This is a genomic window from Nocardioides sp. NBC_00368 (genome assembly GCF_036090055.1).
GTDB lineage: Bacteria > Actinomycetota > Actinomycetes > Propionibacteriales > Nocardioidaceae > Nocardioides.
This window is the reverse complement of the sequence record NZ_CP107970.1, coordinates 343,035-399,382: the sequence shown is the minus strand read 5'-3', so window position 1 is coordinate 399,382 and position 56,348 is coordinate 343,035. Positions and strand designations below refer to the sequence as shown.

General features: G+C 69.1%; 54 protein-coding genes (2 of these 54 cut by a window edge). 17 read left to right on the top strand and 37 right to left on the bottom strand.

What is annotated here, in order from left to right; translation table 11 throughout:
* From OG984_RS01890 to OG984_RS01875, 4 genes are all read right to left on the bottom strand, one after another.
* A protein-coding gene (locus tag OG984_RS01890) for a LacI family DNA-binding transcriptional regulator (protein ID WP_328529988.1) crosses the window boundary here: on the bottom strand, positions 1-126 show its start. Its footprint begins 885 nt before the window's first position; the window shows 126 of its 1,011 coding nt (coding positions 1-126); it begins with the start codon at positions 124-126; the stop codon falls past the left edge of the window.
* A gap of 32 nt (positions 127-158) precedes the next feature.
* Positions 159-1,529 (bottom strand): glycoside hydrolase family 16 protein, encoded by a 1,371-nt coding sequence (locus tag OG984_RS01885; protein WP_328529987.1) that lies wholly within the window; start codon positions 1,527-1,529, stop codon positions 159-161.
* A 279-nt stretch (positions 1,530-1,808) separates the two neighbouring features.
* Entirely contained in the window at positions 1,809-3,788 is a 1,980-nt protein-coding gene (locus OG984_RS01880) for a helix-turn-helix domain-containing protein (RefSeq protein ID WP_328529986.1), read from the bottom strand.
* Positions 3,785-6,457 (bottom strand): FtsK/SpoIIIE family DNA translocase, encoded by a 2,673-nt coding sequence (locus OG984_RS01875; RefSeq protein WP_328529985.1) that lies wholly within the window; start codon positions 6,455-6,457, stop codon positions 3,785-3,787. The genes OG984_RS01880 and OG984_RS01875 overlap by 4 nt, the downstream gene beginning before the upstream one ends.
* 77 nt (positions 6,458-6,534) lie before the next feature.
* On the opposite strand from OG984_RS01875, the gene OG984_RS01870 reads away from it, so the two are divergent.
* Complete coding sequence (locus tag OG984_RS01870) at positions 6,535-7,197, top strand: lysoplasmalogenase (protein WP_328529984.1); 663 nt, start codon at positions 6,535-6,537, stop codon at positions 7,195-7,197.
* A gap of 197 nt (positions 7,198-7,394) precedes the next feature.
* On the opposite strand, the gene OG984_RS01865 is transcribed toward OG984_RS01870, so the two are convergent.
* The 8 genes from OG984_RS01865 to gcvT are packed head-to-tail and all read right to left on the bottom strand — an operon-like array spanning position 7,395 to position 14,526.
* Positions 7,395-9,080: a ribonuclease J gene (locus OG984_RS01865; protein WP_328529983.1), complete on the bottom strand. Its 1,686-nt coding sequence runs from the start codon at positions 9,078-9,080 to the stop codon at positions 7,395-7,397.
* An 11-nt stretch (positions 9,081-9,091) separates the two neighbouring features.
* On the bottom strand, positions 9,092-9,979 hold the full coding sequence (gene dapA / locus OG984_RS01860) for a 4-hydroxy-tetrahydrodipicolinate synthase (RefSeq protein ID WP_328529982.1): 888 nt from the start codon (positions 9,977-9,979) through the stop codon (positions 9,092-9,094).
* A gap of 16 nt (positions 9,980-9,995) precedes the next feature.
* Positions 9,996-10,934: an LLM class F420-dependent oxidoreductase gene (locus OG984_RS01855; RefSeq protein ID WP_328529981.1), complete on the bottom strand. Its 939-nt coding sequence runs from the start codon at positions 10,932-10,934 to the stop codon at positions 9,996-9,998.
* A gap of 38 nt (positions 10,935-10,972) precedes the next feature.
* A complete protein-coding gene (locus OG984_RS01850) occupies positions 10,973-11,431 on the bottom strand; it encodes a dihydrofolate reductase (protein ID WP_328529980.1) in 459 nt (152 codons plus the stop codon).
* A gap of 22 nt (positions 11,432-11,453) precedes the next feature.
* Positions 11,454-12,248, bottom strand: coding sequence for a thymidylate synthase (locus OG984_RS01845; protein WP_328529979.1), 795 nt, complete (start codon positions 12,246-12,248; stop codon positions 11,454-11,456).
* A gap of 14 nt (positions 12,249-12,262) precedes the next feature.
* Complete coding sequence (locus tag OG984_RS01840; RefSeq protein WP_328529978.1) at positions 12,263-13,093, bottom strand: PhzF family phenazine biosynthesis protein; 831 nt, start codon at positions 13,091-13,093, stop codon at positions 12,263-12,265.
* Positions 13,094-13,120: 27 nt separating this feature from the next.
* A complete protein-coding gene (locus tag OG984_RS01835) occupies positions 13,121-13,378 on the bottom strand; it encodes a hypothetical protein (protein WP_328529977.1) in 258 nt (85 codons plus the stop codon).
* 5 nt (positions 13,379-13,383) lie between these two features.
* Positions 13,384-14,526 (bottom strand): glycine cleavage system aminomethyltransferase GcvT, encoded by a 1,143-nt coding sequence (gene gcvT, locus OG984_RS01830; protein WP_328529976.1) that lies wholly within the window; start codon positions 14,524-14,526, stop codon positions 13,384-13,386.
* Between the two features lie 79 nt (positions 14,527-14,605).
* Between gcvT and OG984_RS01825 the strand changes: the two genes are divergently transcribed.
* Both OG984_RS01825 and sucB read left to right on the top strand, forming a co-directional pair.
* The gene (locus tag OG984_RS01825) at positions 14,606-16,126 is read left to right on the top strand and encodes a leucyl aminopeptidase (RefSeq protein WP_328529975.1); all 1,521 of its coding nucleotides are present in this window, start codon (positions 14,606-14,608) and stop codon (positions 16,124-16,126) included.
* Positions 16,127-16,341: 215 nt separating this feature from the next.
* The gene (sucB, locus tag OG984_RS01820; protein ID WP_328529974.1) at positions 16,342-18,177 is read left to right on the top strand and encodes a 2-oxoglutarate dehydrogenase, E2 component, dihydrolipoamide succinyltransferase; all 1,836 of its coding nucleotides are present in this window, start codon (positions 16,342-16,344) and stop codon (positions 18,175-18,177) included.
* A gap of 106 nt (positions 18,178-18,283) precedes the next feature.
* Here the strand turns inward: sucB and OG984_RS01815 are convergent, their stop codons facing one another.
* Positions 18,284-19,042, bottom strand: a complete 759-nt coding sequence (locus OG984_RS01815) for a hypothetical protein (RefSeq protein WP_328529973.1) — start codon at positions 19,040-19,042, stop codon at positions 18,284-18,286.
* Between the two features lie 143 nt (positions 19,043-19,185).
* Here OG984_RS01815 and lipB point away from each other — a divergent pair, with 143 nt between their 5' ends.
* The 3 genes from lipB (at position 19,186) to OG984_RS01800 (ending at position 21,699) form a co-directional block, all read left to right on the top strand.
* Positions 19,186-19,923, top strand: a complete 738-nt coding sequence (gene lipB, locus OG984_RS01810) for a lipoyl(octanoyl) transferase LipB (RefSeq protein WP_328529972.1) — start codon at positions 19,186-19,188, stop codon at positions 19,921-19,923.
* A gap of 90 nt (positions 19,924-20,013) precedes the next feature.
* Complete coding sequence (lipA, locus tag OG984_RS01805) at positions 20,014-20,958, top strand: lipoyl synthase (protein ID WP_328529971.1); 945 nt, start codon at positions 20,014-20,016, stop codon at positions 20,956-20,958.
* Positions 20,959-20,988: 30 nt separating this feature from the next.
* The gene (locus OG984_RS01800) at positions 20,989-21,699 is read left to right on the top strand and encodes a DUF4191 domain-containing protein (protein WP_328529970.1); all 711 of its coding nucleotides are present in this window, start codon (positions 20,989-20,991) and stop codon (positions 21,697-21,699) included.
* Here OG984_RS01800 and OG984_RS01795 read toward each other — a convergent pair whose 3' ends face one another.
* Positions 21,700-22,542 carry a class I SAM-dependent methyltransferase gene (locus OG984_RS01795; RefSeq protein ID WP_328529969.1) on the bottom strand — a complete coding sequence of 281 codons (843 nt, stop codon included), beginning with the start codon at positions 22,540-22,542 and terminating at the stop codon, positions 21,700-21,702.
* A 224-nt stretch (positions 22,543-22,766) separates the two neighbouring features.
* Here OG984_RS01795 and OG984_RS01790 point away from each other — a divergent pair, with 224 nt between their 5' ends.
* Entirely contained in the window at positions 22,767-24,023 is a 1,257-nt protein-coding gene (locus OG984_RS01790; RefSeq protein ID WP_442940997.1) for an IS30 family transposase, read from the top strand.
* Positions 24,024-24,094: 71 nt separating this feature from the next.
* On the opposite strand, the gene OG984_RS01785 is transcribed toward OG984_RS01790, so the two are convergent.
* Both OG984_RS01785 and OG984_RS01780 read right to left on the bottom strand, forming a co-directional pair.
* On the bottom strand, positions 24,095-24,877 hold the full coding sequence (locus OG984_RS01785) for a DUF6612 family protein (RefSeq protein WP_328529968.1): 783 nt from the start codon (positions 24,875-24,877) through the stop codon (positions 24,095-24,097).
* Positions 24,878-24,939: 62 nt separating this feature from the next.
* A complete protein-coding gene (locus tag OG984_RS01780) occupies positions 24,940-25,413 on the bottom strand; it encodes an RDD family protein (protein WP_328529967.1) in 474 nt (157 codons plus the stop codon).
* A 212-nt stretch (positions 25,414-25,625) separates the two neighbouring features.
* On the opposite strand from OG984_RS01780, the gene glnA reads away from it, so the two are divergent.
* Together glnA and OG984_RS01770 are read left to right on the top strand one after the other, a co-directional pair.
* Positions 25,626-27,047 (top strand): type I glutamate--ammonia ligase, encoded by a 1,422-nt coding sequence (gene glnA, locus OG984_RS01775; RefSeq protein ID WP_141794077.1) that lies wholly within the window; start codon positions 25,626-25,628, stop codon positions 27,045-27,047.
* Positions 27,048-27,189: 142 nt separating this feature from the next.
* Positions 27,190-27,789 carry a hypothetical protein gene (locus OG984_RS01770; RefSeq protein WP_328529966.1) on the top strand — a complete coding sequence of 200 codons (600 nt, stop codon included), beginning with the start codon at positions 27,190-27,192 and terminating at the stop codon, positions 27,787-27,789.
* Positions 27,790-27,865: 76 nt separating this feature from the next.
* Here OG984_RS01770 and OG984_RS01765 read toward each other — a convergent pair whose 3' ends face one another.
* From OG984_RS01765 to OG984_RS01730, 8 genes are all read right to left on the bottom strand, one after another.
* Positions 27,866-29,197 (bottom strand): MFS transporter, encoded by a 1,332-nt coding sequence (locus OG984_RS01765; protein WP_328529965.1) that lies wholly within the window; start codon positions 29,195-29,197, stop codon positions 27,866-27,868.
* Between the two features lie 48 nt (positions 29,198-29,245).
* Positions 29,246-30,622 carry an MFS transporter gene (locus OG984_RS01760; RefSeq protein WP_328529964.1) on the bottom strand — a complete coding sequence of 459 codons (1,377 nt, stop codon included), beginning with the start codon at positions 30,620-30,622 and terminating at the stop codon, positions 29,246-29,248.
* The gene (gene sbnA, locus OG984_RS01755) at positions 30,619-31,620 is read right to left on the bottom strand and encodes a 2,3-diaminopropionate biosynthesis protein SbnA (protein WP_328529963.1); all 1,002 of its coding nucleotides are present in this window, start codon (positions 31,618-31,620) and stop codon (positions 30,619-30,621) included. The genes OG984_RS01760 and sbnA overlap by 4 nt, the downstream gene beginning before the upstream one ends.
* Positions 31,621-31,693: 73 nt before the next feature.
* The gene (locus tag OG984_RS01750; RefSeq protein ID WP_328529962.1) at positions 31,694-32,083 is read right to left on the bottom strand and encodes a hypothetical protein; all 390 of its coding nucleotides are present in this window, start codon (positions 32,081-32,083) and stop codon (positions 31,694-31,696) included.
* Between the two features lie 130 nt (positions 32,084-32,213).
* The gene (locus OG984_RS01745) at positions 32,214-32,624 is read right to left on the bottom strand and encodes a DoxX family protein (protein ID WP_328529961.1); all 411 of its coding nucleotides are present in this window, start codon (positions 32,622-32,624) and stop codon (positions 32,214-32,216) included.
* Positions 32,621-33,772 (bottom strand): NAD(P)/FAD-dependent oxidoreductase, encoded by a 1,152-nt coding sequence (locus OG984_RS01740; RefSeq protein ID WP_328529960.1) that lies wholly within the window; start codon positions 33,770-33,772, stop codon positions 32,621-32,623. Before OG984_RS01740 ends, OG984_RS01745 begins: the two co-directional genes overlap by 4 nt.
* Positions 33,769-33,966 carry a ferredoxin gene (locus tag OG984_RS01735; RefSeq protein ID WP_328529959.1) on the bottom strand — a complete coding sequence of 66 codons (198 nt, stop codon included), beginning with the start codon at positions 33,964-33,966 and terminating at the stop codon, positions 33,769-33,771. The genes OG984_RS01740 and OG984_RS01735 overlap by 4 nt, the downstream gene beginning before the upstream one ends.
* Before the next feature lie 5 nt (positions 33,967-33,971).
* Complete coding sequence (locus OG984_RS01730) at positions 33,972-35,159, bottom strand: cytochrome P450 (protein WP_328529958.1); 1,188 nt, start codon at positions 35,157-35,159, stop codon at positions 33,972-33,974.
* 128 nt (positions 35,160-35,287) lie between these two features.
* On the opposite strand from OG984_RS01730, the gene OG984_RS01725 reads away from it, so the two are divergent.
* Positions 35,288-36,535 (top strand): PucR family transcriptional regulator, encoded by a 1,248-nt coding sequence (locus tag OG984_RS01725; RefSeq protein WP_328529957.1) that lies wholly within the window; start codon positions 35,288-35,290, stop codon positions 36,533-36,535.
* Between the two features lie 6 nt (positions 36,536-36,541).
* Here the strand turns inward: OG984_RS01725 and OG984_RS01720 are convergent, their stop codons facing one another.
* Genes OG984_RS01720 through OG984_RS01705 form a run of 4 tightly spaced genes read right to left on the bottom strand, consistent with a single transcriptional unit; the run spans position 36,542 to position 41,371 of the window.
* The gene (locus tag OG984_RS01720; RefSeq protein WP_328529956.1) at positions 36,542-38,056 is read right to left on the bottom strand and encodes an amidohydrolase family protein; all 1,515 of its coding nucleotides are present in this window, start codon (positions 38,054-38,056) and stop codon (positions 36,542-36,544) included.
* Positions 38,038-39,627, bottom strand: coding sequence for an FAD-dependent oxidoreductase (locus OG984_RS01715; protein ID WP_328529955.1), 1,590 nt, complete (start codon positions 39,625-39,627; stop codon positions 38,038-38,040). Before OG984_RS01715 ends, OG984_RS01720 begins: the two co-directional genes overlap by 19 nt.
* Positions 39,624-40,514, bottom strand: coding sequence for an alpha/beta fold hydrolase (locus tag OG984_RS01710; protein ID WP_328529954.1), 891 nt, complete (start codon positions 40,512-40,514; stop codon positions 39,624-39,626). Before OG984_RS01710 ends, OG984_RS01715 begins: the two co-directional genes overlap by 4 nt.
* Positions 40,511-41,371, bottom strand: coding sequence for an alpha/beta fold hydrolase (locus OG984_RS01705; RefSeq protein ID WP_328529953.1), 861 nt, complete (start codon positions 41,369-41,371; stop codon positions 40,511-40,513). Before OG984_RS01705 ends, OG984_RS01710 begins: the two co-directional genes overlap by 4 nt.
* A 65-nt stretch (positions 41,372-41,436) precedes the next feature.
* Between OG984_RS01705 and OG984_RS01700 the strand changes: the two genes are divergently transcribed.
* Complete coding sequence (locus OG984_RS01700) at positions 41,437-42,111, top strand: TetR/AcrR family transcriptional regulator (protein ID WP_328529952.1); 675 nt, start codon at positions 41,437-41,439, stop codon at positions 42,109-42,111.
* Between the two features lie 39 nt (positions 42,112-42,150).
* On the opposite strand, the gene OG984_RS01695 is transcribed toward OG984_RS01700, so the two are convergent.
* On the bottom strand, positions 42,151-42,807 hold the full coding sequence (locus OG984_RS01695) for a response regulator transcription factor (protein ID WP_328529951.1): 657 nt from the start codon (positions 42,805-42,807) through the stop codon (positions 42,151-42,153).
* Positions 42,804-43,943 carry a sensor histidine kinase gene (locus tag OG984_RS01690; protein ID WP_328529950.1) on the bottom strand — a complete coding sequence of 380 codons (1,140 nt, stop codon included), beginning with the start codon at positions 43,941-43,943 and terminating at the stop codon, positions 42,804-42,806. Before OG984_RS01690 ends, OG984_RS01695 begins: the two co-directional genes overlap by 4 nt.
* A 162-nt stretch (positions 43,944-44,105) precedes the next feature.
* Between OG984_RS01690 and OG984_RS01685 the strand changes: the two genes are divergently transcribed.
* Positions 44,106-44,579, top strand: a complete 474-nt coding sequence (locus tag OG984_RS01685; protein WP_328529949.1) for a DUF6326 family protein — start codon at positions 44,106-44,108, stop codon at positions 44,577-44,579.
* On the opposite strand, the gene OG984_RS01680 is transcribed toward OG984_RS01685, so the two are convergent.
* The 3 genes from OG984_RS01680 to OG984_RS01670 all read right to left on the bottom strand — a co-directional run bounded on the left by OG984_RS01680 (position 44,554) and on the right by OG984_RS01670 (position 46,251).
* On the bottom strand, positions 44,554-45,432 hold the full coding sequence (locus OG984_RS01680) for a hypothetical protein (protein ID WP_328529948.1): 879 nt from the start codon (positions 45,430-45,432) through the stop codon (positions 44,554-44,556). The genes OG984_RS01685 and OG984_RS01680 overlap by 26 nt on opposite strands.
* A gap of 148 nt (positions 45,433-45,580) precedes the next feature.
* Entirely contained in the window at positions 45,581-45,847 is a 267-nt protein-coding gene (locus OG984_RS01675) for a metal-sensitive transcriptional regulator (RefSeq protein WP_328529947.1), read from the bottom strand.
* A complete protein-coding gene (locus OG984_RS01670) occupies positions 45,847-46,251 on the bottom strand; it encodes a DUF302 domain-containing protein (protein ID WP_328529946.1) in 405 nt (134 codons plus the stop codon). Before OG984_RS01670 ends, OG984_RS01675 begins: the two co-directional genes overlap by 1 nt.
* Positions 46,252-46,396: 145 nt before the next feature.
* Between OG984_RS01670 and OG984_RS01665 the strand changes: the two genes are divergently transcribed.
* The 3 genes from OG984_RS01665 to OG984_RS01655 are packed head-to-tail and all read left to right on the top strand — an operon-like array spanning position 46,397 to position 49,002.
* On the top strand, positions 46,397-46,699 hold the full coding sequence (locus OG984_RS01665; RefSeq protein WP_328529945.1) for a rhodanese-like domain-containing protein: 303 nt from the start codon (positions 46,397-46,399) through the stop codon (positions 46,697-46,699).
* A 7-nt stretch (positions 46,700-46,706) separates the two neighbouring features.
* Positions 46,707-48,176, top strand: coding sequence for an MBL fold metallo-hydrolase (locus tag OG984_RS01660; protein WP_328529944.1), 1,470 nt, complete (start codon positions 46,707-46,709; stop codon positions 48,174-48,176).
* Between the two features lies 1 nt (position 48,177).
* A complete protein-coding gene (locus OG984_RS01655; protein ID WP_328529943.1) occupies positions 48,178-49,002 on the top strand; it encodes a sulfite exporter TauE/SafE family protein in 825 nt (274 codons plus the stop codon).
* A gap of 26 nt (positions 49,003-49,028) precedes the next feature.
* On the opposite strand, the gene mhpA is transcribed toward OG984_RS01655, so the two are convergent.
* From mhpA to OG984_RS01635, 4 genes are read right to left on the bottom strand one after another with little or no spacing between them, the layout of a single operon-like run.
* Positions 49,029-50,558, bottom strand: coding sequence for a bifunctional 3-(3-hydroxy-phenyl)propionate/3-hydroxycinnamic acid hydroxylase MhpA (mhpA, locus tag OG984_RS01650; RefSeq protein WP_328529942.1), 1,530 nt, complete (start codon positions 50,556-50,558; stop codon positions 49,029-49,031).
* Positions 50,555-52,444: an acyl-CoA synthetase gene (locus OG984_RS01645; RefSeq protein ID WP_328529941.1), complete on the bottom strand. Its 1,890-nt coding sequence runs from the start codon at positions 52,442-52,444 to the stop codon at positions 50,555-50,557. Before OG984_RS01645 ends, mhpA begins: the two co-directional genes overlap by 4 nt.
* Positions 52,441-53,394 (bottom strand): fumarylacetoacetate hydrolase family protein, encoded by a 954-nt coding sequence (locus OG984_RS01640; RefSeq protein WP_328529940.1) that lies wholly within the window; start codon positions 53,392-53,394, stop codon positions 52,441-52,443. The genes OG984_RS01645 and OG984_RS01640 overlap by 4 nt, the downstream gene beginning before the upstream one ends.
* Positions 53,391-54,524 carry a VOC family protein gene (locus tag OG984_RS01635; RefSeq protein ID WP_328529939.1) on the bottom strand — a complete coding sequence of 378 codons (1,134 nt, stop codon included), beginning with the start codon at positions 54,522-54,524 and terminating at the stop codon, positions 53,391-53,393. Before OG984_RS01635 ends, OG984_RS01640 begins: the two co-directional genes overlap by 4 nt.
* Positions 54,525-54,652: 128 nt before the next feature.
* Between OG984_RS01635 and OG984_RS01630 the strand changes: the two genes are divergently transcribed.
* Entirely contained in the window at positions 54,653-55,348 is a 696-nt protein-coding gene (locus OG984_RS01630; RefSeq protein ID WP_328529938.1) for a TetR/AcrR family transcriptional regulator, read from the top strand.
* On the top strand, positions 55,345-56,348 hold the 5' portion of the coding sequence (locus OG984_RS01625; RefSeq protein ID WP_328529937.1) for an AraC family transcriptional regulator. 22 nt of this gene lie beyond the right edge of the window; the window shows 1,004 of its 1,026 coding nt (coding positions 1-1,004); its start codon is at positions 55,345-55,347; the stop codon falls past the right edge of the window. Before OG984_RS01630 ends, OG984_RS01625 begins: the two co-directional genes overlap by 4 nt.

Sequence of the window (56,348 nt, the reverse complement as noted above, 5' to 3'; positions counted from 1 at the left end):
GCTCTCGGCGATGTCGGGACGCACGGTCGTGGAGCCGTTGACGACGCGGGAGACGGTCGCTCGCGAGGCCCCGGCCGCCCGGGCCACCGTCTCCAGCGTCGGCCGGCCGGCCGGGGTCTCGTTCATGAGTGGAACCTATCGCCTCCCGGCCTCGCCGGTCACCGGGAGAACGTGAACCAGTTGAGGTTGACGAAATCGGCCGGCTGGCCGCTGGTGAACCGGAGGAAGACCGTGTGCGTTCCGGTCACCCCGCTGATGCTGCCCGGGACCGTACGCCAGCTCTGCCAGCCTCCGGTGTTGGCCACCGAGAAGCTGCCGATCGGGGCGTTGTTCACGTTGTCGAGACGTACCTCCACCAGGCCGCTGACCCCGGCGGGAGCACCGGAGGCGACCCGGGCCGAGAACGTGCGCGCCGCGCTCGAGCCGAAGTTCACACCGTCGTAGCGGAGCCAGTCGCCGTTGCTGAGGTAGCCGACGTTCTGACCGCCGCCGGTGTCGGTGGTCGCTTCGGTCTGGGTGCCGCTCTGGGCGTTGTAGGACTCGGCCTGGATGGTCGAGTAGGCGTCCCGGCTGCCCGGGGCGGGCGGGTCGGTCGGCTCGGTGGTGCCGCCGCCCTTGGAGTAGACCGCGACGTAGTCGACCAGCATCGGCACCCCGGACGCGGTCGCCGCGGTCGGGTTGCCGGGCCAGCCACCGCCGATCGCGACGTTGAGGATGATGAAGAAGCCGTGGTTGGTCGCGTTGTTCCAGGTGGTCGCGTCGACCTGGTCGGAGCGGACGGTGTGGTAGTGCGTGTTGTCGACGTAGAACCGGATCTGCTGCGGGCTGGTGCTGCGGTCCCACTCCATCGCGTAGGTGTGGAAGGAGGACTGGCAGGTCGAGCCGGGGCAACCCTGGAGGTTCCCGCCGAGGCCGGTGGTCTCGTTGCACGGGCCGCCGGGCGAGGTGCCGCAGTGCAGGGTGCCCCAGACCTGGTTGGCGCCGTTGACGTTCTCCATGATGTCGATCTCGCCGATGCCCGGCCAGTTCCAGTAGTTGCCGCGGAACGGCTCGCCGAGCATCCAGAACGCCGGCCAGATGCCCTGCGCCGCCGCGCCGGTGACGTTCGGCATCTGGATGCGGCTCTCGACGCGGAGCACGCCGCCAGCGGGCGGCTGGAAGTCGGACCTGGTGGTCTCGATACGGCCCGAGGTCCAGTTGCCGGCACCGTCGCGGATCGGCTTGATGACGAGGTTGCCGCCGCCGTCCTGGTAGACGTTCTGAGTGCTGTCGGTGTGGTACGCGATCTCCCCGGTGCCCCAGTTGGCGGCGCCGCCGGGATAGGAGTGACCGATGTCGTAGATCCAGTTGTTCGTGTTGATGCGCGACCCGGCCACACCGGTGAAGTCGTCGCTCCACACCTTGGTCCAGCCGGCCGGAGTGCCCGGCTCCGACGCCTCGGACGGCTGCCCGAACGATGACAGCGGGATCGCCACCGCGACCACGCCGGCCGCCACGACGGCGGCCCCCAATGCCTTGAGACTTCTCATGATGACTCGCTTTCCGAATGAACGAGCGTCGAGCCCCGATGACTCGTGAGAGCGCTCTCCCGGATGCCATGGTCCCAAAGTGGTGTGACGTGCGTCACCAAACGCGGAACTCTTTAAGATCCCGCCCACCCGGCGCAACTGTCCCGCTCACAACCGTCGAGTCGGCGCAGATGTCCCGCGGGTTTGGGACAGTTGCGCCGACTCGAGCAAGTCAGGCGAGACAGAGGCGCCGACTCGGCGCGCTGCATCGGGACAGACGCGCCGAGTCGGCGGATGGTGTCAGTTGGCGGTGTAGGTGCGCTGGGCAGCCTCGCCGGTCTTGCCGAGGGCGCGGGCCTTGCTCTCGCCGACGGCGACCTTGAGCGAGCCGTCGGAGGTCTGGACGCGCAGCGGCGGGGTGACCTGGAGCTGCTTCGACTCACCGAAGGCGAGGTCGCCGCTGAAGACGACCTTGCCGCGCGAGTCGCGTACGACCACATGAGCACCGCCACCGGCGGCCGAGATCGTCACCGGTACGGGCGAGGACTTGCCGTAGGGGCTGTCGGTGCCGGCGGAGCCGTCGAGCTGGATCGCTCCGGCCTGGGGCTCGTGCTGAGTGCCGTCGATGACCAGGCGGGCGACCGACCAGACCAGGATGACCGCCATCACGGCGGCGACCAGGACCGACCAGGACGGACCGCCACGCATCCGCCGGACCGGGCGGATCGCGGCACTGTGCGCGAGCTCGGCCTCGAAGATGGCGCGCGGGCTGACGGGTCCGGAGGCGTACTTCTCGTCGTAGGTGCGCAGCAGCGGTGCGACCTCGATGCCGAGGACGCGGGCCAGGGTACGCAGGTGGCCGCGGGCGTAGAAGTCACCGCCACAGGGGCCGAACTCGTCGACCTCGATCGCCTCGATCACGTGCGGACGGATGCGCGTCCACTCCGCCAGACCCTCGACGTCGAGGGCCAGCCGGCGGCGGGCAGCGGCGATCTCGGCTCCGATCTCCGGGACCTTGGTCGAGACCACCTCGGTGGGTTCGTCATCGACACCGTCGATCCGGAGTCCTGAGCTCGTCGAATGGGCGAGCGTCTTGACGCCCTCCTCAGGCGCGGCGAGCGTCCGAACACCTTCGGGCTCGGAGTCCTCCTCGCCCTGCTCGATCACGAAGACCTCGGTCTCCTCGTCGGGTTCCGCATCGACGTCGACGTCCACGGCGCCGGACTCCACGGGGTCCAGCTGGAGCGCGTTCGCCCCGTGGACCGCGATGGTCTCCTGAGGCTCCTCGGGCACGTAGCGTACGTCGACCCGGACCGCCGTCGAAGGCTCGCGCAGCGGCGCGACCGGCTCCGCCTTCGCCTCCGCCTCGGCCTTCACCTCGGGCTCGGGGTCGGTCGTCGGCGTCGTCTCGTCCTGCGTTGTGTCCCGATCCACCTGGTCCTGCCCCGCCTCGTCCGCCACGTCCGCGGCATTGATATCAGGCTCGTCCAAGACCCGGAGCATTCGGGGGTTGGTGTCTCCGGCGCCCGCGGCGAGGGGCGGTCGGATAGCGGTGTCATCGTCCTCGACCGGAGCCTCGCCGACGACGCCGTCGACGTCCTCGGAGACGGCATCACCGGGATCGTCACGGCTGTCCTCCGCGCTGCCCTCGACGCTGCCGGACTCCGGCTCGGCCTCGAGGCCGGGATCGATCTCGACGACCTCGACACCCTCGGCGGCGACGATCGCGATCGCCTCGGTGACGTCGTCGCCGGCCCCCAGGACGCGCGTGGAGAGCCCCAGGGGCAGCGAGAACGGCAGACCGTAGAGACGCTCGGTCAGCATCGCCTGGCGCCGGGCGGTCGGCGAGAGCTCCTCGAGCACCTCGTCCTCGTCGTGCAGCAGGACGCCGATGCGGCCGTCCTTCCAGAACCGCTCGATCCCCTCCGGACGCGGGGTGTGCTCGACGGACTCGATCTTCGACCACGGGATGCCCTGCCAGGTCTGGCCGAAGCGGAGGCGTACGCCCTGCTCGTCCACGAGCAGCAGCGGCATCCGGGAGTCCCAGGCGGTCCAGCCCTGCACCGCCGCGACGGCGAGCAGGATCAGGCCGACCAGGTAGCCCTCGATGCCGCCGCGCAGCACGAAGGCGAGGCCGACCAGCAGCGACGTGAGCGCCACGACCAGTGCGAGCCGGCCGTTGCGGCGTACCTCGACGACGTCCACATCGACATCGACGTCGGGAGCCTCGACGGTCTCTTCAGGGTCGACGGTCTCGGCCGTCACTGGGTTCTCGCTCACATCTCCCCCTGGATCGTTGCGATGACGCCGTCGATCTCGTCCGGCTTGACGAGTACGTCGCGTGCCTTGGAGCCCTCGGAGGGACCGACCACGCCGCGCGACTCGAGGATGTCCATGAGGCGGCCGGCCTTGGCGAACCCGACGCGCAGCTTGCGCTGCAGCATCGAGGTCGACCCGAACTGGGTGGAGACGATCAGCTCGATCGCCTGGATGACCAGGTCCATGTCGTCGCCGATGTCATCGTCCAGCACCCGCTTCGACTCCGCCGGGGCGGTCACGTCGTCGCGGTAGGACGGCTCGAGCTGACCCTTGACCGACTTCACGACCGCGTTGATCTCCGACTCGGAGACCCACGAGCCCTGCACACGGATCGGCTTGGACGAGCCCATCGGCAGGAACAGCCCGTCACCCTGGCCGACCAGCTTCTCCGCACCCGGCTGGTCCAGGATGACGCGGGAGTCGGCCAGCGACGAGGTCGCGAAGGCGAGCCGCGAGGGCACGTTGGCCTTGATCAGACCCGTGACGACGTCGACCGAAGGTCGCTGCGTGGCCAACACCAGGTGGATACCGGCCGCACGCGCGAGCTGGGTGATGCGTACGACCGCATCCTCGACGTCGCGCGGGGCGACCATCATCAGGTCGGCGAGCTCGTCGACGATGACCAGCAGGTAGGGGTAGGGCGACAGGACACGCTCGGAGTCGGGCGGGACCTGCACCTTCCCGGCGCGGACGGCCTTGTTGAAGTCGTCGACGTGACGGAAGCCGAAGTTGGCCAGGTCGTCGTAGCGCATGTCCATCTCGCGTACGACCCAGGCCAGCGCCTCGGCGGCCTTCTTCGGGTTGGTGATGATCGGCGTGATCAGGTGGGGCACGCCCTCGTAGGAGTTCAGCTCGACCCGCTTGGGGTCGACCATGATCATCCGCACCTCGTCGGGCGTGGCGCGCATCAGCACCGAGGTGATCATCGAGTTGATGAAGGACGACTTACCCGAGCCCGTCGCACCGGCGACCAGCAGGTGGGGCATCTTGGCGAGGTTGGCGACCACGAAGCCGCCCTCGACGTCCTTGCCGACACCGGTGATCATCGGGTGGTGGTCGCCGCGGGCCGCGTTGGAGCGGAGCACGTCGCCGAGGGTGACGATCTCCTTGTCGGAGTTGGGAATCTCGACGCCGACGGCGGACTTGCCGGGGATCGGCGAGAGGATGCGTACGTCGGCAGAGGCCACCGCGTAGGCGATGTTCTTCTGGATCCCGGTGATCTTCTCGACCTTCACGCCGGCGCCGAGCTCGACGACGTAGCGGGTGACCGTCGGGCCCCGCGTGTAGCCGGTGACCGCGGCGTCGATGTTGAACTCCTCCAGCACCGCCTGGAGCCGGTTGACGATGTCGTCGGAGGCCTTCGAGCGGGCCTTGTGCGGCGAACCGGGCTTGAGCAGGTCGCTGGCCGGGAGGGTGTAGGCGACGTCGCCGGCGAGCATCAGCTGCTCGACGCGCTGCGGCAGCTCCGCGTGCGGCGGCGGCTCGAGGTCGCGCTTCGCCCCCGGCCTCGGTCCGCTGTCCGAGACCGCTGGCATGAGACCCGCCGCGTCGCTCGGCACGGCCTCGTCGGGCTGGGTGTCGGCGTCCGATTCCTCGTCGAGGGCGAGCGCGATGTCGAGCCCGTCCTTCTTGCGCTTCTTCTTCGGCTTCTCCTCCTCGAGGAGAGGCGTCTCGTAGGGTTCGAAGCCCTCCCGGTCGAAGGTGTCGTCGTCGGCGAAGAGCTTCCCGCCCCGGCGCACCCGCCGGATGTTGGTGCCGCTCTCGCTCAGCTCCTCGGGCGGGGTCAGCCCCAGGGCCCGGTCGCGCAGCTCTACCAGGCGGCTCGGCACCTGGTAGAGCGGGGTCCCGGTGATGACCAGCACCCCGAAGACGACGAGAAGAGACAGGAGTACGACGACCACGGCCGTCGAGCGCAGGACGTCGAGCAGCAGGCTGGCCACGACGTAACCGATGGCGCCCCCGGCCCACTGCAGGTCGCTGCTGTCGCCCGAGGTGGGCTGCGGGTTGCCGTTGGCGATCTGGATGATGCCGAGCGTCGCCATCAGGAAGGCGGACCAGCCGATCGCGAGGCGGCCGACCGGGGCGGCGTTGACCGGGTCGCGCATCAGCCGGGCGCCGGCGAAGACGAGTCCGACCGGCACCAGCCAGCCGACCTTGCCGACCACACCGGCCACGGCGATGCGGACGACGTCGAAGAACTGCCCGCCGAGCTGGAACCAGACGCCGGCGGCGACGAGGACGGAGAGGCCGATCAGGAACAGGCCGGCGCCGTCGCGCCGGTGCTCCGGCTCGAGGTCGCTGGCGGCCTGGCCGCCGACACGGAAGATGGCTGCCACTCCCCCGGCGATCGCCAGCCACAGGCTCGCGATGGTCGAGAAGATGGCGTCGAAGAGGACCGCGATCGGGCTCGGCCCGTTGCGGACGGCACGCGGTGGCGTACGGTTCGTCGTCTTCCGGTTGGTTGACTTTGCGGCGGGACGGCGCTTGCTCTGTCCTTTTTGAGGCGCTGCCTTGGAGCGGGCCCGGCTCGTGGCCGTTGCTCGCTTTGTCGTGGTCGTACTCCGGGGACGGGTGCTCTTGGTGGTGGTCGAGCTCCGCGAACCCGGCGGGGAAGACGTACGGGTCGCCATGCAAGCAGCGTATTCGACCAGGCGCCCGGGCTCCGGGACCCCCATGGGGGTGTGTTGCAGCGGTGTAGTTTGCCGCCATGCAGAGCCTGACAGTCCTGGTCGCCCTCCTCACCGCCGTCGATGCCGTCACCGACTGGGCCTGCGTGTGGTCCGGCTGGCGACGGCTCCACTACGTCACCAAGCCGCTGGTGATGGTGGGACTGATGGGGCTGACAGTGCTGTTGGGGCTGGTCAGCGGCGGGGAGCCCGCCGCCTGGTGGCTGCTCGTCGCGCTCTTCTTCGGGATGCTCGGGGACATCTCGATGATCGGGTCCTCGACCCGGCGTTTCCTCGGCGGGGTGGGGTTCTTCTTCGTCGGCCATCTGGCGTACGCCGTGACCTTCCTCACCCTCGGGCTCGACGCCCCCGCGTGGTCCTGGGCCGGCTTCGCCGCCGCGGTCGCGCTCGCGATCCCGATGGGGCGGGTGCTCCGGGGCGCCCGCCAGATGGGCGGTACGCCGGTGGCGGCGGCGCTGGCTGCGTACTCGCTCGTGATCGCCAGCATGCTCGTGCTCGCCTGGCTGACCGGGAGCGTGTGGATCGCCGCGGGTGCGCTCGTCTTCGCCATCAGCGACACCCTGATCGGGCTCAACCTCGCCGAGCACGGCAACGAGCCGCCACGCCTGACCGACGTGGCGATCATGACGACCTACCACGTCGGCCAGGCGCTGATCACGGCTGGCGTGCTGCTGGCGCTGTGAATGCCGACCGAGGTGACTCGGTCGAGCATCGGTTCCCTCGTGGAGTTCCACGAGGACGGCGGGCGTTCACCGAGTCACCTCGGTGAACATCCGCCGCCGCGTGGATCTCGACCCGCTTCGCGGGTTCGCAAGCTCACCCGCTGCGCTCGCTCGATCCCTTCGCGTTGGTCCTGCGAGCTTCGCTCGCAGGACCAGGCTCAGGCCTCGATGACCACCGGGATGATCATCGGGCGGCGACGGTGGGTGCTGGAGACCCAGCGTCCGAACGTACGCCGGATGGCCTGCTGCAGCTGGTAGGTGTCGGTGGCGCCCTCGGAGATGGCGCGGTTGACCGCCTTGACGATCGGCTGCTTGATCGGGTCGAACGCGTTGTCGGGCCAGACGTGGCCGCGGGCGTGGATCTCGGGTCCGCTCGAGACCACCCCGTTGACGGAGTCGACCACGACGATGATCGAGACGAAGCCCTCCTCGGAGAGGATCCGGCGGTCCTTGAGCTCGGACTCGGTGACGTCGCCGACGGTGGTGCCGTCGACGAAGACGTAGCCGCACTCGACCTTGCCCGCGATCTCGGCCTTGCCGTCGATCAGGTCGACGACGACGCCGTCCTCGGCGTAGACGACGCTCTCCACGCCGGTCTGGCGGGCCAGGTCGCCGTTCGCGAGCAGGTGGCGCACCTCACCGTGGACGGGCATCACGTTGCGCGGGCGGACGATGTTGTAGCAGTAGAGCAGCTCGCCGGCGCTGGCGTGGCCGGAGACGTGCACCAGGGCGTTGCCCTTGTGGACCACGTTGGCACCGAGGCGGGCGAGGCCGTTGATCACCCGGTAGACCGAGTTCTCGTTGCCCGGGATCAGCGAGGAGGCGAGCAGGACGGTGTCGCCCGGCTCGATGTGCACGAAATTGTGGGTGCCGTTGGCGATCCGCGACAGCGCCGACATCGGCTCGCCCTGCGAGCCGGTCGAGACCATCACGACGCGCTCCGGCGGCAGCTCGGCGAGCTCCTTGGCGTCGACGATGACGTCCTCGGGCACGTGCAGGTAGCCCAGGTCGGCGGCGATCTGCATGTTGCGGACCATCGAGCGACCGACGTACGCCACCTTGCGCCCGTGCGCGACGGCGCTGTCCAGCACCTGCTGGACACGGTGCACGTGGGAGGCGAAGCAGGCCACGATGATGCGCTGGTCGGACTCGCGGAAGACCTGCTCGATCGCGGGCGCGATCTTCTTCTCGGCCGTGGTGAAGCCGGGGACCTCGGCGTTGGTGGAGTCGGTGAGGAACAGGTCCACGCCCTCCTCGCCGAGCCTGGCGAAGGCACGCAGGTCGGTGATGCGGCCGTCGAGGGGCAGCTGGTCCATCTTGAAGTCGCCGGTGTGCAGCACCAGTCCGGCGCCGGTGCGGATCGCGACCGCGAGCGCGTCCGGGATGGAGTGGTTCACGGCGACGAACTCGAGCTCGAACGGCCCGAAGGTGATCGTGTCGCCCTCGCGTACCTTGTGCTGGACGGTCTCGCGCAGGCGGTGCTCGCGCAGCTTGGAGCCGAGCAGGGCCAGGGTCAGCTCGGAGCCGACCAGCGGGATGTTCTGGCGCTCGCGCAGCAGGTAAGGGGTCGCGCCGATGTGGTCCTCGTGACCGTGGGTCAGGACCAGCGCCTCGACGTCGCCGAGCCGGTCACGGATCGGACCGAAGTCGGGCAGGATCAGGTCGACGCCGGGCTGCTGCTCCTCGGGGAAGAGCACGCCGCAGTCGACGATCAGCAGCCGGCCGTCGTATTCGAAGACGGTCATGTTGCGGCCGACCTCGCCGAGACCGCCGAGCGGGGTGACCCGCAGGCCGCCCTTGGGGAGCTTGCCGGGTTCGGTCAGCTCCGGGTGTGGGTGAGACAAAGGCATTCCTTCTAGAGAAGGCCAGAGGCCTCCAGCCCGGCTCGCAGCGCCTCGACCTCGTCGTCGTCGAGCGCCACCAGCGGCCCTCGCACATTGCGGTTGTCGATCACGCCGGTCAGCTCGAGAGCGGCCTTGGCAGTGGTGGCTCCGTAGTTCGGGACGCCCATGATGGCGTCGATCGCGGGGAGCATCCGCGCATAGGTCTTACGGGCGGTCTCGATGTCGCTCGCCGCGAAGGCGTCGATCATCGTCCGCGTCTGGTCGCCGAGCACGTGGGCGGCGACGCTGATCACGCCGACGGCGCCGTGCGCCAGCCAGGCGAGGGTGAGCGCGTCGTCGCCGGAGTAGATCGAGTAGCCCAGGTCGAGCAGCCGGGTGCCGCGCGGGAAGTCGCCGGCGGCCTCCTTGACCGCGACGACGGTGTCCCAGGTGATCGCCTCACGGTAGGTGTCGAGGGTGATCGGGGACCCGGTGCGGCCGGGGACGTCGTAGAGGATGACGGGGGTGTCGGTCGCGGAGACGACGGTGCGGAAGTGCTCGCGGATGCCGCGCTCGCCCGGCTTGTTGTAGTAGGGCGTCACCAACAGCAGGCCGTCGGCGCCGACCGACGCGGCCTGCTTGGCGAGCTCGACGGTGGTGCGGGTGTCGTTGGTGCCGATGCCGGCCACGACCTTGGCGCGGTCGCCGACGGCGTCCTTGACCGCCGCCAGGATCTCGCCGTCCTCGGCCGGGGTGGTGGTCGGCGACTCACCGGTGGTGCCGGAGACGACGATGCCGTCGTGGCCGTGGTCGACCAGGTGCTTGGCGACTTTCTGGGTCTGCTCCAGATCGACCGAGCCGTCGTCGTTGAAGATCGTGACGAGTGCTGAGAGCACGGTGCCGAACGGAGCATCAGTCATGGCGTACAGACTATCGTCAGACGCGCTGCATGACCTCGTCGGCTACGAGGGCGAGATGGTCGAGGTCGCTCAGATCGAGCACCTGCAGGTAGATCCGGCTGGCGCCGACGTCCTCGAACCTCTTGATCTTGGCGACCAGCTCGTCCGGAGTCCCGGCCAGGCCGTTCTCACGCAGCTCGGCGGGCTCGCGGCCGATCGCCTGGGCGCGGCGGGCGATCTCGTCCTCGTCGCGCCCGACGCAGAGCACCTGGGCGGCCGAGTGGATCATCGAGTCGTCACGACCGGCCGCCTCGACGAAGCGTCCCACGTTCTCGAACAGCGCCTGGGACTCCTCGACGGAGACGAAGGCGGCGTTGAACTCGTCCGCGAAGGTCGCGGCCAGCGTCGGCGTACGCTTCTTGCCGCCGCCACCCACGATCACCGGGATCGAGCCGGCGTGACCGCCGGTCTGGACCGGCTTGGGCAGGCCCGGGCTCTCCGTGATCGTGTAATGCTTCCCCGTGAAGCTGAACGTCTCCCCCGGCTCGGTCGCCCACAGGCCGGTGATGATCTCGAGCTGCTCCTCGAGGCGGTCGAACCGCTCCCCGAGCGCCGGGAACGGAATGCCGTACGCAGCGTGCTCCTCCTCGAACCAGCCCGCACCCAGGCCGAGCTCGACCCGGCCCTCGGACATGTCGTCCACGTTGGCCGCCTGGATGGCCAGGACGCCCGGGAGGCGGAAGGTCGCGGAGGTGACCAGCGTGCCGAGCCGGATCGTGCTCGTGTCGCGGGCCAGGCCGGCCAGCGTCGTCCAGGCGTCGCTGGGTCCCGGCAGCCCGTCGACCGACCCCATCTTCAGGTAGTGGTCGGAGCGGAAGAACGCTCCGAACCCGAGCTCCTCGGCCTTCTGGGCGACGGCGAGGATGTCGGCGTAGGACGCCCCCTGCTGGGGTTCGGTGAAGATGCGCAGCTCCATGCGGTTTACCTTAGAGGGACCAGGAGGCTACTCGCGCGTCAGGGAGCACGGGTGAGGAACACCCGGTCGTACGCCTCGTGCGGCTCACGCCTCGTCTCGACCCACTCGGTCTCGTCGAACGGCGGGTAGAGCACGTCGCCCTCAGGGGACAGATGGACCCGGGTGATCACCTGCTCGGTGGCGTAGGGCAGGGCCGCCGCATAGACCTGCGCTCCCCCGGCGATGACCGTGTCGCCCTGCTCCGCCGCGGCCAGGGCGAGGGCGGAGTCGATGTCGTGGGCGACCAGGACACCGTCGTAGGCCCAGTTCTCGTCGGTGGTCAGGACGACCGTCGTGCGGCCCGGGAGGGGGCGGCCGATGGACTCGAAGGTGGTGCGGCCCATGACCAGCGTGTGACCCATCGTGATCGCCTTGAACTCGGCCTGCTCGCCGGGGATCTTCCAGGGGATGTCGGGGCCGTTGCCGATGACGCCGTTGTCGGCGACGGCCGCGACCATCACAACCCGCGTCGAGGCCGCCTCAGACGGCAACGGGGGCCTTGATGCCAGGAGCCGGGTCGTAGCCCTCGAGGGTGATGTCGTCGAGGTCGAAGGCGTCGATGTCCTTGACGTCCGGGTTGAGGCGCAGCGTCGGTAGCGGCCGCGGGGTGCGGGTGAGCTGGAGACGCGCCTGCTCGATGTGGTTGCTGTAGAGGTGGGCGTCACCGAGCGTGTGCACGAACTCGCCCGGCTCCAGGCCGGTCACCTGGGCGACCATGTGGGTCAGCAGGGCATAGGAGGCGATGTTGAACGGAACCCCCAGGAAGACGTCCGCCGAGCGCTGGTAGAGCTGCAGGCTCAGCTTGCCGTCGGCGACGTAGAACTGGCACAGCGTGTGGCACGGCGGCAGCGCCATGTCGTCGATGTCGGCCGGGTTCCAGGCGGTGACGACGTGGCGGCGGCTGTCCGGGTCCTGCTTGATCTGGTCGATGATCCGGGCGATCTGGTCGACGTGACGGCCGTCGGGCGTCGGCCAGGAGCGCCACTGGTAGCCGTAGACCGGGCCCAGGTCGCCGTTCTCGTCGGCCCACTCGTCCCAGATCGTGATGCCGCGCTCCTGGAGCCAGCGCACGTTGGTGTCGCCACGCAGGAACCACAGCAGCTCACCGAAGACGGACCGGGTGTGGACCTTCTTCGTGGTCAGCAGCGGGAATCCCTCGGCCAGGTCGTAGCGGGTCTGGTGACCGAAGACGCTGATCGTGCCCGTCCCGGTGCGGTCGGACTTCTCCACGCCCTCGTCGAGGATGCGGGTCAACAGGTCAAGGTAGGACTGCACGGCTCCAGCCTAGGTCAGAGCTCGACGGTCCCGCGGATGGTGGTCAGTGTGTCTCCGCCCACCCACACCTGGTCCTGCGTCCGCTCGACGTAGACCCGTCCCCTCCGCTTCATGACGGTCCCCTGGGACGAGACGTACGCATCGGGGAGCCGGGACCCCGCCAGCCACTGCCCGAGGGCGGCGTTGAGCGAGCCGGTGACCGGGTCCTCGAAGGCCACGCCGTCGGCCGGGTAGAACGCCCGGACCTCGACCGTGCACTCGCTGCCCTCCGGGTAGCGCCCGACCAGCCCGACCTTGTGATCGCCCAGGGCGGCGTGGTCGGGGGTGACGGCCAGGACAGCCTCCGCGTCGGCGAGCATCAGGCCGACCCAGCCCGGCCCGTTGTCGCACCACCGCGCGTCCAGGATGTCGCTCCGGTCGATCTGAAGGCCCTTCGCGATGGCGCCGAGGGTCTCCTCGTCGACCTCGCCGCCGCGGAGCAGCTCGGGCGCGGCGAAGGCGATCCGCTCGTCGCGGCGCAGCGCGACCAGCCCCACCCCGCACTCCTGCACCAGGCTCTCCCCCTTGGGGCTACCGCCGGCCTCCAGCCACGCGTGCGCGGACCCGAGCGTCGGGTGGCCGGCGAACGGCAGCTCACCGCTGACCGTGAAGATCCGCAGCCGGTAGTCGGCGGCCGGGTCCGTGGGGCTCAGCAGGAAGGTGGTCTCGGACAGGTTCGTCCACCGCGCGAAGGCGGCCATCTGCTCGTCGGTGAGGCCGTCGGCCCCGTGCACGACGGCTACCGGGTTGCCCAGCAGCGGCTCGTCGGTGAAGACGTCGACCTGGCGGAACTCATAGGCACTCACGCCGCCGACCCTATCGGTGGCGCAGGCTCAGGCGGTCAGCTTCATCGGGCCGTAGACCTGGCGGTCGTGCTCGAACAGCACCACCGCGGCCACGCCCGCGTCCAGGAGGTCCTGCCAGACCTCGCCCACCCACGACTCGGCGTCGCTCTGGTTGGCGAAGCGCTGGCCGGCGAGGTCCCCGTCGACCGGCACCTCGGCACCCGAGGCGTCGACGAACTGCCACCACCACGGCCGCTCGGCCGCGGTCGGCTGCTTGAACACGGACGGCACGTCAGGAATGCTCATGTCGCTCAACCCTCCCTCACGTGCGAGGGGACGAACGGCGGCTTGGTGAGCTGGAAGATCTCGCGGCGGCCGCGTACGTCGATGCCGATCTCGGCCTCGGGGTTGACCGTGGTCGAGACGAGCACCAGGCCGACGCCCTTCTTCAACGTGGGCGAGAAGGTGCCGGAGGTGACCTCGCCGACCGGTACGTCGGCGGTCAGCGACGCCGTCATGTGCGGGCGCGGGATGCCGCGGCCCACCGCGACGATGCCGCGCAGGGCGCGCTTGGGGCCGGCCTCCTTCTCGGCGATGAGCTTGTCGCGGCCCCAGAAGGCGTCCTTCTTCCAGCCGACGGCCCAGCCGAGCCCGGCCTCGTTGGGGGTGACGTCGAGGGCGATGTCCTGACCGTGGAGCGGGTAGCCCATCTCCGTGCGCAGGGTGTCGCGGGCACCGAGGCCGCACGGCAGCACGCCGAGCGCCTCACCGCGGGAGAGCAGCGCGTCCCACAGCGCCCCGGCGGCCTCGTTGGCGACGATCAGCTCGTAGCCGCGCTCGCCGGAGTAGCCCGACCGGCACACGACCACGCCGATCTCGTCACCGAGCACGTCGCGGGCGGCGGCCTCCACGAAGGACATGTATTCGTGGCCGGCCGGCAGCCCGACGGCCTCGAGCAGCTCGTCGGACTTCGGGCCCTGGACGGCGAGCACCGCGTAGTCGCGGTGGTGGTCGGTGAGGGTGATGCCCTCGGGTGCGGCGGCCCGCAGCCGGCTCACGACCTCGGGGGTGTTGGCGGCGTTGGGGACGATCAGGACGTGCTCGTCGTCGCGGTAGTAGGCGATCAGGTCGTCGACGATGCCGCCGGTCTCCTCGTCACAGCACAGCGTGTACTGCGCCTTGCCGGGCTTGATCCGGCCGAGGTCGTTGGTGAACGAGGCGTTGACGAAGTCGGCCGCGCCCTGACCGCTGATCATGACCTTGCCGAGATGGCTGACGTCGAAGACACCGACGGCCTCGCGTACGGCGGTGTGCTCCTTGACGACCCCGGAGTACTCCAGCGGCATCGACCAGCCGCCGAACTCACCGAACTTCGCACCGAGCTCCTGGTGCTTTGTGTGCAGAGGGGACTGGAGCAGCTCCGACCCGCCCCCCGTGGAGGTCTCATCAGCCATGCTGCGAACCTATCGCACCTGGTCGACACAGCCCGGTCCGTGGCCCCTCCTCCGGCGTGCCACACCTAGACTGCACGGCGTGACCCTGCCTGACATCAGCTATACGCTGCGTACCGCCTCTCCCGCCAAGACCCGTGCCGAGGCGGTCGTCGTCGGCGTCGGCACGGGCGCGAAGGACGTCGAGGTGACGATCGGCGCGGAGGACGTCAAGGCCGCCTACGGCCGCAAGTGGCGCGGAATGCTGGCCACCCTGGGCGTCAGCGGCAAGGCCGGCGAGGTCACCCGCCTGCCCGCCGGCGGGGAGATCGGCGCCCAGCTCCTGGTGCTGGTCGGTCTCGGCAAGGCCGATGCCGACGGGACCTACTCGGCCGATGCCGTACGCCGCGCCGCCGGTGCCGCCGCCCGCTCCGTGCCCAACGCGACCTCCGTCGCGGTGGCGCTGCCGGCCGACACCCCCGAGCTGGTCCGGGCGGTCACCGAGGGCTATCTCCTCGGCGGTTACACCTACACCGCCTACAAGTCGGGCAAGTCGGGCGGCGAGAGCAAGGGCCCGAGCGACGTCGCGATCCTGAGCGCGATCGCCCGGCGTACGGACGCGGTCACCGCCTTCGAGGAGGCGCAGATCCTGGCGCAGGCGGTCGCCGGCACCCGCGAATGGGTCAACGTCCCGCCCGCCGACCTGACTCCCCCGGTGTTCGCCGACGCCATCGAGCACGTGGCCGGCCTGGTCGACGGCGTTGAGACGACCGTCTACGACGAAAAGCAGCTCGCCGAGCTCGGCTGCGGCGGCATCCTCGCGGTGGGCATGGGCTCGGAGGCCAGGCCGCGCCTGGTCGAGCTGACCTACTCCCCCGACGACGCCCGTGGCCACATCGCGCTGGTCGGCAAGGGCATCACCTTCGACTCCGGCGGCCTCACGATCAAGCCGGGCAACTCGATGTCCACGATGAAGTCGGACATGGCCGGGGCGGCCGCGGTGGCCCAGGCCACCTTCGCGATCGCCCGCCTCGGGCTTCCGGTGAAGGTCTCCGCGTTCGTGCCGATGGCGGAGAACATGGTCTCCGGCTCCTCCTACCGGCCCGGCGACGTCGTCACCCACTACGGCGGCACGACCGTCGAGGTCTCCAACATGGACGCCGAGGGACGGATGATCCTCGCCGACGCGCTGGCGCGCGCGACCGAGGTCTCCCCCGACGTGATCATCGACGTGGCCACGCTCACCGGCCACATGGTGGCGGCGCTGGGCGACAAGGTGAGCGGCGTGCTCGGCTCCGAGGAGATCGTCGAGCGCGTCCTCGCCGCCGCCGACGTCGCCGGGGAGCAGATGTGGCCGATGCCCATCCCGGAATGGATGGACGAGCGAATCCGTTCCTCCAAGGTGGCCGACCTCAACCAGCACGACTGGATCCGCTGGGGTGGTGGCCTCTACGCAGCGGCGTTCCTGCGCGAGTTCACCGGAGGCCTTCCCTGGGCCCATCTCGACATCGCCGGCCCCTCCTTCAACAGCGGGGGCGCCTCGGGCCATCAGACTCCCGGAGGCACGGGTGTGGCGGTGGCAACACTGGTGGACTACGTACGCGAGATGGCTACCGATCAGTAGTGGTCCGGTTGACACAGCGCTGCGGGGGTAGTGACAAGATGGGCCCGTGATCGACGCCCTTGGCCGCCCTTCCGGCGGCATCATGCGTGCGTCGGGCAGGTGTCGGCCCAGACCGATGCGTCTCTCTCCTCACCGAGCCTTCGGCCTCGGTGGTGACGGCGCGCGTTTCCGGACATACAAGTAGAGCAACGAACAGACGTAGAACGAAGGAACCCATGGCCACCGAAGTAACTCTCCCGGCACTCGGCGAGTCCGTCACCGAGGGCACCGTCACCCGCTGGCTCAAGCAGGTCGGCGACACCGTTGCGGTCGACGAGGCCCTGCTGGAGGTCTCCACCGACAAGGTCGACACCGAGATCCCCTCCCCGGTCGCGGGCACCGTGCTCGAGATCAAGGCCGCCGAGGACGACACCGTCGAGGTCGGTGGCCTGCTCGCCGTCATCGGTGCCGACGACGAGGCGGCCGCCGCGCCGGCCGCTCCTGCCGCTCCCGCGGACGAGCCCGCCGAGGCCGCCGCTCCCGCTCCTGCCGCCGAGCCTGAGGCTCCGGCCGCCCCTGCTGCTCCGGCCGAGCCCGAGGCGCCTGCCGAGCCCGCCGCTCCGGCCGCACCTGCCGCTGCGGCGCCCGCCGCCGGCGGCAACGCCACCGAGGTCCCCCTCCCCGCGCTGGGCGAGTCGGTCACCGAGGGCACCGTCACCCGCTGGCTCAAGCAGGTCGGCGACGCGGTGGCCGTGGACGACGCGCTGCTCGAGGTCTCCACCGACAAGGTCGACACCGAGATCCCCTCGCCGGTGGCCGGCACCCTGCTCGAGATCAAGGTCGCCGAGGACGAGACCGTCGAGGTCGGCGCCGTGCTCGCGCTGGTCGGTGACGCCGGCGCCGCCCCGGCTGCCGCGCCCGCTCCCGCCGCGCCGGCTCCCGAGCCCGCCCCCGAGCCCGCCCCCGAGCCCGCCCCGGAGCCTGCCGCCGAGCCGACTCCTGCTCCGGCCCCCGAGCCCGCTCCGGCCGCTGCTGCACCCGCGCCTGCCGCACCCGCTCCGGCTCCGGCCGCTCCCGCCCCGGCTCCGGCGGCGCCGGCTCACGCCGCCCCGGCGACCGACAGCTCCCCGGCGATCCAGCCCGGTGGCTACGTCACCCCGCTGGTGCGTAAGCTCGCCGCTCAGCACAACGTCGACCTCAACACCGTCGAGGGTTCCGGCGTCGGTGGCCGTATCCGCAAGGAGGACATCCTCCAGGCGGCCGCCGCCAAGTCGGCTCCTGCCGCTGCTCCGGCAGCCCCGGCTCCGGCAGCCTCCGCGGCCCCCGCTGCCCCCGCGGCGGCCCCGGCCGCCCCGTCGCCACTGCGTGGCACCACCGAGAAGATCTCGCGCCTGCGCAAGGTGATCGCCGAGCGGATGACCGAGTCGCTGCACACCGCGGCCCAGCTGACCCAGGTCATGGAGGTCGATGTCACCAACATCGCCCGCCTCCGTGACGCCAACAAGGCCGGCTTCCTGCAGCGTGAGGGCGTCAAGCTGACCTACCTGCCGTTCTTCGCCAAGGCTGCGATCGACGCGCTCAAGGTGCACCCGAAGCTCAACGCCGGGATCGACGTCGAGGCCGGCACGGTCACCTACTACGACCGCGAGAACATCGCCTTCGCCGTCGACACCGAGCGCGGCCTGTTGACCCCGGTCGTCAAGGACGCCGGCGACCTGTCGATCGCGGGCATCGCGAAGAAGATCGCCGATGTCGCCGACCGCACGCGCAACAACAAGATCACCCCGGACGAGCTCTCCGGTGGCACCTTCACGATCACCAACCTGGGCTCGTTCGGCGCGCTCTTCGACACCCCGATCATCAACCAGCCGCAGGTCGCCATCCTCGGCCCCGGTGCTGTGGTGAAGCGTCCGGTCGTCATCGACGACCCGGACCTGGGCGAGACCATCGCGGTGCGCTACATGGTCAACGTCGCGCTGACCTACGACCACCGCCTGGTCGACGGCGCCGACGCCGGCCGCTTCCTCCAGGACGTGAAGAAGCGCCTCGAGGCTGCTCAGTTCGAGATCTGAGCAGGCTAGACCAACAATCAGTACGTCGCGGCGCGGTCCAGTCCGGACCGCGCCGCGACGCATCTGCGACGCCGGGTGCCCATCCCGGCCATGACAGAGGGTCGGATCAGCCGAGATCCATGTCGGTCATGTCCGTGATCTCGCCATCGGGCTTCTCGATCGTCACCTTCTCGCCGTGGTGGGACAGGTCGTACGTGATGGTCGCGATGTCCTCGAGGTTCATGAACACGCGCATGAGCCGGTCACCCGAGCCGACATAGAAATCGACCGGCTCCTCGGTGCCGGCCTCGGACTCTTCACCGGAGGTGAAGGTGTAATGGGCCGCGTCGACGCCGTCGATCGACTCCTGACCGACATAGACCGTGCTGCTCGGCTCGATCGCTGCTCGCGTCGCTTCGATGACCGTGCTCGCCGGCGGAAGCGCAAGGACAGTCAATGCCGCGAGTCCGTTCTTGGCCCACTCCCCCTCGACCTTGGAGTAGATCTCGTCCTCACCGAGAACGACGTAGTCGAGATCCATCGTCTCCCCGTCCTGAGTCACCGTCCCGGTGGCCCGAACCGAGAGCGGATCCATCTGGATCTCACCGCTCCCGCTCCCCTCGATCGCCTCGCTGCCGCCGGCTGGTTCGATGGAGACGGCGTAGCGTGCCGTGCTCGTGCCCTTGATGACGTCATCGAGCACCTTGTGAGCTTCGTCAGCCGTCAGCTTGGCACCCTGCTCGAAGTCCGGCGTCGCATCGGACGCCGAAGCCTTGCTGGTGCTCTTGTCTCCCTCGTCGCTGGCTCCGCACGCGGCGAGAGCGCCGGTCGTGGCCAGGACGAGGACGGCGGCCGCGAGGCGGCGCCGGTTCTGGGTGGTACGCACGTCTGGTGTGCCTTTCAAGACTGATCCGATGACCGATCGCTCCCGAGCGCGGCCAGTCGAAACAAGCGCATTCTGTGCACAATGTCTTTACCCCCGTGGGGTTATCGCCAAACCGTTATCCGGCCCGGCGTACGATCTCGGGTGTGACTGAGCTGCGCTTCGTTGAGGTCGGGACGATCGACTACCTGGACGCCTGGGAGCTGCAGAAGCAGATCCACCAGCGCGTCGTGGACCGCGAAGAGCCCGACACCGTGCTGCTGCTCGAGCACCCGCCGACCTACACCGCCGGGAAGCGTACGAAGCCGGAGGACCGCCCCGCGGACCCGGGCGGCGCGCCCGTGATCGACGTCGACCGCGGCGGCGAGGTGACCTTCCACGGGCCCGGCCAGATCGTGGCCTACCCGATCGTGCGGCTGCCCGAGAAGGTCAAGGTCGTCGACTTCGTACGCCGCCTGGAGCAGGCGATGATCCGCACCTGCGCCGAGTTCGGCGTCACCGCCTACCGGGTCCCGGGCCGTAGCGGCGTGTGGCTGCCCGCGGGCGAGACCCCGGACGGCGTACGCCGCCTGGAGCGCAAGGTCGGCGCGATCGGGCTGCGGGTCAGCCAGCACGTGACGATGCACGGCATCGCGCTCAACTGTGACGTCGACCTGGGGTGGTACGAGCGGTTCGTGCCGTGCGGGATCTCCGACGCCGGGGTGACCACCCTCTCGATCGAGGCGGGCCAGCAGATCGGCAACGCCGAGGCGATGCCGGTGCTCCACGCGCAGATCGCCGAGATGCTCTCCTGGCGCGACTACGAGCAGGGCCCGAGCCTGGAGCCCAAGCCCGACCCGGCCAAGACCCCGCGAGTCCCGCTGCTCACCCCCAGCCTGGGCTGAGCGGGCGCTCGATCGCGCACTGAAGCGGAGTGACCGTCCAGTAACCGCCTGGCTTCGGGGTTCCACCCTCCCCCGGCGTAGGCTGGTGGGGTGACTCAAGCTCCTGCCCCAGAAGGTCGCAAGCTCCTCCGTCTCGAGGTCCGCAACGCGCAGACTCCGATCGAACGCAAACCGGAGTGGATCAAGACCAAAGCGAAGATGGGGCCGGAATACAAGGAGCTCACCGCGCTGGTGAAGTCCGAGGGCCTGCACACGGTGTGCCAGGAGGCCGGCTGCCCCAACATCTTCGAGTGCTGGGAGGACCGCGAGGCCACCTTCCTCATCGGCGGTGACCAGTGCACCCGCCGCTGCGACTTCTGCCAGATCGACACCGGCAAGCCCACCGACCTCGACCGCGACGAGCCGCGCCGCGTGGCCGAGTCCGTGCAGACCATGGGACTGAAGTACGCCACGATCACCGGCGTCGCCCGCGACGACCTCGCCGACGGCGGCGCCTGGCTCTACGCCGAGACGGTCAAGCAGATCCACGAGCTCAACCCCGAGACCGGCGTCGAGAACCTGATCCCCGACTTCAACGGCATCCCCGAGCTGCTCGCGGAGGTCTTCGAGTCCCGTCCCGAGGTGCTCGCCCACAACGTCGAGACCGTCCCGCGGATCTTCAAGCGGATCCGCCCGGCCTTCCGCTACGAGCGCAGCCTCGACGTGATCACCCAGGCCCGCGACTTCGGCCTGGTCACCAAGTCCAACCTGATCCTCGGCATGGGCGAGACCCGTGAAGAGGTCTCCGAGGCGCTGCGCGACCTGCACGCGGCCGGCTGCGAGCTGATCACGATCACGCAGTACCTGCGCCCCAGCGTGCGTCACCACCCCGTCGAGCGCTGGGTCAAGCCCGAGGAGTTCATCGAGCTCCAGGCCGAGGCCGAGGAGATCGGCTTCTCCGGCGTCATGTCCGGACCGCTCGTTCGTTCGTCCTACCGCGCCGGTCGGCTGTACCGTCAGGCGATCGAGGCGCGTGACGCCTCCTCCGTGGCCTGAGTCCCTGCGTACAAGAACTGAAAGAGGAAGATGTCCCAGACCGATCCGAGCAGCATGAGTCGCCGCCAGCAGATGGTGGAGACCTACAAGCTCACCAAGCAGTCAGACCCCAAGATCGGCCTGATCCTGGTCTCGATCTTCGTGGTCGTCGCCGCGGTCGCCGGCGTGATCTTCTGGCTCCTGCCCGGTGAGGGCATCTTCTCCTGGATCTTCACGATCGTCGGCGCCCTCCTGGCCGGCCTCCTCGCCGCCATGGTGGTCTTCTCGCGGCGTGCGCAGAAGGTGATGTACTCCCGGCTCGAGGGCCAGATCGGCGGCGGGTACGCAGCCCTGACCATGCTTCGCCGCGGCTGGACGGTCACCCAGGCGGTCGGTGTCGAGCCGCGCAGCCAGACGCTGGTGCACCGCGTGGTCGGCCCTCCGGGAGTCGTCCTCGTCGGCGAGGGCAACAGCCCGAGCAAGGTCCGCTCGCTGCTGGCCAGCACCAAGCGCAACCACGCCCGGGTCCTCGGCGAGGTGCCGATCACGACCGTCGTCGCCGGCAACGGCGAGGACGAGGTGCCACTGCCGCAGCTGACCAAGCACGTCACCAAGCTCGGCCGCCAGGTCGCCGGTCCGGAGATCACCGACATCATCAACCGCCTCAAGGCCGTCGACGCCACCCGCGGCACCATGCCGATCCCGAAGGGCCCCGTCCCGACCTCGATGAAGGGCATGCGCGGCAACCTCCGCGGCCGCTGATCACCCCGCCCGGCGTGCCCGGATCGCGTAGAGCAACGGGATCCGGGGCGCCTGCTCGGGCAGCCTGAACCAGCCGTCCTCCCCCGTCACCATCGACGGGAAGCGAGGCCACGGCAGCCGTTCGTCCTCGCGCACGAGCTCGATCCGCAGGCCCACGCCCGCGAGGGCGGTGACGACCTCGCCGACCCCGTGACGCCATTCGAACGCCGTCGTGGCGGTGCCCAGCGCCGGGCCATCGGTGTAGGTGTGGGTCGAGTCCTTCGCGATCGCGCCGCGGCCCGAGAGATAGTCGTGGCGCAGCTCAAGGGAGTCCTCGCGGCCCGGCTCGGGCACCTCGCCGAGGGCGTCGAGGAGCGGGTGGAACTCGGCGAGGTAGACGAACCCGCCGGGTTTGAGCAGGTCGTGCACGACCCGCGCCCACAGGTCGATGTCGGGCAAGTAGCAGACCGCGCCCTTGCCGGTGTAGACGACGTCGAACCTGCCCGCCCCCAGCACCTCGACGGCGTCGTGGACGTCGGCCTCGTGGTAGTCGACGGCCAACCCCCGCTGCTCCGCGATCCGGCGGGCCGCCGCGACCGCCTCGGCCGAGATGTCCAGCCCGTACGTCACCGCACCACGCTGCGCGAAGGCGACCGTCTCGGTGCCGAGATGACACTGCAGGTGCACGACCTCGCGGCCAGTGAGGTCGCCGAGGTCGGTCCACTCGTAGTCGGCGAACCAGGACTCGGCGGGACGAGAGCCGTCGATGCCGTAGAAGTCGCTGGCGACGTGGATCGGGGTGCGCGCGTCCCAGTTGGCGCGGTTGGCCTCGATCTGGCGCGTGATTTCGGGGTCGAGAGTCATGCGACCACGGTCCCACGAGACGACACAGGGCCGGCCCCGAACGACGGGCTCTAGCGATCCCCGCAACACCCTGAGTTTCAGGAGTTGCGGGGATCGTGTTGTCTGCGGAGTTGAAGGTTCGGTTCTTCGAGGCGCTGGATCGTGAGGGTGGCAGTGTCTCGGCGGCTGCGCGTGTGGTCGGGATGAACCGGAACACGGCCTATGCGTGGGCGCGGAAGGCCGGGATGCGTGCTCAGGGCACGCCTGGCGGCAGGGGCGGGCATCCAGGGCGTGCGGAGTATGACCGGCTTCGCTCCTCAGGGGTTCGGCGGCGGGAAGCTGCTGCCCAGGTTGGGATCCACGAGCGGACCGCTGAGGACTGGGACAAGGGGATCCGGAAGAGCAACGGCTCGCGCCTTCGTCCTGATGGGCGTCGGGTGGTTTACAACACGGGGATGACCACCCACGTGGATGCGCGGCGAGCGCCGGCGATGACGGTGTTGGAAGCAGATCTGCATCCGCGGTTCTTGACACTGGCAGAGCGCGAGACGATCGCAGACCTGCGTCAGCACAAGGCCTCGCTGCGCGAGATCGGGCGGCAGCTAGGTCGGCCGGCCTCGACGATCAAGCGGGAGCTGGACAACCGGTCAGTCGATGGTGTCTACCGTCCCTACGCTGCTCAGCGGGGCTGGGCCACAGACCGTGCCAGGCCGAAGCACAGCAAGCTCGCTGCGGGCGGTCGGTTGCGCGATTTCGTCACCGGCAAGCTCGCGGTGCACTGGTCGCCCGAGCAGATCTGCCACGCTCTGGTCAAAGAGTTCCCCGACGACGAGAGCATGCGTGTGAGCGCCGAGACGATCTACCAAGCCATCTACGTCCAGGCCCGTGGCGGTCTACGGCGCGAGGTGGCCGCAGCGCTGCGGACTGGCCGCACCCGCCGCAAACCACGCAAGCAGCCCGACCAGCGCACACCGCGGTTCATCGACCCGATGGTGATGATCTCTGAGCGGCCACCAGAGGTCGAGGACCGTGCTGTGCCCGGTCATTGGGAAGGCGATCTGATCGTCGGCACCCGCAGCGAGTCCGCGATCGTGACCCTGGTCGAGCGCAGCACCCGATACGTGATGCTCGGACACCTCCCGGGCGGGCACACCGCCGAGGAAGTCCGTGACGTGCTGGTTCCGTTGATCGGGTCGCTTCCCGCCCACCTGCGTGGCTCGTTGACCTGGGACCAAGGCTGCGAGATGGCCGCCCACAAACAGTTCACGGTCGCCACGAACGTACCGGTCTACTTCTGCGACCCCCACTCGCCGTGGCAGCGCGGGTCGAACGAGAACACCAACGGCCTGCTACGTCAGTACTTTCCCAAGGGCACCGACCTATCCATCCACGGGGCCGAAGACCTCGAGCACGTCGCCCAGGAACTCAACGCCCGACCACGCAAAACGCTCGACTGGGATACCCCAGCCGAGCGTCTGCGTGATCTACTGACAGCCACTTAGGTCATCAGGTGTTGCAAGGACCCCTAGAATCCGCCAACGGGACCGGCCCTGCTGCGTACGAGATCTGGCTGTCAGCCGGCCATGCTCGGCATGTCGGTGACCTGGTCGGCGGGCGGCGCCTCGATGGTCACGTCCTCACCGTGCTTGGTGAGCACCATCTCGACGGTGCCCATGTCACCCATGCCGACCACGGCCTTGCGGAGCAGGCCGTCGCCGTCGACCCAGATGTCCTGCTCGATCGTCTCGGGCATGCCGCTGGCGCTGTCCGAACCGAGGCTCTTGGCCAGGCTCGCGGAGTCGACGGTGAAGCTGTAGTGCTTGGTGTCGGTGCCGTCGAGCTTCTCCTCGCCCTCGAACTTGGAAGACTTGATCGAGTCCTCCATGCCCTCGAAGAAGGCGAGCGGGTTGCTCATCGACTCCAGGCTGGTGCCGCCCATCTTGGCGAGATCGTCGGCGCTCGCGGTCATCCACGAGTCGCCCATCATGCCCTTGATGTAGATCTTCTCGTCGACGAGGATCGTCTCGAGGTCCATGTCCATCGAGCCACCACTCATCTTCATGGTGGAGTGCTGGGCCGGCGGCTCCTTGCGGATGTCGCCCTCACCGGTCATCGAGACCGCCTGGCCGGAGGCCTTGACGTCCATCTTCGTGGTGAAGTGGGCCGTGTCGATGTCGGTGGCCTTCTTCATGACCTCGGTCATGTCCCCGGCCGAGACCGTCTCACCCTCGCTGGCGCCGCCGGCCCCACCACCGCCACCACAGGCCACCAGGCCCGAGAGCGATACGGCCAGCACGCCCGCCGCAGCGGCACGGCGCCAGAGGCCACGTGGCCCGAGAGTACGGTTGTGCGTCATTGAGCTTCCCTTCGTGTTTCCGCTCCTGCGGCGGACCGCTCCAACCTACCCTCGGAGAGGACTCAACTCACGCGGCGAAACACGTGTCGATAGGTCTGAAGCGTGACGGTCGCCGTTGCCGCCGCCAGGTCGTGCAGACCACGCCGGTCGGGCCGGAACACCAGCGGAGGTACGACGAGGACGACCAGGATCTGGCGGGCGATGCTCCGCAGCGGGTCGGGCGGGCGTACGTCCGGCTCCCCCTGCGACACCCGCACCGTGCGCAGCCGGGTGACGAGCTTGCCGAAGGAGCCGCCACCGAGCGTGGTGAAGACCGCCGTCTGCACGACGAAGACGACCAGGATCCACAGGTTGTCGGTCGGCCGCGGGTCGACGCCGGCGAGCAGCGACCCGAACGGCAGCGCGCGCACGCCGAGGAAGACCGACGCCACCAGCGACGATGCGAGCCAGTCGATGAAGAGCGCCAGGACGCGCCTGCCCCAGCTCGCGGTCGGATAAGGCAGAGTGGGCGTCACAGGGGTGGCGGAACTGGTCACACCGGCAAGCGTAGGCGGCAACGTCTTGAAGGATGAGATCGGGATGGTTGCCGATCAAATCACACAACCTGTTACATGCCTGAAACATTTGCGACACTCCTGTGCAACCGTCCCTTCGTAATTTGCGTGGCACGGTCGGGCCCACGAGGACCCGGCCTCGATCGCGAGAGACCTATCTGGCTCTTCCCGCCCGGGTGAGCCAAGGAGGATTGATGTTCAGCACTGACGACGAGCTCTTGAAGTTCATCTCTGACGAGGGGGTCGAGTTCGTCGACATCCGTTTCGTCGACCTACCCGGCGTTCAGCAGCACTTCACGGTGCCGGTGTCGTCGTTCAACCTGGAGCCGATGGCCTTCGACGGTTCGTCGATCCGCGGCTTCCAGGCGATCAACGAGTCCGACATGGCGCTGTACCCGGACGTCACGACTGCCTACATCGACCCGTTCCGTACGGCGAAGACCCTCGCGCTGATGTACTTCGTGCACGACCCGATCACCGGCGAGGCCTACTCGCGCGACCCGCGCAACATCGCGCGCAAGGCGCTGGCGTACCTCGCCTCGACCGGCATCGGTGACACCGCCTTCTTCGCCCCCGAGGCGGAGTTCTTCATCTTCGACAAGGTCGCCTACAACACCTCCGAGGGCGAGTCGTTCTACAAGATCGACTCCGTCGAGGCCTGGTGGAACTCGGGTGCCGACAAGAACCCCGACGGGTCGGACAACCTGGGCTACAAGACCCGTTACAAGGGCGGCTACTTCCCGGTCTCCCCCACCGACCACTTCGCCGACCTGCGCGACGTCATGGTCAAGAACCTCGAGGCCTCCGGCCTGCTCGTCGAGCGCGCCCACCACGAGGTCGGCACCGCCGGCCAGGCGGAGATCAACTACAAGTTCGACACGCTGCTCAAGGCGGCCGACGATGTCATGAAGTTCAAGTACATCGTCAAGAACACCGCCTGGGAGGCCGGCAAGACGGTCACCTTCATGCCGAAGCCCGTCTTCGGTGACAACGGCTCGGGCATGCACGTCCACCAGTCGATCTGGAACGCCGGCGAGCCGCTGTTCTACGACGAGACCGGTTACGGCGGCCTCTCCGACATGGCCCGTTGGTACATCGGCGGCATCCTGAAGCACGCCCCGTCGGTGCTCGCGTTCACCAACCCGACCGTGAACTCCTACCACCGCCTGGTGCCGGGCTTCGAGGCTCCGATCTCGCTGGTCTACTCCTCGCGCAACCGCTCCGCCGCGGTCCGCATCCCGATCACGGGCACCAACCCGAAGGCCAAGCGCGTCGAGACCCGGTTCCCGGACCCGTCCTCGAACCCGTACCTCGCCTTCTCGGCCCTGCTCCTCGCCGGCATCGACGGTATCCAGAACAAGATCGAGCCGCCCGCGCCGATCGACAAGGACATCTACGAGCTGCCGCCGGACGAGATGGCCGAGATCAACCAGGTGCCGACCTCCCTCGGCGCCGTCCTGTCGGCCCTGGAGAACGACCACGACTTCCTCACCGTGGGCGACGTCTTCACCCCCGACCTGATCGAGACCTGGATCGACTACAAGACCAACGACGAGATCCTCCCGATCCAGCTCCGCCCGCACCCGCACGAGTTCGAGCTCTACTACGACATCTAGGCCGTAGAGCGCGGACTGACGTGAGCCCCTCCCCCGTTTCATCGGGAGAGGGGCTCAGTCGCGTTGTTCGTCGAGTGCGTGCAACACATGTCCAGGTTGGCGCGTCATGAAGACACACATCGCCCGAACTCGGAGGGTTCACATGAAGCAGCTCGTCGTCTTCCTTCTCATCGGCGCGCTCGCACCCGTGGTGGGGCCGGTCCTCAGCGCCCAGGCGCTGCCGCCCGATCTCGTCTGCGACGGCAGCTACGACCACCGGACGTTCCGCCACGTAGTCATCCCGGACGACGCCCGCTGCGTGATCACCAATTCCAGGATCACCGGCAATGTCCGCACCACCGGTGCACCGAGGGTGGTCAGCATCACGGATACACATGTCGGCAAGAACATCCACGTCCGCAACGTGGTCGAGCGCGTCACCATCGGGGCCGCCGGGTGCCGCGTGGACCCCGTCGCCGGACGAAACCTCATGGTCCGCAACTCCCGCAACGTGGCGATCTGCGAGATGTCGATCGCCAACAATCTCGTGGTCCGCGACAACCGGGGAACCTTGATGGTCCGGGACAACAAGGCATGCAACAACCTCCGCGTCGTCGACAATCACGTGCGTTCCCTGCGTGTGCTCAGGAACTCCTACGCCGGCAACTTCTCGGTGGCTCGCAACAGCTGGGTGGAGCGCAAGATCGTGAGGGACAACGTGGAACTGCGACAGAACCCCGCCGCGTGCCGTCGGGCTGGATGAGCGATCGCCCTCCGGCCTGGAGCCTGCAGCAGCCGACAGCGCTCTGGCTGTAGACCGCCACAGGCTCCTGACAGGCTCACACGGCGTGCACGCACGAGCACTGGCACGCAGCGAGGGTGCCCTCGGCGGTCTCCGCCGCCGTACGAACGAGCACTTCGACTCTCCCAGGGCCCGCCGCCCCGGCGGCTTCGACGACCAGTCCGCTCTCCGTCGCCGCCTCCTCGCGTGTCCACAGCGCCGGCGCGGCGACCGCGCCGATGACGGCGAGAGTGGCGAGCACGGTCCAGGTGGGCGCGAAGCCGGCGTTGGTGGCAACCCATCCCGCGATGGGGTAGGTGACCAGCCAGGCGAGGTGCGAGAGCGAGAACTGGGCCGCGAAGACCTCGGGAATGGCATCCGGCTCGACCGAGCGCCGAAGCACCTGGCCGGTCGGGGTGATGATGAGCGCCATCCCGCCGCCGATCGCGACCCAGATGATCGCGGTGAGCGAGGAGATGGCGACGCCCGTGGTCGCCGTCGCCAAGGCTGCGGCGACCGCTACCACCAGAACCGTCGCCCCGGTGAGCATCACGACCCGTTCCCCGATGCGGTCCAGGACTCGCGGGAGGACGAGAGCCGCCACCAGCGTGCCTGATCCCGAGGCCGCGAGCATCCAGGCCACGTCGGACTGGGTTCCGCCGAGGACGTCGCGGACGTAGTTCACGGTGTTGACCACGACGATGGATCCAGCGGCCGCAACCACGAGATTGAGGGCCATGACGGCGCGCAGGCTGGGAACGGCAGCGAAGGTCCGGATCCCCGAGACGACCCGATCCACAGGCCCGGCACGCCGGCTGGGGCGGGCGTTGGGAACACGGGAGGAGAGCACGAGCAACGCGGAGGCGGCGAACCCGAACGCGGTGCCGAGGAACAGCAGGTTGAAGGACATGACCGAGAGCGCGACCGCTGCGAGCACCGGGCTCAGCAGGCTCTCCATCGTGTAGGCCACCTGGGAGGCGGACAGCGCTCGCGTGTAGTCGGCTTCTTCGGTGACGATGTCCGGGATCACCGCCTGGAAGGTCGGGGTGAACGCCGCAGACGCGGTCTGAAGAACGCCGATCAGCACATAGATCTGCCAGACCTCGGTGACGAACGGCAGGGCAAGGACCACCAACGCCCGGACCACGTCGAGGACGGTGAGAAACAAGCGCCGAGGCAACCGATCGACGTACGCCGCTGCCAACGGCGCGACCACGACGTAGGCCACCATCTTGATGGTCAACGCGGTCGCGAGCACCGCGCCGGCGCGAGGGCCGGCCAGGTCATAGGCGAGCAGACCCAGCGCAACTGTGGCCAGACCGGTTCCGAACAGTGCGATCACCTGCGCGCCGAACAGGCGCCGGTAGTCCCGGATCGCGAACAATGCCATGGCTCTCACCCTTCCTCGAGCCAGGCCGCTTCCTCGTCCTGGCGTCGTTCATTCGACGGGGACCTTGTCCCGCGTCGCTGTCCCCGGTCTGTCCGCCCACCTTCCAGCGGGTCGAGGCGAGGAGCGGTGACGCGGCTTACGAGCGGCAGCATGCCGACCGGTCTGCCGGGACCGCCGTCCCACCATGAAAGGCACCGACCATCCGCGGGATGCGGTGCGACGTGGGCCACGTGACGTCGTGATGGCCGACAGCGAGAGCAGCAGGGCCGTGGAGGCCACGCTGATGCCGGTGATCAGGACGCCGACGGCCGGGGCGAGCACGGCCATCGCGCTGCCCGCCAGGAGGGGGCCGAGGAACTGGCCCGCTAGGAGGAAGCTGTTGGCGACGCCGAGATATCCAGCGCGTTCGTGCTGCCCGGCCCTCTGGGACGCGTAGAGCATCAGTGACTGCGCCAGGGCCGCGAAGCAGAAGCCCTGGACGAACCGCAGCGGCACCAACAGCGGCAGCCAACCCACAGCCGCCTGGACGAGCACGGTAGCGGCTGTGATGCCGCTCGCGATGACCAGGGTGCGCAGCGGAAGACCGGTTCTGTCGTTGAACCTGCCCCACCACAGGGAACCCACGAGGGTGCCGGCCCACATCACCGCATGCAGCCCTCCCACCCACGGACCCGTCTGACCGGGCTCGGCGACCATGTCCGTGACGAAGGCCGCGTAGATCGGGATCAGGCCGTAGACACCGAAGAAGGCCAGGAAGCCACCGGCCAGCGGGACCCAGCCGATGCGGGCGCACACGGACAGGAGGGCGGATCGCGCCGGTTCTGCTTCGGCCGGCAGACGCCGTGCGTCGTGCGGGTTCCGCAGCCGGACCGTACAGACACACCCGAGCAGCATGGCCACGAGGGCGATCCCGATCAGAAGCGGTCGCAGGTCGCCCGTGGCCACCAGCGCACCACCCGCGACCGGGCCCGCGAGGGCTCCGGCCGCGGTGGCGCTGTAGGAGCGGCCAAGGGCTCGTCCGCGGCTGCTTTCAGATGCGGTCGATCCCACGTACGCCGCAGCCGCCTCGACCACTCCTCCGAACGTTCCCTGTACGACCCGCGCGACCAGGAGGCTCAGAGGGCTGCCAGCGGCAGCCATCAGGGCCATCGCCGCGCACAAGCCCATCAGGGCGCGGACCACCATCCACTTGGGACCGATGCGGTCACCCAGTCGGCCCCACAGCGGTGTCGTGATCGCCAGCGGGAGGGCGGGGGCCGCGATCGCGGCCCCTGCCCAGAGCCCGACGGTGGCGTCGGGGGCGCCGAGCAATGCCATGTACAGCGGCATGATCGGCACCAGCGCCATCAACCCGGCGGTGTTGACGAACTGTGCGATCCACAGCAGCCCCATGTCCGTACGCCGCAGGGTCATCTGATCTCTCATGACCGCGTGGCAACGTCCGGCCGCTGATCAGCCAGCCCGCCGACCGTGGAGACCGTCTCGAGCCACTGGTCGTCGTAGACCAGGTCGAGGTACCGCTCCCCCCGGTCCGGTAGCACCGTCAGCACACGGCTGCCCGCCGGCGTGGTCGGCAGAAACTGCGCGATGGCGGCGACCACCGCGCCCGATGACCCACCGCCCAGGACACCTTCGGTCGCAACCAGGTGCCGGCAGCCCAGCGCCGCTCGAGCGTCGTCGATGTGGATCACGTGGTCGATCTCCGAGCGACTGAGCAGCTCGGGGACACGGCTCGCGCCGTAGCCGGGGATCTCGCGGGGTCCCGCGGACGTACCGAAGATGACCGACCCGACGGCGTCGACGGCCACGACCTGCATCGCGGGATAACGCTCACGAAGCCGCCTGGACAGCCCCAGGAGCGACCCCGTGGTCGAGACGGCCGCCACCAGGTAGTCCACCGGGGTCTGGATCGCGTCGAGGACCTCGCGACCGCTGGTCTCGTAGTAGGCGCGCCAGTTGAGGTCGTTGGCGTACTGGTTGACCCACACGCTGTCCGGGCTGGACTCGGCAAGCTCCTGTGCCCGGCGGACCCGGGTGTGCAGGTAGCCACCGCTGTCGTCGCGCTCCGTCACCAGCTCCACCTCCGCCCCTACGGTCTGGAGAAGTCGAAGGTTGGTCGGGGTCGTCTTGGGATCGACCACCGCGGTGAAGGCCAATCCGTGGAGCTTGGCCATCGTTGCGAGTGCGACGCCGAGATTTCCCGAGGTGCTCTCCACGAGCCGCATCCCAGGGCGCAGTTCACCGGAAGCCAGACCGGATTCGATGATGAAGCGCGCCGGCCTGTCCTTCATGCTCCCGGCCGGGTTGAGCATCTCGAGCTTCGCGATCACCTCCCGGTCAGGGTCTGGGAAGCAGCGCGCCAGCCGCAGCAGCGGGGTATCACCGACGCATGTGGTCAGGGAGTCATGGATGTTTTCGGGCACGCCAAAGTTCCTCGTTCATGAAGTCGAAAAAGTGCTTGAGGTGAGGTAGGAGGTGTCGAAACGACACCGGCTCCTACACCCGCTGCACGCCTAGTTCACGAACGAGATGAGGGGTCGACCGAGGCAGATCTACAGCCCCTTGAGCGCGGAGATATCCCGCGGCGGGAGGGACGACCCACAGACACCCCAGCGCGGGCACCAGCACCGAGGCAGCGACTCCGAGGCGCGACTGGGTGATCTCGCCGCAGTCGACCTCGCCGTGGGGATGGTCGATCGTCAGCACAGCCGCGCTACCGGCGGCACCGCCGAGATCGTGGGCGTGGGCGCCCTCGGGACCCTGGTGGACCGTCCGGCGATCAGTGTCGACGACATCGCCTGCGCCCTGCGCCGCCGCCTCGCGCACCGACTCAGGAGCATGGCCGGAGTCGCCGTGGTGTGCGCTGTGCATGCTCAGCAGGTGCACCGCAAATACGATCGCAGCCAGCAAGGCCACCACGACACGCGGTTGGCGCCCGGAGAACGGGGCGCGACGAAAACGGCAGGAGATCGCCGCGTTGGCCCCCGAGCCCATACGCCCCCTTGCGTCGTCATCCTCAACAGTCCGGCGCCGCCCAAGTTAGCAGCCGGTCCTGAAGGAACCCTGACACCACGTCATCCCAAACGCGGATCTCGATCACCACGAGGATGCTCAGCAGGATCGCGAGGAAGAGAGCCGGTGCCGCTGCCTTGATGCCGTCGCCGTTGCGTAGATGCGTGATCACGGCACCGGTGAGCAGGAGCAGCAGGCCGATGGCGGCGACCGCACGCAGCAGGGGCACGTACGCACCGGCCAGGAGCCCGACGGCGCCGGCAACCTCGAGCGCGCCGATTCGCCGAAAGGCGCCGACGCTGAATCCGACGTGGGCAGCTCGTGTCTGCATCGACGCGACGGCGAGCAACTTGGCCGTGCCGAATGCGACGAAGACCGCAGCGAGGGTTGCGGCCAGGACGGTAGTCGGGTTCATCGGGGTCCTGACGGGTTGGTCATCGTTCTCAGACGGCCGACCGGGATCTTGCGACCGTAGGCGACCACGGTCCTGGCCGCGCCGGGCGACTCCCAGCGCAGGATCGCATCACCCTCGTCGACGTCTCCCTCGATCGACACGGGATCGCCGTGCAACGGCAGGGGCCCGACCACCTTGATCGGAAGGCCGAGGATCTCGGTCCAGAAGTAGTCGTCCTTCGGGGGATGTGGCCGCGGCTCACCCAGGATCGAGGCAGCAGCCACCTTGCCCTGAGCCACCGCGTTGGACCAGAACGGTGCCCGGCTGGCTCGCTCACCCGTCCCAGGAGTCAGGTAGGCGACGTCCCCCGCGGCGTACACGCCAGGAATCGACGTGGAGCATCGCTCGTCGATGGCTACTCCCCAGGAGCCCGCGAGGCCGGTCCCGGACAGCCAGGTCACGGCCGGTACGTCACCGGCGCAGGTGACGACCAGGTCTGCGGACAGCACGCCTCCGTCCGGCAGTGCCACCCCGGTCACCGGATCGCCGACCAGATGAACGCGTCTGGCTGCCTGGATCAGCCGGACTCCATGTCGGGTCAGGTGAGCACCAACGTGCCCGGACATGAAGGGGCCGAGGTGCCGGAGCAGCGGGGATTCGCTGTCGACCACGGTGACCTCGACTCCGCGCGCTACGCACGCGCTGGCAACTTCCAGGCCGAGGAAGCCCGCGCCCACGACGATCGCCGATCGGGCGCGCTCGATGCGCCGACGGATCAGGCGCGCATCCGCGAGTGTTCGCAGGACCAGCTCTCCTGTCTGGGCCGGGCGCGCCAGGCGGCGAGCATCTGCACCGGTCGCGATGAGCAGCGCATCGTAGGGGACGAACCGTCCGTCGGCCGTGGTCACGATCCTCGACGAGGTGCCGAGTTCCACGGCTGCGGATCTGACGTGCGCCAGGTCGAGGTCTGCGTGGGGGTAGGCGAGATGTGCCTCTTTCTTCGCGTCGCGCAGCACCTCCTTCGACAAGGGCGGTCGCGCGTAGGCGCCGTCGGGCTCACGTCCGATCATGGTCAGGCTGCCCGCGTAACCGCGGTTGCGAAGCTCCCGCGCAGCGGTCAGCCCGGCGATCGACTCACCGACGATGACAACGGCGTCGGGGCGTGTCACGGGACCTCCCGCAAGGCTGCCACCGGACATGAGGCGATGGCCGCCCGCGCCCGGGCCACCTCGTCGGACGCCACCTCGGCCCCCTCGGCGTGGTAGATCAGCTCGGCGTCGTCATCGAGGGAGAAGATGCCGGGGGCCTGTTCGGCGCAGAGACCGTGGCCCTCGCACCGGGCGTAGTCGACGTCGATCTTCATGGCGGTCACCTCGCGGGGATCAGCTCGAGCGGAAGGTGCTCGAGGCGGTGGATGATGTTGTTGACGGCCCACACCGGCCGTCCGGTGAGCTCGATTCGTTCGACCCGGTCGAGTAGGTGTCCGAGGATCGTCCGCGTCTCGAGCCGGGCCAGCCCCTGGCCGGCACATCCATGGGTGCCGTGGCCGAAGCCGAGCTGCTGCGTCGCGTCCCGGGTGATGTCGAAGGCCTCCGGCGATTCCCACACCAGCTCGTCCCGGTTCGCGGAGGCGTACATGACCAGCACCCGGCTGCCCGCGGGCAGCTCCACGTCAGCGAGGGTCGTGTCGGTGGCGACCTTGCGGCTGAACGCTCGTAGCGGTGATTCCAGACGCACGACCTCATTGATCGCGTTGGGCAGCAGGCTGCGGTCCGCGCGGAGCGCCTGCCACTGGTCAGGGTGCAGAGCGAACAGGTGAAGCGCGCTGGCGATGGCACTGAGGGTGGTGTCGATCGAGGGTGCCAGGTAGTCGACCAGGAGCTTCGGGCACTCGGCGGCGTCCAGACGGCCCTCGTCGACGGCCTGCAACAGGTCGCCGCCCAGGCTGCCTTCACGCAGCCGGCGGTCCTTGGCGACGTCACGCGCGTAACGAAGCATCTGCACGCTCGGCCGGATGCTGCGGATCGCCTGGCCGTTCATCGGGCCGAGTGCGTCGAACGTCGCCGCGCCCCACGCCAGCAGGCGGTCACGACCTTCATCGGGCCAGCCGACCAGGTCGGGGACGATGGACATCGGCAGCGCCATCGCCAGGTCCTCGACGCCGTCCACTCGGCCGCGTTCGATGGCCGAGACCACGACGCGTTCGGCCTGGGCGTCCACCTGGTCGTGCATCTCACGAAGCGCGCGGGGGGTGAGTCGGTGCGCAACCAGCTTGCGTCGCTCGTCGTGCTGGGCTCCGTCGCTGTTCAGCGTCGTGCCGAGAGCCAGCCGATTGGTGACCGGGTTGAGCGCCACGCCCGCGCCCGACACGAAGGTCGAGTCGGCCAGGAGCGCGGCCTTGCACTCTGCGTACCGCGGCAGGGCGTACACCTTGTGGCGCTCCAGCCACACCACGGACCCCTGGGCGCGAAGCCGGGAGTAGTGGGGATAGGGATCCAGGATCGCCGAGCGGGAGTACAGGTCCCCGGCGTCGCTGGGCACGAATCTCTGCGGCATGTTCGCTCCTCGACTTGGTGCTGGCTCCGCACCAGTGTCGGCCGCCAGAACCCGCAACCTGAAGGGCGGAATGTCGTAAACTAACCGGGTTGTTCAGCAGAATGCACAGCCCATGGAGGTGACCGGTCATGAGTTCGGCACTGGTCAGGGAATGGGATCCGCCGTCTCCTCGTCTGGCCGACCTGTTTCGGCGAGCGGTCCTGGAATTTCTCGACCATGCCGAGGAACTGCTCGACGCGATCGACACGGCAAGCTTCGAGGTGAACCGCGAGCTGCTCGAGCTGGCGCCAGGACTCGCGGACCCGCTGCGGGCCGCGGGCCGCTCCAACGTGACGGTCTGGGCCACGGCCAACCTTCGCAAGCCGGGCCTTCCCGTGCCCGCCAACCTGAGCCCGGAGAACATCGACTTCGCCCGGGACGTCGTACGCCACGGCTTCGACGAGACGATCCTCAGCGGGTTCCGCGTGGGGCAGAACCTGGCCATGCAGGCGGCAACCGATGTGGCCTTCCGGGTCACCGACGACCACGGCGACCTCCGCGAACTGCTGGCGTTGGTGTCGCGGTCGATCTTCGCCTACGTCGAGGAGACGCTCGAGGGGATCAGCACGATGATCCGCGCCGAACGCTCCCAGCTGCGCGACGCGACCACGGCCGCCAGGGCCGAAGCAGTGGCGCTCATCCTCGAGGGAGGACCGATCTCCGAGCGACGGGCGACGCAACTGCTCGGCTATGAGGTCGCTCGGGCACACACGGCCGCGATCGTCTGGTCCGACGAGACGCCGCCCGAGGGCGCGCTCGAGGCCGCGGCCAGCGAGCTGGCCCGTGCGGGTGGCACGGCACGCCCACTCATCCTCCCGGTCGGACGATCGACCCTGTGGGTCTGGCTCTCCGGAGGCGGCCACATCAAGGACCTCGCCACCAAGCTGCAACACCACCCCCTGAAAACCCTCGCCGAGGTGCATGTCGCCCTTGGCCTCTCCGGCACGGGCCTGCCCGGCTTCCGCAGGAGTCACCAGGAGGCGGCAGTCACACAGCGGCTGGCGCGGAGGCTTCCCCTGCACAGCAACATCACCTCGTACGACCACGTCGAGGTCGTGGCGCTGGCCAGCAGCGACGAGGACCAGGCTCGCGAGTTCGTGGCTCGCACACTGGGCCCGCTCGCGGACGCACCCGCAGAGGTCCGCGAGACCCTGCGGACCTATTTACGCCAGGAGTGCAACCTGACCCGGACCGCTCAGGTCGAGTTCGCGCATCGCAACACGGTCGCCACCCGCCTGGAGCGAGCGAGAGACCTTCTGCCCCAAGAGCTCACCGGCCGGACCCTCCAGGTGGCTCTGGCCCTGGAGGTCGCCCGCGTCATCGGATCAGCCTCATAGGTCAGGTCAGCGCCGCTTGGCGGAGTGGGCGAGCATGACCCTGAACATCTTGTCGTCCAGGCCACGGACCTGCAGGGCCTTCCCCATGACCCGAGCCCCGATCGCAGAGGCTCTGTCCAGCGGGAACGCTGCCCGGACGTAGGTGTATGCCTGGTCGAGGCTCTGCTGGGTCGCAGCCGTGAAGATCCGATCGGCGGCCTGCTGAAGACGTGCCTCGATCCCGTGCCAGTCGGCGCCGACCAGTTTCCCGTCGCGTTTGAGGATCCGGCCGTCGACCATGACCAGCTCGACGTCGCCCGCTCCGGCCTGCACGACGACGGTCTTGACCGGATCGAGGAGAGGCGACAGGTGGTTTTCGGCGGTCCGCACCATGATCAGATCGGCCCGCTTCCCGATCTCCAACGTGCCCACCTCGCCGTCGAGGCCGGCCGCGCGGGCGCCGTCGATGGTGGCTGCTCGCAAGGCGTGCTCCGTGGTCAGCTGCAGCCTCTCCGGCATGACCCTGTGCTCGCCGAGCCTGTCATGGGCGGCCATCCGCCCGGCGGCAAGCGCCAGGCGCATCTGGGTGAACAGGTCCCCCGAACCTCCCGAGACGATGTCGACCCCCAGGCCACAGACCACTCCTGCGGTCCGTGCGCTGGCCCAGATCGGCGTCCCCATGCCCATCTGCATCTCGCTCTCCGGGGTCACCGAGATCGACGCTCCGACGCTCGCGATCCGTGCCAGGTCGCGGTGACTGAGCACGTTGCCGTGCACGAGGAGTGTGCGCTCGTCGACCAGCCCCTTCGCCAGCAGTCGAGAGACATAGCGGGTGCCGCGGGCGAACGGCCCGTTGGCCACGTGCACCGAGAACCGATGCGCGTCCAGACGCCGGGCAAGCTCCACCTCCGGGACGGTGTAGTGCAGCGGAGCGAAGAGGAAGTCGCTGCCGCTGATCCCGAACCGGATCAGACCATCGTCGGCGGACAGCCGCTCGGCGCGGAGCCTCTCCGCGTCCTGGTGGCGCCAACGGGAGGTGAAGGTACGTTCGGTCTCGATGGGTACGTCCGGGTCAGCCACGTCGGGCAGGCCGTAGCAGTAGACAGCCCGGATGCCCGCGCTCTCCAGACCGGTGAGCAACGCGTCGGCATGATCCGGGGTGGCGACCAGGTGGGCATTGTCGACCACCGTTGTCACTCCGGCGTTCAGCGCATCCAGCGCACCGGCGTAGTTGCCCAGCTCCGCGTCACCAGCGGTGAAGTGCGGCGCATAGCCGTACCGCACCAGAGCCATGTAGTCGTAGAGGGTCCCGTCGGCCAAGGTGGCTCGCAGAATCGACTGCCAGGTGTGCCGGTGTGTGTCGACCATACCGGGCATGACGATGCCCGTGCGCGCGTCGATCACCTCGGCATCGGTGACTCCGAGGTCCTGCCCGATCGCGGCGATCCGGCCGTCCTCGACCAACAGCTGGTTGAGCCCAGGCGCGGCCGGCTCGGCCATGGTCAGCAGGTTGGCGTTGGTGATCAGTACACGTCGGGACATGGATCCACCTCGGACAGTGTGCGGCTTCCACGCGACAGAGGGGTCAACAGGGCGAGCGCTGCTTCCGTCTTGCTGACCATGTCTCCGGAGGCGATCGAGGCGAGATAGCCGTCTGGGCGGACCAGGAACAATGTGTCGTGGCTGACTCCGTACGAGTCGCTGAAGCTTCTGTTGCCATCGGTCAGATCGAGATCGGCGGTCGAGGAGTGTGCGTCGATCGCCACCGTCCTCAGGGCCGCGCCGGCCATTGGCCACTGGATCTCGCTCAAGGCACGAGCCGCCCCATCGCCGAACGCGACCGCGGTGAAATGGGGGCCTCGGTAGGCATCGAACATCCTGACGGGGTTCCCCTCGGCATCAACCATGACAGCATCTGGAGCACGATCACCGACGTTGAGCCGACTGGTCGTCTGTGCACCGGCGGCCGCCAGTCGACCGCCTCGGTAAGTGATCCCGAGCTGCTGTTCGTCCTTGCCACGACGGATGCTCGTCGGATCGAGCTTGCCGATGGCCTCGTACTTCTTCGTCGACAGGCCGAGGACTCCGGCTGCGATGGGCTGTCGCTCACCCTCATAGGAGTCGAGAAGGGCGTCGTCAGCTCCCGCGAGGACTTGGCCGAGCTTCCATCCGAGGTTGTAGGCGTCCTGGATGCCGGTGTTGAGGCCTTGAGCGCCTGCGGGCGTGTGCACGTGCGCTGCGTCCCCGGCGATGAAGACCCGGCCCTGGCGATAGGCGCCGGCGAGCCGGATGTTGGGGCGGAACACCGACCTCCAGCGAATGTCTTGGAGCTCGACGCCCGTTGCGTGGGTGTGGGCACGGATCCGGGTGTTGATCTCGTCGAGATCGGTGGGTGGGTTCTCGTCCGGCGAGAGCCGGACCATCCATTGGAAGAGATCGCTGTCGGGCAGTGGGCACGCCGCGACGAAGCCTCCACGGATCCGGGGCCACATGTGCCACCGGTTTCGCGACAGACCCGTGGTGGTGGCGTCGACGATGAGGATGCGGTCCTGCTCGTCGGTCGACCCGATGAAGTCGATGCCCAGCGCGGAACGAGTCGTGCTCGCACCACCGTCGGTGCCGACCAGGTACCGGGCAGTGACGCGCTCGACGCCAGCCGCCGTGGCGAGGGTCGCGGTGACCGCCGTGTCGTCCTGGGTGAATCCGGTGATCTCGGTGCCGTACTCGACCTTGCCGCCCAGCTCGACGAGCCGAGCGTGCAACGCCGCGTCGGTGGCGAACTGAGGAATGAGCCACGTGTTGGGATACGGCACGTCGGCGGTGGCTGCGCGGTTCTTCATCATGCGCCACGGGATCACAGCGCGGCCGAGGTGGATGCCGAGCTTGGGATACAAGCTCCCCTGTTCGAGGACGGCCGAGAGGACGCCGAGATCGTCGAGCACCTCGAGTGTTCGGGGCTGCAGTCCCTTCGCTCGGGAGCCTTCGAAAGAGTGCGGCGCCTTGTCGACGATCCGGACGTCAAGGCCCCGACGGACCAGGTCGATCGCCAGCGCCGAGCCGCTCGGGCCGGCACCAGCTATGAGTACGTCGATCACCGTGTCCTCTGTCGTCATCGCTCGAGCCGTTCTGTGGGGTTGGTGGTGAAAGACGCAACCAGGTGCGCGACCTCGTCGGGTCGTTCGAGTGGCGTCATGTGTCCGCACTGCCTGATCACGTGACACTGCTGGGGCTGCAGGAGTGTGCGAGCCTCGTCGAGGCTGGTGATGGGGGTGACGTGGTCGTCCTCGCCCCAGAGGAGCATGGTGGGAATGCCCGAGTGGCCGGTGCTGCGGAAGAGCTCGGCCCGTCCGTGCAAGGGCAGATTCTGCAGCGTCGAGAACAACGCGTACATCGAGCCTCGGTAGCGGAACGCGTCATGCACCATGCGTGTCAGGGCCGCCGCACTTGCGTCGTCCCGCACGTTGTGGTCCAGGTGGCTCTCCAGGAGTCGCCGTCCGAGCCTTCTGCCGACGAATGCGGCAGCGTGATCGCTCTTGAAGAGCCAGCGGCCGGCCGGCGGGGCGGACAGCCCGGCCGGCCCGGCAAGAGTCAGACTCTTGATGTCCGAGCGTCCCGCCACGTACGCCATGGCGATGACCGCGCCCATCGAGGTCCCGACGACGTGGTGACGTGGTAGTCGAAGCGCGTCCACGAGCTCCTCGAGCTGGCCGACGAAGAGTGTCTCGTCGTAGTCGCACGTGAGTCGCTGCGAATACCCACGTCCGTAAGCGCTGTACGCGAGTGTTCGGAATCCCATGCCGTGCAAGCGCTCGGCCAGACCGTCCCAGTAGAACAAGGGAACGGTCAACCCTCCGGTGAGGACGACGGTCTCGCCGTCCTCCGGGCCGGTCAACTCATAGTGGGTCACGCCGTGAGAAAGCTCGACGAAGCTTCCGCGCAGGTCACGCCTCGCCCGCTCGTCCAGGAGGAGATCCTCTCCCCGACCGGCGAAGTACTTCATGGTCGCGCCCCGTCCTGCCTCGTACGTCCGCCGTGGGGGTCCGGGTCGCCTCCCAGGAAGTCGCGGACCCGCGCGGCGACCCACTCCGGGTCCTCCTCGGGCAGCAGGTGGCCACCGGTCGGGTGGGTCCGCTCGACCGTCCCCGGGATGTCCCGGCCGAAGTGCTGACCATCGATCGACGCGCTGCGCAGCACGAGCGTCGGTACGGCGACCAGAGGAATCAGGTTGCTGCGGTCCTCCTGGGCCGTGTTCGCGAGGTCGACGAAGGCAGACCGGTTGCCGGGAAGGCTCATCATCGCGTGGACGCGGTCGACCATCGCCTCGTCCACGGTCGACGGCCGACCGACGAGCGCGCGTAGGTTCCGTTCCGTTGCACGCTTGGGAAGCCAGCGCCGCAGCAGCGGTCGGAGGATCGGGTTGCGGGCCAACCGTATGCCCATCGGGAGCGACTTCTCGGGATAGCCGGTGGCGTTGATGAGCACGAGGTTCTCCACACGGGAGGGTTCGGCCAGAGCCAGGTTCCAGCCGATGTTCCCGCCGAGCGAGTTGCCGACGACGGAGAAACGTTCCAGGCCGAGCTCTGTCATGAACCCAGCGACCGTGTCGACATACGTCGACACCCGGTAGTCCCGGTCGGGGCGTGGCCCGGTGAACCCGAACCCGGGGAGGTCGAGGGCGATGACGTCGAACGATGTGGACAGGTTCGCCGCGACGCGCTCGAAACCGTGATTCGACGAACCACTCCCGTGCAGCAGCAGAAGTGCGCGTCCGCTGCCGGAGCGCTTGAAGTGCAGGCTCATGTCGCCGACGACGGCGAACTGAGAGTCCGGGTCCGGACCGACGAGGGAAGATTTCATAACGGCTACAGTGTTGTCGTTATTTCTGACGCTTGTCAACACCTATCGGCTACGATGTAACCGATATGAACGCGCGCTCCGACTCCGTCAGCACCAGCCGCACGCGCGGCCGCCCACCTGTCCCCAAGGAACGCATCGTGGCGACAGCGCTGAAGATCGTCGACGAAGAGGGGGCCGATGCGCTCTCGCTCCGCGTTCTGGCGCAACGTCTGGACTCCAGCACCGCGACCCTGTATCGACACTTCTCCAATCGGGCCGAACTGATCAACCACGTGATCGACCACACCTTCGGCGGGGTGCCCGTTCAGGCCGATGACCTACGAAGCCTCGGCTGGGAGGACGCGTGCCGGGCCATGGCCACCTGGATGTTCGAGAACCTCCGGAGCCATCCGAACGTCGCACCGCTGCTGCTCGCCCAAGCGCCCACTGGTCCGAATGCGATGGCCGTGCGGGAGGTGGCTCTCCAGGTGCTCCTGGACGCCGGTTTCTCGCCGCCCATCGCGATCCGCTGCTACGCCACGCTCGCGCGGTTCGTCCTGGGCTTTGCCATCCAGCTCAACGGAGTGGAAACAGAGGACGCAGCGCTCGCCGAGGCCTATCGGAACTCCGGCGAGAACAGCCTCGCGGCCACAGCCGCGGTGGCGGACTTCGGCCCGGTTCCCCTGGAGGACGAGTTCAGCTTCGGCCTCGACCTCCTCTTGACCGGGCTGGCCCAGCAGAGGACACGCCAGGAGCCCTGAACAGCGGCCGACTGTGGCGCCGACCCCGCTCGGTTGCCACTAGTCGGGTCGCACCCGTCTGGTGTCGTAGGCCCACATCGCGATCTCGACGCGGTTGCGGGTGCCGAGCTTGGTCATCAACGAGGCGACGTGGGTCTTGACCGTGCTCAGGCTGACGAAGAGCTCGGTGGAGATCTCGGCGTTGGTCCGGCCCCGCGCCACCAGGGCGAGCACCTCCTCCTCGCGCTCGGTGAGCGGGTCGACGGGCTGGACAGGCACGGCCGGCGCCTGGTCGGCGAAGGTCGCCAACAGCCGGCGGGTGACGTTGGGGGCGATCAGCGCGTCCCCGTCTGCCGCCGCGTGGATGGCCTGGACGAGAAGCTCCGGTCCGGCGTCCTTGAGCAGGAAGCCACGAGCGCCGGCGCGTAGGGCGCCGAGGACGTACTCGTCGAGGTCGAAGGTGGTGATCACGACGACCGCCATCGGGTCCGTCACGTCCGGCCCGGCCAGGCGCCGCGTCACCTCGACACCGTCGAGCCCAGGCATCCGGATGTCGACGAGGAGGACATCGGGACGCAGCCGGGTCGCCAGGTCGAGCGCAGCGAGCCCGTCCGCCGCCTCCCCCACGACCTCGAGGTCTGGTTGCGCGCCGAGGATCATCACCAGTCCGGTCCGGACCAGGTCCTGGTCGTCGGCCACGACGACACGGATGCTCATGCCGGCGTCTCCACCGGCAGCACGGCCTCGATCACCCAGCCACCGTCGGGCCCCGGCCCGGCAGAGAGCGATCCGCCGAGGAGCTGGGTGCGTTCGGCCATGCCCAGCAGGCCGAACCCGGGCTCCGGGGTCGGCCCGGGCCCGGGCTGGCCGTCGTCGATGACGCGCAGCCTGACGATCTCGCCCTCCCGGCGTACGTCGATCCCGACACGGGTCGCGCTCCGGGCGTGCCGTACGGCGTTGGTCAGCGACTCCTGGGCGAGCCGGTAGAGCGCGGCGTCCACGGGGCGGGCCAGCCGGGTCAACGAACCGGTCAGCGAGACCTCGACGACAGGGGTCGCGTCAGCGCGTGCCAGAGCAGGCAGGTCCGCGACGCCCGGCTGCGGTGAGTACGCGACGGCTTCCTCCTCCCGCAGCACCCGCACCATGGATCTCATCTCCGCCAGGGTCCGCGACGCCTCGTCCTCGATCGCGGCCAGGACCTCGGCAGCCTTCTCGGGCTGGATGCCGGCGACCACGCCACCGGCCTGCGCCTGCACCGCGATGGCCGAGACGTGGTGGGCCACGGTGTCGTGCAGCTCGCGTGCCAGGGCCACGCGCTCCTGGTTGCGGATCTCGAGCTGCTGGCGATGCCAGAGGTCTGCGCGGTAGCGGAACACCGCCGCCAGCGCGACGATCAACAGCAGCAGGACGCTGCCACCGAAGACGTCGGCCCGGCCCGCAGAGGTGGCGTACATCCCCAGCACGACGACGATCGCCACGGACGTCGTCCCCAGGACGATCTCCCGTCCCGAGCCCCACCGCACCAGGGAGTAGAGCAGGATCAGGTCGGCCATCATGGAGTAGAGGCCGAGGTCCCCGCCGTTCACAGCCAGCTGGAGGACCGAGAGCAGCCCGGCGACGCCCCACCCGAAAAGGGCGGCCATGAGCGGACGTCTCCGCCGCCAGAGCAGAGCAGGCACCAGCGCGAGGGCGAGCACCGTCACCAGGGGTCGCCAGGCCAGGCCCGGCCGCACGATGCCCTCGACCAGGGTGGCGGCGGCGAAGACGCCCACGAGCAGCCAGTCCAGGCGACCGACGGGCAGGGCGTCGGCAGGCCGCGGCTCGTGCCAGAGGGAGCGCCGGACAGTGTTCACGGCTCCAGCCTAGGGATCGGGGCGCCGCCGCGTACCGGCCGAAAGTACGAGACGGAGACCGTTCCATCGGCCGGGCACGATCCGGCCTCCGGCCCGATGTGCCTGCTGCCGGACTCAGCGAGCGTGGACCCACCGATCCTCACACGACAAACGGAGGCCACGATGAGCACACGTCAAACCATCACCACGCCGGACGACCGGCCGATCCCGGTCAGAGCCAAGCTCGCCGCGGCATGGACCAGCTTCATGTTCCTGTACGTCTACGTGGACATCCTCAACTTCTTCACGCCCGGCGTTGTCGAAGACATCCTCGACGGCAAGGTCTTCGAGTTCGACCTCTCCCAGACCTTCTCGACCGCGGCGCTGACCCTGGTGTCCGTCCCGAGCCTCATGGTCGTGCTGTCGATGGCGCTGCCCGCCCGGGCGAACCGCATCACGAACCTCGTCGTGGCCGCGCTCTACGTCCCCGTCACGGCATTCAACCTGGCGGGCGCGTCCTGGCTCTACTTCTACGGCCTCGGCGTCGTCCTGGAACTGATCCTTCTCGGCTTCATCATGCGGTGCGCCTGGACCTGGCCCCGCACCGCACCCGTCCCGCTGGCCAACGGTGCTACGACCGGACGCGGACGCCAGTGATGGCGAACCGCTCGACGCCAGCGACATGGCCACCGGTCGACACCGCGATGGTCAGCACGCTGCCCGCGGGAGCACTGAACGGCATCGTGGTCGACCAGGGACTGTTCTGCCCGCCGGCGGGAATGCCCGGGGACCGGCCGACCTCGCCGGTGCCCAGGCGCAGGACCCGGATCACCAGACTCTCGTCCACCCCGGTGATCCTGCCGCCGACGACCATCGGGGACGTGACCGTCGCGCCGTAGCGCGGCGTGGTCAGCGACAGGGTGCTGTCCTTCGTGCCGACGACCTCCCACGGAGCGTACGAACCGCTTCCGATCTTCGCCAGGTGCACGACAGCCGCCGTGGCGTCCTTGCCGTCGGGCAGCCGGAAGCCGACATCGACCCACGCCTGGTCGTCGGAGATCGCCACCCGAACCACCCGGTCGACCTCCTGGTAGCCGAGGTAGCTCTGGGTGAACCGCCGCGCGACCAGGCCGGCATCGAGATGCCACGGCTGGTGCCCGCCGTCGCGATATGCCCGCTGCCACACCGCCGCCTCCTCGATGTCTGCGAACGGCCACAGCGGCTGAAAGCGGAACCGCGAGGGTGGCGTCGGTGTGGTCGTCGACTCCGTGGGCGTCGGACTCGGGGTGGCTGACTCCGAAGGGGTCGTGCTCATGGACGGCGTCGCAGCGCTGCTCGCAGACGGTGTCGGCGCGGCACCACGGTCGCCGTTCTCCGAGCGCACGACGATGACGATGAGCACGGCAACCGCAACCGCGAGCGCCGCTGCGGCGGCGGTCATCACCCACAGCCACCGGCGGCTGGTACGCACGGACTCACCCGGCTTGCTGGAAGGCATCGGCTCGGTCACAGGATTCACCCCGCAGCCAACGTAGTCCGCGCGTTCGCCCCGGTCTCAGTGCCGTTGGTCCTGCGCACCGCTGACGAACTGCCTGACACCCGGGCGTACATCACCTGCAGGCGATGATCAGCAAGGCCATCGCGGCCCGACGACCGCGTCACGCCAAGGCGAGGAAGAGCTTCTCCATCTTCTTGACGTCCACGCCGTCAAGACCCTCGTCGGACTCGGTGAGGCACTGCTGCAGGCCGGTGGCGACGATCGCGTAACCCGCGCGGGAGAGCGCCTTGTTCACGGCAGCCAGCTGGGTGAGGACGGACTCGCAGTCCGATCCCTCTTCCAGCATGCGGATCACGCTGGCGAGATGGCCGTTGGCGCGCTTCATACGGGTGATGATCGCCTTGATCTCGGCGGGTTCGAGGTCCATCAGTTGTCCTCCAGTGCGGCCAGGGCCGCGGTCAGCCGCTGCCGTGCGTCGGTCGCGACGGCGCGAAGGGTGTCGCCGGCCTCGCCAGCGATGGACATCATCGTGTCGGGGTCGAAGGCCTCGACAACGGTGGTGGTGTCGTCGACGGCCCGGACGACGACGTTGCAGGGCAACAGCGCGGCGATCGACGGATCTGCCTGCAGAGCCTGATGAGCCAACTGGGGACGGCAGGCCCCCAGGATGACCTGGGGCGGGACGTCGACGTCGAGCTTCGCCTTCAGCGTCGCCTTCAGATCGATCTCGGTGAGGATGCCGAATCCGGCAGTCGCGAGTTCTCCGCGCACTGCCTCGACGGTCTCGTCATAGGGGCGGCGCACCGTGGCTTCGAGCGTGTACTGCGTCATGGGTATGTCCCTCCTGGGTACCGATCACTAGGTCTGCGCGGGGGGTGCACCGACAACCATACAACCCCCTAGGGGGATGTGCTAACGTCGAGAACACAACCCCCCGGGGGGTTACATCGACAAGCCAGCAAAGGAGTCCCCTCTCATGCGTGAGACCACCATCGACCAGCTCGCCGCCGCACTCGATCGGGGCGCGGCTGTCATCGACGTTCGCGAGCCCGCGGAGTTCCGCGAGGGCCACGTGCCCGGCGCGATCAACATCCCGATGAGTCAACTGTTCGCCCGACTGGGCGAGATCGACCGGAATCGTTCCGTGCACATGGTGTGCGCCTCGGGCAACCGCAGCAGTGCGATGACCGACGCCCTGATCGCGAGCGGCTTCGACGCGATCAACGTCGCAGGCGGCACCAATGCCTGGATCCGCTCCGGGCGACCGATCGAGAAGTGAGGCGACCATGACCGACCACACCGCCACCGAATCCACCGCGCCGGCCCCGGCGACCGACGACGCGCAGCAGCGGCCGGCCGTAGGGCTGACCGTCCGCAGTCTCGAGACGCCATCGCTCGGCGATCGCACCTACGTGGTGCACGACGGCGAGGTCGCCTTCGTGGTCGACCCTCAGCGCGACATCGACCGGGTGCTGGAGGTGCTCGAAACCGATGGCGTCCGACTGACCCACGTCTTCGAGACCCACATCCACAACGACTACGTCACCGGTGGTCTGGCGCTCGCGCAGGCGACCGGCGCGGCCTACCTGGTCAACGGCGCGGATGAGGTGACCTTCGACCGGACCCCGATCGCCGACGACCAGGTCGTGGAGGTCGGTGGCCGAATGCGAGTCCGCGCGATCGCCACGCCCGGTCACACCTTCACCCACCTGTCGTACGAGCTCTCCGTCGAGGAGCCTGATCACGAGGCGCCGTACGGCGTGTTCACCGGCGGCTCGCTGCTCTACGGCGCCACCGGCCGACCCGACCTGCTCGGCGAGGCACACACCGACGCCTTGGTGCGCCACCAGCACGCCTCGGCCCACAAGCTGGCCGAGCGGTTGCCCGACGGTGCGGAGGTCTACCCGACCCATGGGTTCGGCTCTTTCTGCTCGGCGACGCAGTCAGACGCCACCGCCTCGACGATCGGCGACGAGAAGCGCTCGAATCCGGTGCTGACCCAGGACGAGGAGACCTACGTCCGCGAGCTGCTGGGCGGCCTCGGTGCCTGGCCGGCGTACTACGCGCACATGGGACCCGCCAACGCCGCCGGCCCGTCCGCGCCCGACCTCTCCCCGGTGCAGGAGGCCGATGCGACCGAGCTGCGGCGCCGGATCGAGGCGGGCGAGTGGGTGGTGGACCTGCGCAACCGCCAGGCCTTCGCCGCCGGGCACTCCCCCGGCACCTTCAACTTCGGGCTCGACGGTGCTTTCTCGACCTACCTGGGCTGGCTGATCGAGTGGGGCACCCCGGTGACCTTGCTGGGCGAGACCGCCGAGGACGTGGCCACCGCCCAGCGCGAGCTGGTCCGGATCGGCATCGACCGGCCCGCGGCCCAGGCCACCGGCGGCCCGAAGGACTGGACCGACGGCGAGCTCGGCAGCTTCCCGACCGCCACCTTCGCCGACCTGGCGCAGGTGCGTCACCACCGCGACGTCGTCGTGCTCGACGTGCGCCGCTCGGAGGAGTACGACGCTGCGGCGGTCGAAGGGGCGGTCAACATCCCGATCCACGAGCTGCCCCGACGCCTCGGCGAGGTGCCGGTCGGCGAGGTGTGGGTGCACTGCGCCGGCGGCTATCGTGCCTCGGTCGCCGCCTCGTTCGTCAGCGCGGCCGGCCGCACTCCGGTCGCGATCGACGACTCCTTCGAGAACGCCGAGAAGGTCGGGCTGCACCTGGTGAGCTCCCGCGGTCTCGCCGACGGGGCCGACGCCTGAGATGACACTGGTCCTCGCCGTCGCCGCCGGTGCCCTCATCGGCCTGTCCCTGGGGGCACTCGGTGGCGGTGGCTCGATCCTGGCTGTGCCCGTGCTGGTGTACCTGCTCGACCAGTCTCCCGCTCAGGCGACCACCGGGTCGCTGGTGGTCGTCGGCCTCACGTCGCTCATCGGGGCGATCGCCGCACACCGCGCGGGCAACGTGCTGCTCGGCCGTGGCCTCGTCTTCGGCCTGGTTGCGATCGGCGGGGCGGTCGCGGGCGCCGAGGCCTCCAGCCGGGTCTCCGAGGACGTCCTGCTGGCTGCCTTCGCCGCCCTGATGCTGCTGGTCGGCGGGATGCTGGCATGGCGCCAGGCAGGTCACAGCCGGAGAGGTGGCCCTCGGCGTGCCACGAAGCCCGCGCTGGACGACCCGATCATCACGTTCAGCCCGACGCTCGCGTGCCAGTGCCCCCGGGCGCTCAAGGTCCTGGCGACCGCGACGGTCGTCGGGGCGCTGACCGGCTTCCTGGGCGTGGGCGGTGGTTTCCTCGTCGTCCCCGCCCTTCTTCTCGCCCTCGCGCTGCCGATGGAGTACGCCGCCGGCACGTCGCTGGTCGTCATCACGATCACAAGTGCGGCGGCTCTGGCGGTCCGGGCAGGCGCCGGCGTCCAGCCGGACTGGGTGCCCGTCGCAGTCCTCACCGTGACGTCAGCGGCAGCAGCCGTCGCCGGGGCTCGCCTCGCCGACCGTGTCGGCGCCGCCTGGCTTCAGACCGCCTTTGCCGTCCTGGTCCTCGGCGTCGCCGTCTACACAGCCGCCCAGGCGCTGCCTGCGCTTCTCTGACCTGACTCGGCCCTGCCCGAGCATCATCACCGGCGAGCGGAGTGGGCGGAGCGCGTCAGCGGGACGCGCCGCAGAACGGTGTCGAGCCTTCCTGCGGCGAGAACGGTGCGGTCGGGGCGTACGAGAGCGGCCGTCGCGGGGCCGAGCCATCGGTCGAGATCGACGCTCTCGGCGGCGGCCACGACCGTGATGTCGAGATCAACCAGCTTCTGTGTGGCCGGGCCGATCGGTTCCTCCCGAGCGACCAGCATGAAACGGTGGCCGATGACGTCGTCGAGTCTCTCTCCGGAGTCCAGACGGACGTTCGGGCACAGCGTGCCGGGCAGGCCGCCCGCGAGGCGTCTCTTGTGATTCAGCGCCGAGCCGGTCAAGGTCGGAGTGGCACTGTCGAGAACGCGCCGGCGCAGGCCCGGAAGATGCACGAGAAGAGGTAGGAGCACCCGGCGCAGCCGATCCCCGGCGGGCCCACCTCCCGTCATGGAACGGCCCACGAGCGTGGCGAGCTGGATCATGGATCGAGCGTGCGGGTGGCGCTCGGTCTCGTAGCTGTCCAGGACGCTGGGCGGTAGGGCGTCGTCGATGACCGCCGCCACCTTCCAGGACAGGTTGGCCGCGTCGCGGATTCCGGCACCCATCCCCTGCCCGATGAACGGCGGGGTGAGGTGGGCGGCATCGCCGAGGAGAAACACCCCACCTCGGCGCCACGTGTCGGCCAGCTGGGCGCGAAACGTGTATTCCGCGAGCCGGATCACCTCGAGGTCGCTCGTGTCGGTCTCCCACGGAGCCAGCAGCGGTGCGAGAGCCTCGAGCGTCTCGTACGTCGCGGTGGTCTCGTTCTCCAGCAGCTCGAACTCCCACCGGTGCCGGGTCTGGCCGATGCGCATGTAGGTCGCGGCACGCCGGCTGTCGCACACCTGGTGAACCCCACCCCAGTGGCCGAGGTCGCGGGGCGTCGCGACGTCGACGACGAGCCACCGCTGCTCGCGAAACCCGAGGTCCTTCATGGTCGAACCGATGCATGCGCGGGTGAGGCTGTTGGCGCCGTCGGCACCGAACACGAAGCGAGGCCGGACCGTGTGGCTCTCCCGGGTGGCCCGGTCGACGTACTCGACCTCGGGCCCGGACTCGGCCTCGGGTCTGACGGCGGTCACTTCGACGTTCCCCCGGAAGGTGACCAGGTCCATCTCGTGCATGCGTCTACGCAGGATCACCTCGAGGTCGGGCTGGTCGAACATGTTGGCCTGCGGGTAGCCGTTGGTGGTCCGGGGTTCGGTCCGGTCGAACTGCGCCAGCGTCCGGTGCTGCGGCGAGAGCAGCCGGAGGCCCGCGCCGGGGATGGAGATGTCCTCGAACTCCTTCGCGACCCCGAGCGCGCCGAGGATGCGGTAGACCTCGTCGTCGAGGTGGACTGCTCGCGGCTGCGGGAAGACGTCGGTCCAGCGGTCCAGGACCAGGGTCCGCACCCCGGCCTGGGCCAGCAGGACCGCGGCTGTGACGCCGGTCGGGCCGGCGCCGATGACCACGACATCGGGCTGTGGCGTCGTGCCGTCGTTCACGGCTCGATGACCTCGCTGCCGATCGCGTACGTGTCCAGCCGTCCGCGGACCGCCACCACGTCAGCCACGTGGTCGGTCCGCACGACGACTCGCACCGACCCGTCGGCGACGACTCCTGCCACCTCGACGATCCCCTCGAGGTCGGCAAGCGCGTCCTGGACGGCCCGTTTCGCCGCATCGGCACGGAGGGCGAGCTTGTACGGCTTCCCGACGTCGGTGACCGGGAGCGCATCGACGATCGTGACGCTCTTCGGCGTGGCCGCTCGCTCGAGGCCGGAGGCCGCGACGAACGTCTCGAGCTCTGCCTCGCTGCAATCGGCCCCGGGCGTGAGCGTCACGTACGCGACAGGCACCTCACCGGCCCGCGGGTCGGGGCAGCCGACCGCGGCGGCGTCGGCGACGGCCGGATGGTCGCGGAGCGCGTCCTCGATGGCGACGGGGTCGATGTTGTGACCGCCGCGGATGATCAGGTCCTTGGCCCGGCCGGTCAGGTAGACGAAGCCGTCCTCGATGCGGGCGAGGTCACCGGTGTCGAGCCATCCGTCGCGAACCTTGTCCAGGTGGTCGAGCACGAAGCCGTCCTCGGCGCGGCCGGTCACATAGCCCGCGAACACGGTCGGACCTCCGATGAGGAGAGTTCCGACACCGCCGGCGGGTACGTCGCGCCAAGTGCCGTCCGCGGCGACGTCGACGACCCGCATCGGCTGGTAGGGCAGGCGCTTGCCGACCGAGCCGGGCCGCGGGTCGGAGACGAACGAGCGGGCGCTGGCGCACGTGCCCTCGGTCAGGCCGTATCCCTCCAGCAGCGGGACGCCGGTGTGCTGCTCGAACGACGTACGGACGGCGACCGGGAGCGCGGAGGCGCCCACGACCGCGAACTTCATCGACGAGATGTCGGCATCGACCGGGCAGGCGGCCATGACGGCGTACACCGTCGGGACCGCGCTCATGGTGGCGACCTCGAAGTGCTCGATGATCTTCCAGATCTCGCCGTACAGGAACGGGTCACGGAACCCGAGCGGGCCCGCCCAGACCACGCGCTGGCCCTTGAGCATCGGGGCGAGCATCGTGACGTGCAGCGCGTTCACGTGGAACAGCGGCAGCGCGGCGAGGACGGTGGCCTGCTCGTCGCTGTCGGCGGTGGAGTCCGCGGCGATGAGCCAGGCGTCGACGACCTGGTTGGCGTGGGTGTGGGCCGCGAGCTTCGGAGTGCCCGTGGTGCCGCCGGTGTGGAACACGGCCGCGATGTCGCCGGGCCCGTGCGGGTCCTCGAATCCGGGTGCCTCGGCCCGGGCCGCGTCGAGGAGGTACGCGGTGGCGACACCGTCGAGGGTCACGTCGGTGGCACGCGTGCCCTCGGTGGGATCGAGGAGGTAGAGGTGGTCCAGACACCCGCGGCCGGCGAGCTCGGCGACCTTGGCCCAGATGGCCTCGTCCAGGTCCGGGGAGGCCACGATGAGATGCCTGACCCCGCTGCGCTCGATCAGCTTGGCCAGGTTCTCACTGCTGAGACCGCCGTTGAGCGGGACCGCGACACCCGCGGCCTGGGCCCCGATCATCGCGGGGACGAGCTGGAGGGAGTTGGGCGCGATGATGCCGACCGGCGTGGTCGGCGTGACGCCCCGGCGTGCGAGTGCCTTGGCGATCTTCTCGGTCGTGGCGAGCAGCTCGGCGTAGGTGACACTGACGGCCTCGGCCCAACGAGAGGCGTCGGGCATGACGCTGATCGCGACTCGGTCCGGCCATTGCTCGGCCGCCCTCTCGAGCACCTGGTAGGTGGTGGCGGGCAGGTCGCGTTCTTCCAGCGGCACGGTCTCGATGCGCTCGACGTCCCCCGGCACATTGAACGTGGGCCATCCGGTGGTGCTGTCGGTGGTCGTGCTCATCGGGAGACCTCCGCGGCGTGGCGGACGGTGGTGCGCTGGCGGCCCAGGTCCAGCTTGCCGTCCTCGGTGTGGATGTGCACCTCGACGAGGTCGCCGTCGGCGAGGTAGTCGTCGTTCCTGGCCTGGGCCTTGAAGAAGGCCTTCCACTTGGTCGCCGGGGGCAGCAGGGCCCCGATCAGCTCGACCGGCTTGGGCGGCGCCTTGAGGGCTGTACCACCGGGCGTGCCGGTGAGGACGAGGTCGCCGGCGGCCAGAGGCTGGAACCGGGCGAGGCCCTGAAGTGCCTGCAGCGGCTTGAAGAGCATGTCGTCGCCCACCAGTGCATCCTGGCGGATCTCCCCGTTGACCCACAGCTCGAGGCGGAGGTCCTCGAACCGTTCCCAGTCGCCGGGCTCGAGCACGACGAGCCTCGGGCCGGTCGGAGTGAAGGTCGGGTAGGACTTGGCCTCGAAGAACTGGGTCTTCGGCAGCTGCAGGTCGCGGGCCGAGATGTCGTTGGTGACGACCAGTGCCGCGACGTGGTCGGCGATGTTGTCGCGGGTGATGTCGGTGCCGACCGGGATGTCCTTGCCGATGACCAGGCCGACCTCGACCTCGTAGTCGAGGAAGCGGACGTGAGCCGGCTTGATGATGTCCGCGGTCGGGCCGCTGATGGAGTGCGAGGTCTTGCGGAAGAACGTCAACGGGACGGTCTCCGGGTTCATGCCGGAGTCCTTGATGTGACTGACGAAGTTGGTCATCTGCGCGACGACCCGGCACGGCGAGGTGACCGGCGACTGCAGGTCGCCGGCGGGCAGCGTGCTCTCCTGACCGGCGACGGCGGCATCGACGGCCGCCCGGTCCGCGAGAAGCTCACCCGTCGTGGCGGCGTCGGTGAGGACGAGCGTGCCGCTGGTGTCGGACTTCTGGACGTACCACCGGTCGTGGATTCGGATGATGTCGATGCTCATGAGCTGGCCACCTTCAGGAGTCCGCGCAGGCGGGCGATGTCGAATTCGTTGTCGGGCTTCCGCAACGCGGAAAGGATGGAGCGGGCTTCGGCGAGAGACTCTCTTCCGGGCTTGATGCCCAGGAAGTCCGCCGATGCAGGCGGGCCCCACTGGGCGAGGCCGGAGGCGGTCATGGGGGCCCATCCGGGATCGAGGGTGTTGTCGAACATGTCGCCGTCGGTGAAGTGCTCGACGAGGAAGCCCTTGTCGTCGCGCCAGTAGTCGAAGATCTGGCTGCCCTGGATGTGTCGGCCGATGCCCCAGGAACGGTGGTACCCGGCGTCCTGGAGGAACTGGCCGCCGGCGGCGAGCGCGTCGAGATCAGCCACCTGATAGGCCGAATGCACGTACCGGGTGCGGGGGCCCAGCGTCATCGCGAGGGTGTGATGGTCGGCCGGTTCACTGCCGCGGTCGCACCGGATGAAGCTCATGATCGGGCCCTTGGACCGCTGTCCCTCGTAGTAGAGGAAGTCGCTGACAATGAGGCCGAGCGTCTCCAGATACCAGTCGAGCGCTGCCCGGTAACGCGTCGTCTGGAGGACGACGTGCCCGAGGCGCTCCACCTTGGCCGGTTCGCGCAGCGGACGCTGGGTGAGGTTCTCCCGGGCGATCTCGGCGCCGACGTTGAGGACCAGCGGGGTCTGGCCGGGCAGCGCGGGAAGCTGGTGGCAGCCCGCGACGACCCGGACACGGGCGCCGCTGGGGTCGAGCGAGTCGACGGTGAGGCCGCCGAGGTTCTCGGGAAGCGGGGTCATGGGGACGCCGAGATGGCTGGCGAGCCGCGGGAGGTCGGAGTCGTCGGCGGCGAGGAACGCGGGACCGGTGAACCGGGACCTGGCTCCTCTACGCACGATGACGGCCGGGAGGCCGGCCCGCGTGCCGCGCAGGTGCAGCTCGTCGGCGTCCTTGTAGCTCGTGGCGAACCCGAAGGCGTGGCCGAAGATCTCGGCTCCCGCGAGATCGGGCTTCTCGAACTCCAGCCAGGCCAGGTCGCGTGCCTTGATGACCGGGTTGGTCGCCCGGCCGGGATGTTCGCCGGCCAGCGGACCCTGCTCGCTGTGCAGGTCGTTGTGGGTGTGGTGAGTGCTCATCGCCGCCTCGTCTTCGTACTTGACGATATCGTCACTCACGATGCGCGAAGCCGTCAACCCTCTCTGACGAAATCGTCATCGTCGGCAGAGGCGGTGTTAGGATCCGATGGCCGACGAGGAGGAGCACGATGTCCGAAGCAGTTGCGGCTGCGGCCCGCAAGCGTGGTGAGCGCCGTAAGGCGCAGACCCGTGCGGCGTTGATCAGCGCCGCTCAGCGACTGTTGGCCGAGGACCGCACGAGCGTCCCGGTCCTGGAGATCACCGAGCTCGCCGATGTCGGGATGGGGTCGTTCTACAACCACTTCCAGACCAAGGAAGAGCTCTTCCAGGCTGCGGTCGAGTCCGCCCTCGAGCTCCAGGGGGCGGTCCTGGATGCCTGGACCGAGGACATCGAGGACCCGGCCGAGGTGTTCGCGCGGAGCTACCGACTCACCGGACGCATCCACCGCGTCGAGCCGCAGCTGAGTCGCGTCATCCTGTCTCGCGGCATGGCGCTGCTGTCTTCCGAGAACGGGTTGGCCCCCCGTGCCCTGCGCGACATCACCCGCGGCTGCGAGTCCGGCAGGTTCACCCTCGACGCGCCCTACCCCGCTCTGCTCATCGCCGGCGGGGCCGCCCTGGCTCTGGGCCAGGCCATCCACGACCAGCCCGAGCTCGACGACGCCGAGCTGACCGACCAGGTCACCGAGGACCTCCTGCGCATGTTCGGGGTGCCGACCGATGACGCCGCCGCCATCTGCCGGGCGCCGCTGCCGAGCGTCGTCGACCTGATCGCCAAGGCTATGCCCGACCTCCCGCACCTGCCGCAGCCAGAATCCGCGTGACCCGGATTCGCGCGGCCAGCCTCCGCGGGTTCTCGCCGCTGGTCGAGGAGCTCGGCGGGGAGGCCGGCCCGCTGCTGCGCCGCTTCGGCATCTCCCCCGCCACGCTGGCCTCCGACGAGGGCCTGATCTCGATCACCGCTCACGACCTGATGCTCGACGCGGCGGCCGCCGCGCTCGACTGTCCGGACCTCGGCCTGCGGCTGGCCGAGCGCCAGGACCTGAGCATCCTGGGTCCGCTGGCGATCGCCGTCGAGTCCTCCGCGACGGTCGCCGATGCGCTGGAGTGCGCGTCGCGGTTCATGTTCGTGCACAGCCCGGCGCTCCAGATCGGCGTCGAGCCGGACCCGCGCGGGGTCCGTGGGGTCGTGGCCGCCACCTACCGCAAGGATCTGCGCGAGTCGCCCTACTCCGCCCAGGCGATGGAGCTGGGCCTGGGCCTGTTCCACCACGTGGCCGACCTGCTCCTCGGCGGCGTGACCGGGCTGCGCTCCGTCGAGATCCCCCACGCTCCGCTGTCGCCGGTCCAGCGCTACCTCGACTTCTTCGGGGTCGAGGTGAGGTTCGGGGCCGCGTTCGGATCGCTGCGTCTCGAGCGGTCCGCGCTCGACCGGGGCTTCGACAGCGCCGACGAGACGATCCGGCGGATCGCGCTCGAGCATCTCGCCGCCCACTATCCCGATCCCGGATCGGCGACCGCCCCGCGGGTACGCGGCGTCATCGCCGAGCTGCTGGCGTACGGATCGCCCGGCATCGCCCAGGTCGCCAGGCTCCTCGGGGTGCACCCGCGCACGCTGCAGCGACGCCTCGCCCGCGAGGACACGACCTTCGAGGCGTTGCTCGACCTGGTGCGGCGGGACGCCGCCCATCGCTACATCACCACGACAGAGATGTCGCTGACCCAGGTGGCGGCGCTGTCCGGGTTCAGCGAGCAGTCCTCGCTCAGCCGCGCGGTGCGACGCTGGTACGGCACCAGCCCCCGCCACCTGCGCCGCCAAGGCGC

What these genes read in the sequence shown, in the direction of transcription:
- OG984_RS01765 (WP_328529965.1), bottom strand. Translation starts at nt 29,197, where the DNA reads ATGGCATTGTTCGCGATCCGGGACTACCGGCGCCTGTTCGGCGCGCAG.
- OG984_RS01870 (WP_328529984.1), top strand. Translation starts at nt 6,535, where the DNA reads ATGCAGAGCCTGACAGTCCTGGTCGCCCTCCTCACCGCCGTCGATGCC.
- OG984_RS01850 (WP_328529980.1), bottom strand. Translation starts at nt 11,431, where the DNA reads ATGGTCGCGGCCGTCGCCGACAACGGCGTCATCGGCAACGGCCCCGAC.
- gcvT (WP_328529976.1), bottom strand. Translation starts at nt 14,526, where the DNA reads ATGGCTGATGAGACCTCCACGGGGGGCGGGTCGGAGCTGCTCCAGTCC.
- OG984_RS01770 (WP_328529966.1), top strand. Translation starts at nt 27,190, where the DNA reads ATGAAGCAGCTCGTCGTCTTCCTTCTCATCGGCGCGCTCGCACCCGTG.
- OG984_RS01640 (WP_328529940.1), bottom strand. Translation starts at nt 53,394, where the DNA reads ATGAGCATCGACATCATCCGAATCCACGACCGGTGGTACGTCCAGAAG.
- glnA (WP_141794077.1), top strand. Translation starts at nt 25,626, where the DNA reads ATGTTCAGCACTGACGACGAGCTCTTGAAGTTCATCTCTGACGAGGGG.
- OG984_RS01785 (WP_328529968.1), bottom strand. Translation starts at nt 24,877, where the DNA reads ATGACGCACAACCGTACTCTCGGGCCACGTGGCCTCTGGCGCCGTGCC.
- OG984_RS01695 (WP_328529951.1), bottom strand. Translation starts at nt 42,807, where the DNA reads ATGAGCATCCGTGTCGTCGTGGCCGACGACCAGGACCTGGTCCGGACC.
- OG984_RS01730 (WP_328529958.1), bottom strand. Translation starts at nt 35,159, where the DNA reads ATGCCGCAGAGATTCGTGCCCAGCGACGCCGGGGACCTGTACTCCCGC.
- sucB (WP_328529974.1), top strand. Translation starts at nt 16,342, where the DNA reads ATGGCCACCGAAGTAACTCTCCCGGCACTCGGCGAGTCCGTCACCGAG.
- OG984_RS01700 (WP_328529952.1), top strand. Translation starts at nt 41,437, where the DNA reads ATGAACGCGCGCTCCGACTCCGTCAGCACCAGCCGCACGCGCGGCCGC.
- OG984_RS01670 (WP_328529946.1), bottom strand. Translation starts at nt 46,251, where the DNA reads ATGACGCAGTACACGCTCGAAGCCACGGTGCGCCGCCCCTATGACGAG.
- OG984_RS01660 (WP_328529944.1), top strand. Translation starts at nt 46,707, where the DNA reads ATGACCGACCACACCGCCACCGAATCCACCGCGCCGGCCCCGGCGACC.
- OG984_RS01725 (WP_328529957.1), top strand. Translation starts at nt 35,288, where the DNA reads ATGAGTTCGGCACTGGTCAGGGAATGGGATCCGCCGTCTCCTCGTCTG.
- OG984_RS01790 (WP_442940997.1), top strand. Translation starts at nt 22,767, where the DNA reads ATGCGTGCTCAGGGCACGCCTGGCGGCAGGGGCGGGCATCCAGGGCGT.
- OG984_RS01685 (WP_328529949.1), top strand. Translation starts at nt 44,106, where the DNA reads ATGAGCACACGTCAAACCATCACCACGCCGGACGACCGGCCGATCCCG.
- OG984_RS01875 (WP_328529985.1), bottom strand. Translation starts at nt 6,457, where the DNA reads ATGGCGACCCGTACGTCTTCCCCGCCGGGTTCGCGGAGCTCGACCACC.
- OG984_RS01635 (WP_328529939.1), bottom strand. Translation starts at nt 54,524, where the DNA reads ATGAGCACTCACCACACCCACAACGACCTGCACAGCGAGCAGGGTCCG.
- dapA (WP_328529982.1), bottom strand. Translation starts at nt 9,979, where the DNA reads ATGACTGATGCTCCGTTCGGCACCGTGCTCTCAGCACTCGTCACGATC.
- OG984_RS01710 (WP_328529954.1), bottom strand. Translation starts at nt 40,514, where the DNA reads ATGAAGTACTTCGCCGGTCGGGGAGAGGATCTCCTCCTGGACGAGCGG.
- OG984_RS01835 (WP_328529977.1), bottom strand. Translation starts at nt 13,378, where the DNA reads ATGAGCATTCCTGACGTGCCGTCCGTGTTCAAGCAGCCGACCGCGGCC.
- OG984_RS01745 (WP_328529961.1), bottom strand. Translation starts at nt 32,624, where the DNA reads ATGAACCCGACTACCGTCCTGGCCGCAACCCTCGCTGCGGTCTTCGTC.
- OG984_RS01705 (WP_328529953.1), bottom strand. Translation starts at nt 41,371, where the DNA reads ATGAAATCTTCCCTCGTCGGTCCGGACCCGGACTCTCAGTTCGCCGTC.
- OG984_RS01720 (WP_328529956.1), bottom strand. Translation starts at nt 38,056, where the DNA reads ATGTCCCGACGTGTACTGATCACCAACGCCAACCTGCTGACCATGGCC.
- OG984_RS01630 (WP_328529938.1), top strand. Translation starts at nt 54,653, where the DNA reads ATGTCCGAAGCAGTTGCGGCTGCGGCCCGCAAGCGTGGTGAGCGCCGT.
- OG984_RS01645 (WP_328529941.1), bottom strand. Translation starts at nt 52,444, where the DNA reads ATGAGCACGACCACCGACAGCACCACCGGATGGCCCACGTTCAATGTG.
- OG984_RS01655 (WP_328529943.1), top strand. Translation starts at nt 48,178, where the DNA reads ATGACACTGGTCCTCGCCGTCGCCGCCGGTGCCCTCATCGGCCTGTCC.
- OG984_RS01715 (WP_328529955.1), bottom strand. Translation starts at nt 39,627, where the DNA reads ATGACGACAGAGGACACGGTGATCGACGTACTCATAGCTGGTGCCGGC.
- OG984_RS01735 (WP_328529959.1), bottom strand. Translation starts at nt 33,966, where the DNA reads ATGAAGATCGACGTCGACTACGCCCGGTGCGAGGGCCACGGTCTCTGC.
- OG984_RS01795 (WP_328529969.1), bottom strand. Translation starts at nt 22,542, where the DNA reads ATGACTCTCGACCCCGAAATCACGCGCCAGATCGAGGCCAACCGCGCC.
- OG984_RS01675 (WP_328529947.1), bottom strand. Translation starts at nt 45,847, where the DNA reads ATGGACCTCGAACCCGCCGAGATCAAGGCGATCATCACCCGTATGAAG.
- OG984_RS01855 (WP_328529981.1), bottom strand. Translation starts at nt 10,934, where the DNA reads ATGGAGCTGCGCATCTTCACCGAACCCCAGCAGGGGGCGTCCTACGCC.
- OG984_RS01760 (WP_328529964.1), bottom strand. Translation starts at nt 30,622, where the DNA reads ATGAGAGATCAGATGACCCTGCGGCGTACGGACATGGGGCTGCTGTGG.
- OG984_RS01885 (WP_328529987.1), bottom strand. Translation starts at nt 1,529, where the DNA reads ATGAGAAGTCTCAAGGCATTGGGGGCCGCCGTCGTGGCGGCCGGCGTG.
- OG984_RS01665 (WP_328529945.1), top strand. Translation starts at nt 46,397, where the DNA reads ATGCGTGAGACCACCATCGACCAGCTCGCCGCCGCACTCGATCGGGGC.
- OG984_RS01800 (WP_328529970.1), top strand. Translation starts at nt 20,989, where the DNA reads ATGTCCCAGACCGATCCGAGCAGCATGAGTCGCCGCCAGCAGATGGTG.